The 57,671-nt window shown below is 55.3% G+C and carries 48 protein-coding genes and 1 pseudogene (2 of these 49 running past the window's edge); 14 read left to right on the top strand and 35 right to left on the bottom strand.

Features of this window, described 5'->3' with window-relative positions; translation table 11 throughout:
• The 3 genes from tsaA to ABUK12_RS21580 all read left to right on the top strand — a co-directional run.
• Window positions 1–570, top strand: the 3' portion of a protein-coding gene (gene tsaA, locus ABUK12_RS21590; protein WP_410013739.1) for a tRNA (N6-threonylcarbamoyladenosine(37)-N6)-methyltransferase TrmO. The gene continues 165 nt to the left of window position 1, outside the view; 570 of the gene's 735 nt are visible here — the last part of the coding sequence; the start codon falls outside the window, past its left edge; its stop codon occupies window positions 568–570.
• Window positions 571–739: 169 nt separating this feature from the next.
• Entirely contained in the window at window positions 740–2,467 is a 1,728-nt protein-coding gene (gene proS, locus ABUK12_RS21585) for a proline--tRNA ligase (RefSeq protein ID WP_410013738.1), read from the top strand.
• 339 nt (window positions 2,468–2,806) lie between these two features.
• A complete protein-coding gene (locus tag ABUK12_RS21580; protein WP_410016738.1) occupies window positions 2,807–2,992 on the top strand; it encodes a transposase in 186 nt (61 codons plus the stop codon).
• 2,212 nt (window positions 2,993–5,204) lie between these two features.
• Here ABUK12_RS21580 and ABUK12_RS21575 read toward each other — a convergent pair.
• The 3 genes and pseudogenes from ABUK12_RS21575 to ABUK12_RS21565 all read right to left on the bottom strand — a co-directional run.
• A pseudogene (locus tag ABUK12_RS21575) lies at window positions 5,205–5,714 on the bottom strand (hypothetical protein); the annotation flags it as partial.
• A gap of 1,949 nt (window positions 5,715–7,663) precedes the next feature.
• Entirely contained in the window at window positions 7,664–8,272 is a 609-nt protein-coding gene (locus tag ABUK12_RS21570) for a hypothetical protein (RefSeq protein ID WP_410013737.1), read from the bottom strand.
• Window positions 8,273–8,537: 265 nt separating this feature from the next.
• The gene (locus ABUK12_RS21565; RefSeq protein WP_410013736.1) at window positions 8,538–9,086 is read right to left on the bottom strand and encodes a YaeQ family protein; all 549 of its coding nucleotides are present in this window, start codon (window positions 9,084–9,086) and stop codon (window positions 8,538–8,540) included.
• Between the two features lie 258 nt (window positions 9,087–9,344).
• Between ABUK12_RS21565 and rof the strand changes: the two genes are divergently transcribed.
• Window positions 9,345–9,602, top strand: coding sequence for a Rho-binding antiterminator (gene rof / locus ABUK12_RS21560; protein ID WP_410013735.1), 258 nt, complete (start codon window positions 9,345–9,347; stop codon window positions 9,600–9,602).
• A gap of 56 nt (window positions 9,603–9,658) precedes the next feature.
• On the opposite strand, the gene tilS is transcribed toward rof, so the two are convergent.
• Both tilS and ABUK12_RS21550 read right to left on the bottom strand, forming a co-directional pair.
• A complete protein-coding gene (tilS, locus tag ABUK12_RS21555; protein WP_410013734.1) occupies window positions 9,659–10,981 on the bottom strand; it encodes a tRNA lysidine(34) synthetase TilS in 1,323 nt (440 codons plus the stop codon).
• A complete protein-coding gene (locus ABUK12_RS21550) occupies window positions 10,971–11,360 on the bottom strand; it encodes a VOC family protein (RefSeq protein WP_410013733.1) in 390 nt (129 codons plus the stop codon). The genes tilS and ABUK12_RS21550 overlap by 11 nt, the downstream gene beginning before the upstream one ends.
• Before the next feature lie 344 nt (window positions 11,361–11,704).
• Here ABUK12_RS21550 and ABUK12_RS21545 point away from each other — a divergent pair, with 344 nt between their 5' ends.
• On the top strand, window positions 11,705–13,246 hold the full coding sequence (locus tag ABUK12_RS21545; protein WP_410013732.1) for an inositol phosphate phosphatase SopB: 1,542 nt from the start codon (window positions 11,705–11,707) through the stop codon (window positions 13,244–13,246).
• A gap of 8 nt (window positions 13,247–13,254) precedes the next feature.
• A complete protein-coding gene (locus ABUK12_RS21540) occupies window positions 13,255–13,623 on the top strand; it encodes a hypothetical protein (protein WP_410013731.1) in 369 nt (122 codons plus the stop codon).
• Window positions 13,624–13,721: 98 nt separating this feature from the next.
• On the opposite strand, the gene ABUK12_RS21535 is transcribed toward ABUK12_RS21540, so the two are convergent.
• The 18 genes from ABUK12_RS21535 to rpsB form a co-directional block, all read right to left on the bottom strand.
• Window positions 13,722–15,869 (bottom strand): lysine decarboxylase LdcC, encoded by a 2,148-nt coding sequence (locus tag ABUK12_RS21535; protein ID WP_410013730.1) that lies wholly within the window; start codon window positions 15,867–15,869, stop codon window positions 13,722–13,724.
• A gap of 247 nt (window positions 15,870–16,116) precedes the next feature.
• The gene (gene accA, locus ABUK12_RS21530) at window positions 16,117–17,076 is read right to left on the bottom strand and encodes an acetyl-CoA carboxylase carboxyl transferase subunit alpha (RefSeq protein ID WP_410013729.1); all 960 of its coding nucleotides are present in this window, start codon (window positions 17,074–17,076) and stop codon (window positions 16,117–16,119) included.
• A 12-nt stretch (window positions 17,077–17,088) separates the two neighbouring features.
• Complete coding sequence (gene dnaE, locus ABUK12_RS21525; protein ID WP_410013728.1) at window positions 17,089–20,571, bottom strand: DNA polymerase III subunit alpha; 3,483 nt, start codon at window positions 20,569–20,571, stop codon at window positions 17,089–17,091.
• 64 nt (window positions 20,572–20,635) lie between these two features.
• Window positions 20,636–21,232 (bottom strand): ribonuclease HII, encoded by a 597-nt coding sequence (gene rnhB, locus ABUK12_RS21520; protein ID WP_410013727.1) that lies wholly within the window; start codon window positions 21,230–21,232, stop codon window positions 20,636–20,638.
• A 5-nt stretch (window positions 21,233–21,237) separates the two neighbouring features.
• Entirely contained in the window at window positions 21,238–22,386 is a 1,149-nt protein-coding gene (gene lpxB, locus ABUK12_RS21515; RefSeq protein ID WP_410013726.1) for a lipid-A-disaccharide synthase, read from the bottom strand.
• Window positions 22,387–22,403: 17 nt separating this feature from the next.
• Complete coding sequence (gene lpxA, locus ABUK12_RS21510) at window positions 22,404–23,192, bottom strand: acyl-ACP--UDP-N-acetylglucosamine O-acyltransferase (protein WP_410013725.1); 789 nt, start codon at window positions 23,190–23,192, stop codon at window positions 22,404–22,406.
• A 4-nt stretch (window positions 23,193–23,196) separates the two neighbouring features.
• Window positions 23,197–23,658 (bottom strand): 3-hydroxyacyl-ACP dehydratase FabZ, encoded by a 462-nt coding sequence (gene fabZ / locus ABUK12_RS21505; RefSeq protein ID WP_331119968.1) that lies wholly within the window; start codon window positions 23,656–23,658, stop codon window positions 23,197–23,199.
• Between the two features lie 150 nt (window positions 23,659–23,808).
• The gene (gene lpxD / locus ABUK12_RS21500; RefSeq protein ID WP_410013724.1) at window positions 23,809–24,831 is read right to left on the bottom strand and encodes a UDP-3-O-(3-hydroxymyristoyl)glucosamine N-acyltransferase; all 1,023 of its coding nucleotides are present in this window, start codon (window positions 24,829–24,831) and stop codon (window positions 23,809–23,811) included.
• Between the two features lie 3 nt (window positions 24,832–24,834).
• Entirely contained in the window at window positions 24,835–25,332 is a 498-nt protein-coding gene (gene skp, locus ABUK12_RS21495) for a molecular chaperone Skp (RefSeq protein WP_410013723.1), read from the bottom strand.
• 147 nt (window positions 25,333–25,479) lie between these two features.
• Window positions 25,480–27,906: an outer membrane protein assembly factor BamA gene (bamA, locus tag ABUK12_RS21490; protein WP_410013722.1), complete on the bottom strand. Its 2,427-nt coding sequence runs from the start codon at window positions 27,904–27,906 to the stop codon at window positions 25,480–25,482.
• Between the two features lie 36 nt (window positions 27,907–27,942).
• Window positions 27,943–29,298: a sigma E protease regulator RseP gene (rseP, locus tag ABUK12_RS21485; protein ID WP_410013721.1), complete on the bottom strand. Its 1,356-nt coding sequence runs from the start codon at window positions 29,296–29,298 to the stop codon at window positions 27,943–27,945.
• 20 nt (window positions 29,299–29,318) lie between these two features.
• Window positions 29,319–30,176: a phosphatidate cytidylyltransferase gene (gene cdsA, locus ABUK12_RS21480; RefSeq protein ID WP_410013720.1), complete on the bottom strand. Its 858-nt coding sequence runs from the start codon at window positions 30,174–30,176 to the stop codon at window positions 29,319–29,321.
• A 9-nt stretch (window positions 30,177–30,185) separates the two neighbouring features.
• Window positions 30,186–30,947 (bottom strand): (2E,6E)-farnesyl-diphosphate-specific ditrans,polycis-undecaprenyl-diphosphate synthase, encoded by a 762-nt coding sequence (gene ispU, locus ABUK12_RS21475; protein ID WP_410013719.1) that lies wholly within the window; start codon window positions 30,945–30,947, stop codon window positions 30,186–30,188.
• A 209-nt stretch (window positions 30,948–31,156) separates the two neighbouring features.
• Window positions 31,157–32,353 (bottom strand): 1-deoxy-D-xylulose-5-phosphate reductoisomerase, encoded by a 1,197-nt coding sequence (gene ispC, locus ABUK12_RS21470; RefSeq protein ID WP_410013718.1) that lies wholly within the window; start codon window positions 32,351–32,353, stop codon window positions 31,157–31,159.
• A gap of 202 nt (window positions 32,354–32,555) precedes the next feature.
• Window positions 32,556–33,113: a ribosome recycling factor gene (gene frr / locus ABUK12_RS21465; RefSeq protein WP_410013717.1), complete on the bottom strand. Its 558-nt coding sequence runs from the start codon at window positions 33,111–33,113 to the stop codon at window positions 32,556–32,558.
• 136 nt (window positions 33,114–33,249) lie between these two features.
• Window positions 33,250–33,975 carry a UMP kinase gene (gene pyrH, locus ABUK12_RS21460; protein ID WP_410013716.1) on the bottom strand — a complete coding sequence of 242 codons (726 nt, stop codon included), beginning with the start codon at window positions 33,973–33,975 and terminating at the stop codon, window positions 33,250–33,252.
• 143 nt (window positions 33,976–34,118) lie between these two features.
• A complete protein-coding gene (gene tsf / locus ABUK12_RS21455) occupies window positions 34,119–34,976 on the bottom strand; it encodes a translation elongation factor Ts (protein WP_410013715.1) in 858 nt (285 codons plus the stop codon).
• 117 nt (window positions 34,977–35,093) lie between these two features.
• Window positions 35,094–35,819 (bottom strand): 30S ribosomal protein S2, encoded by a 726-nt coding sequence (rpsB, locus tag ABUK12_RS21450; RefSeq protein WP_410013714.1) that lies wholly within the window; start codon window positions 35,817–35,819, stop codon window positions 35,094–35,096.
• Between the two features lie 337 nt (window positions 35,820–36,156).
• Between rpsB and map the strand changes: the two genes are divergently transcribed.
• The 4 genes from map to ABUK12_RS21430 all read left to right on the top strand — a co-directional run bounded on the left by map (window position 36,157) and on the right by ABUK12_RS21430 (window position 41,175).
• Window positions 36,157–36,951 (top strand): type I methionyl aminopeptidase, encoded by a 795-nt coding sequence (gene map, locus ABUK12_RS21445; RefSeq protein WP_410013713.1) that lies wholly within the window; start codon window positions 36,157–36,159, stop codon window positions 36,949–36,951.
• Between the two features lie 121 nt (window positions 36,952–37,072).
• Window positions 37,073–39,751 carry a bifunctional uridylyltransferase/uridylyl-removing protein GlnD gene (gene glnD, locus ABUK12_RS21440; RefSeq protein WP_410013712.1) on the top strand — a complete coding sequence of 893 codons (2,679 nt, stop codon included), beginning with the start codon at window positions 37,073–37,075 and terminating at the stop codon, window positions 39,749–39,751.
• Between the two features lie 76 nt (window positions 39,752–39,827).
• Window positions 39,828–40,652, top strand: coding sequence for a 2,3,4,5-tetrahydropyridine-2,6-dicarboxylate N-succinyltransferase (dapD, locus tag ABUK12_RS21435; RefSeq protein ID WP_410013711.1), 825 nt, complete (start codon window positions 39,828–39,830; stop codon window positions 40,650–40,652).
• Window positions 40,653–40,782: 130 nt separating this feature from the next.
• Window positions 40,783–41,175: a DUF3461 family protein gene (locus tag ABUK12_RS21430; RefSeq protein ID WP_410013710.1), complete on the top strand. Its 393-nt coding sequence runs from the start codon at window positions 40,783–40,785 to the stop codon at window positions 41,173–41,175.
• A gap of 715 nt (window positions 41,176–41,890) precedes the next feature.
• Here ABUK12_RS21430 and ABUK12_RS21425 read toward each other — a convergent pair.
• The 8 genes from ABUK12_RS21425 to syd all read right to left on the bottom strand — a co-directional run bounded on the left by ABUK12_RS21425 (window position 41,891) and on the right by syd (window position 49,812).
• Window positions 41,891–42,343, bottom strand: coding sequence for a flavodoxin (locus tag ABUK12_RS21425; RefSeq protein WP_410013709.1), 453 nt, complete (start codon window positions 42,341–42,343; stop codon window positions 41,891–41,893).
• 14 nt (window positions 42,344–42,357) lie between these two features.
• Entirely contained in the window at window positions 42,358–43,149 is a 792-nt protein-coding gene (truC, locus tag ABUK12_RS21420) for a tRNA pseudouridine(65) synthase TruC (protein WP_410013708.1), read from the bottom strand.
• A complete protein-coding gene (locus ABUK12_RS21415; protein ID WP_410013707.1) occupies window positions 43,142–43,498 on the bottom strand; it encodes a YqcC family protein in 357 nt (118 codons plus the stop codon). Before ABUK12_RS21415 ends, truC begins: the two co-directional genes overlap by 8 nt.
• A gap of 358 nt (window positions 43,499–43,856) precedes the next feature.
• Entirely contained in the window at window positions 43,857–46,517 is a 2,661-nt protein-coding gene (locus ABUK12_RS21410; protein WP_410013706.1) for an ankyrin repeat domain-containing protein, read from the bottom strand.
• Window positions 46,518–47,040: 523 nt separating this feature from the next.
• Window positions 47,041–47,238 (bottom strand): group II intron maturase-specific domain-containing protein, encoded by a 198-nt coding sequence (locus ABUK12_RS21405; RefSeq protein WP_410013705.1) that lies wholly within the window; start codon window positions 47,236–47,238, stop codon window positions 47,041–47,043.
• A gap of 175 nt (window positions 47,239–47,413) precedes the next feature.
• Window positions 47,414–47,698, bottom strand: a complete 285-nt coding sequence (locus ABUK12_RS21400) for a reverse transcriptase domain-containing protein (protein ID WP_410016737.1) — start codon at window positions 47,696–47,698, stop codon at window positions 47,414–47,416.
• A gap of 123 nt (window positions 47,699–47,821) precedes the next feature.
• Entirely contained in the window at window positions 47,822–48,166 is a 345-nt protein-coding gene (locus ABUK12_RS21395) for a hypothetical protein (protein WP_410013704.1), read from the bottom strand.
• Window positions 48,167–49,263: 1,097 nt separating this feature from the next.
• On the bottom strand, window positions 49,264–49,812 hold the full coding sequence (gene syd, locus ABUK12_RS21390) for a SecY-interacting protein (RefSeq protein ID WP_410013703.1): 549 nt from the start codon (window positions 49,810–49,812) through the stop codon (window positions 49,264–49,266).
• Between the two features lie 73 nt (window positions 49,813–49,885).
• Between syd and queF the strand changes: the two genes are divergently transcribed.
• The 3 genes from queF to xni all read left to right on the top strand — a co-directional run bounded on the left by queF (window position 49,886) and on the right by xni (window position 53,125).
• On the top strand, window positions 49,886–50,734 hold the full coding sequence (gene queF, locus ABUK12_RS21385; protein ID WP_410013702.1) for an NADPH-dependent 7-cyano-7-deazaguanine reductase QueF: 849 nt from the start codon (window positions 49,886–49,888) through the stop codon (window positions 50,732–50,734).
• A 174-nt stretch (window positions 50,735–50,908) separates the two neighbouring features.
• A complete protein-coding gene (gene ppnN, locus ABUK12_RS21380) occupies window positions 50,909–52,273 on the top strand; it encodes a nucleotide 5'-monophosphate nucleosidase PpnN (RefSeq protein WP_410013701.1) in 1,365 nt (454 codons plus the stop codon).
• A gap of 87 nt (window positions 52,274–52,360) precedes the next feature.
• Window positions 52,361–53,125 (top strand): flap endonuclease Xni, encoded by a 765-nt coding sequence (gene xni, locus ABUK12_RS21375; protein ID WP_410013700.1) that lies wholly within the window; start codon window positions 52,361–52,363, stop codon window positions 53,123–53,125.
• Between the two features lie 108 nt (window positions 53,126–53,233).
• On the opposite strand, the gene rlmM is transcribed toward xni, so the two are convergent.
• From rlmM to ABUK12_RS21355, 4 genes are all read right to left on the bottom strand, one after another.
• Window positions 53,234–54,334 carry a 23S rRNA (cytidine(2498)-2'-O)-methyltransferase RlmM gene (gene rlmM / locus ABUK12_RS21370; RefSeq protein WP_410013699.1) on the bottom strand — a complete coding sequence of 367 codons (1,101 nt, stop codon included), beginning with the start codon at window positions 54,332–54,334 and terminating at the stop codon, window positions 53,234–53,236.
• Window positions 54,327–54,722: a DUF423 domain-containing protein gene (locus ABUK12_RS21365; protein WP_410013698.1), complete on the bottom strand. Its 396-nt coding sequence runs from the start codon at window positions 54,720–54,722 to the stop codon at window positions 54,327–54,329. Before ABUK12_RS21365 ends, rlmM begins: the two co-directional genes overlap by 8 nt.
• Before the next feature lie 37 nt (window positions 54,723–54,759).
• Window positions 54,760–55,698, bottom strand: coding sequence for a transcriptional regulator GcvA (locus ABUK12_RS21360; protein WP_410013697.1), 939 nt, complete (start codon window positions 55,696–55,698; stop codon window positions 54,760–54,762).
• Window positions 55,699–56,132: 434 nt separating this feature from the next.
• Window positions 56,133–56,354 carry a YgdI/YgdR family lipoprotein gene (locus ABUK12_RS21355; RefSeq protein WP_410013696.1) on the bottom strand — a complete coding sequence of 74 codons (222 nt, stop codon included), beginning with the start codon at window positions 56,352–56,354 and terminating at the stop codon, window positions 56,133–56,135.
• A 227-nt stretch (window positions 56,355–56,581) separates the two neighbouring features.
• Between ABUK12_RS21355 and csdA the strand changes: the two genes are divergently transcribed.
• Window positions 56,582–57,671, top strand: the 5' portion of a protein-coding gene (gene csdA, locus ABUK12_RS21350) for a cysteine desulfurase CsdA (RefSeq protein ID WP_410013695.1). The gene runs 116 nt beyond the window's last position; 1,090 of the gene's 1,206 nt are visible here — the first part of the coding sequence; it begins with the start codon at window positions 56,582–56,584; its stop codon lies beyond the right edge, outside the window.

Below are 57,671 nucleotides of genomic sequence, written 5' to 3'. Positions count from 1 at the left end.
CATATCTGGCTGCTGTTTATCTTTCACCAAACGATGGAACAGGGCTGGCATCCTACGGTGCGCCCCCCGCGCTTGGGCGGCAATAGCCGTATCGGCGTGTTTGCCACTCGTTCAACGTTTCGCCCCAACCCCATAGGTATGTCCCTGGTGGCGCTGCGCGGTATCCGCCTTCAGGGCGCGGAAGTGATACTGGAACTGGGCAGCCTGGATTTGGTGGACGGCACGCCGGTGGTGGACATCAAACCCTATCTGCCCTATGCCGAAAGCATCCCCGGGGCGCGGGCCGGTTTCGCCCTGCATCCTCCCGCGGCTTCGATGGCGGTAACCTTTACCACAGCGGCGGAGCATCGTCTGGCCGCGCTGGCGGGCCGTTATCCCCACTTGCGCCGGTTCCTCACCGATGTGCTGGCGCAGGATCCGCGCCCAGCCTATCGCCGGGATCGCGACGGCGAGCGCACCTACGCGGCGCTGTTGCTGACCTTTAATGTCAGCTGGCGTGTCTTGGGCGAGGTGACCGAAGTGCTGTCGATCGAGGATTATCCCGGCGCCGCGGCAGGCGAGAGCCGGTAATCAGCGGCCGTCGCCGGCGAACGCATACCGGCCGCGGACAGGTTTTTGCGATTTTTCCATTTGCTCTCTTTTGGCCGCCCGCCTGCACTGGTAAACTGATTCACTTTTGATACTTTGCTGCCGATAAGCAGCCTGTGGCATTAAGCCGTTCTTGTGGAACCCAACTATCATGCGTACTACTCAATATCTGCTCTCCACCCTTAAGGAGACCCCCGCCGACGCCGAGGTTATCAGCCATCAGCTGATGCTGCGCGCCGGGATGATCCGCAAGCTGGCATCCGGTCTGTATACCTGGCTGCCCACCGGCCTGCGGGTACTGCGAAAAGTCGAAGCCATCGTGCGTGAAGAGATGAACAACGCCGGCGCCATTGAGGTTTCCATGCCGGTGGTGCAACCGGCGGATCTATGGCAGGAGAGCGGACGCTGGGAACAGTACGGGCCGGAATTGCTGCGTTTTGTCGATCGCGGGGATCGTCCGTTCGTGCTCGGCCCCACCCATGAGGAAGTGATTACCGATCTGGTGCGCAATGAAATCAGTTCGTACAAACAGCTGCCGCTGAATTTTTTCCAGATCCAGACCAAATTCCGCGACGAAGTACGCCCGCGTTTTGGCGTGATGCGCGCGCGCGAATTTTTGATGAAGGACGCCTACTCGTTCCATACCAGCCAGGAATCCCTGCAGGCGACTTACGACGCCATGTACCAGGCCTACAGCGCCATTTTCAATCGTATCGGCCTGAACTTCCGCGCCGTACAGGCGGATACCGGTTCCATCGGCGGCAACGCCTCCCATGAGTTCCAGGTGCTGGCCGACAGCGGCGAGGACGATATTGTTTTCGCCAGCGGTTCGGACTACGCCGCCAATATCGAACTGGCCGAAGCGGTTGCCCCGTCCCATCCGCGCGCGCAGCCGGCTGAAGAGCTGCGCCTGGTGGACACGCCCAACGCCAAGACCATTAATGAACTGGTGGAACAATTCAACCTGCCGGTGAGCAAAACCGTCAAGACGCTGATCGTCCACGGCGATAACGAGGCGGGCCACGCGCTGGTCGCGCTGCTGGTACGCGGCGATCATCAGCTTAATGAAATCAAGGCGGAAAAACTGCCGCAGGTGGCAAGCCCCCTTGAGTTCGCCAGCGAAGAAGAAATTCGCGCGGCCGTCGGCGCCGGCCCCGGTTCCCTCGGGCCGGTCAACCTGCCGATTCCGCTGGTGATTGACCGCAGCGTGGCGGCGATGAGCGATTTCAGCGCCGGCGCCAATACCGACGGCAAGCATTATTTCGGCATTAACTGGGAACGGGATCTGCCGCTGGCGGAAACCGCCGATCTGCGCAAAGTCGTGGAAGGCGATGTCAGCCCGGACGGCAAGGGCACGCTGCAGATTAAGCGCGGCATTGAAGTCGGCCATATTTTTCAACTGGGCGCCAAATATTCCCAGGCGATGAATGCCACCGTTCAGGGCGAGGACGGCCGTAACCAAACCTTGACCATGGGCTGCTACGGTATCGGCATTTCCCGGGTGGTCGCGGCGGCGATTGAGCAAAACCACGATGAGCGCGGCATCCTCTGGCCAGAAGCCATTGCTCCGTTCCAGGTCGCCATCCTGCCGATGAACATGCATAAATCCTTCCGGGTCAAGGATGCGGCGGAAGGCATCTATAACGCGTTGCGCGCCAAAGGCATCGACGTATTGCTCGACGATCGCAAGGAGCGCCCGGGCGTCATGTTCGCCGATATGGAGCTGATTGGCATACCGCACACCATTGTTATCGGCGACCGCAATCTCGACAGCGAAGAGATTGAATATAAACACCGCCGGATTGGCGAAAAGCAGATGATGAAAATCAGCGCTATCGTCGACTATCTGGTGGCTGAAATCAGCAACGCCGGCCGTTAAGCCGGTAATCCGCCCACTATCCGGCCGGCAATATGCCGGCCGTTTTTTCCGATCGCCGGATTAAACCCGCCATCTGTTAATCATTGTGAATGAGATTGATCAATATCCAGCTTTTTTGCAGGATGCCCGGGTCACCATAGATAAAGTTGCGGCTGTTCGATTTTACCGGTCTAATATCCAGATGATCCTTGGCGCCAAGCTTAATGGTTTCGGTATATTTATTAACTTCGGTGGCAATAAAAAAAGCGATCTCTCCCTGGTCGGAAAATATTTCGCTTGGAATATTCCTTTGCAACATCACCAGCCTTTCCCTGTTTTCCAGCAGTGTGATGACCACCCTTGGCGTTGACGGCAAAGGGGACATTGTCGAACCGTTATTTGCACCATCATCGGGCCCGCCGGGGCGGTCAACGATTAACGTCTCATTCATTTGCAAAGCGAGCCGCCCTACTTGTTCCACCAACAGGGAATGCCCTAATCCGATATCATCGCGCGTATCGGTACGCCTTCCGCCTGTTTCGCTAAAATGAACATAGTGCGCGGGCTGAATGGGATCAAGCCTGGGTTCGTCGGTGGTCATATCGATTTGCAGGCTGAAATCAGACCTTAACCAGGAATTAAGATAAAAATGAAAATGCGAGAAATCAAATCCCATGCTTAAAATATCCTGATCTCTGACGCCCGCCATAATGGGAAAGAAAGCAGATTTTTCCTTGAAAAAATTAGCCAGTAAAAGTGGCCATAATGTCTTGCGATGGCATTCACTACCCAGGCGGATGAGATATTCTCTCAAATGATCTTTATCGTCCGTTAAAGAGATATAAATATTGCTCTTGCTCAGCAGATTCCTGGAAACAACGATCGAGGGGAGCTGCCGGAAGGTGTCCAGCGACGGCAGGACATCCCGCCAATGCAGCGGATGGCGTAAATCTTGTCCGTCCACGACGAGAGTCCCCGCCGGCATCTCCTTATATTCCCGCGACAAAATATAGGCATCCAGGGCGTTGCTCATAGTCCGGCTGCCATAAAAAATGGTCAGCATGGCGGCGATAAGCGTTTCCTCATCCCCGGTGGGGTTTGCCAGCAAGCTGGCCTGATAAAGGGATTCCGCCGTCATCAGGCCGGGATAATAAGCCATCAGCGTTTGCGCGCCGATTTCTTTCCTGAGAAAATGCAGCACATCAATTACCACCATGCCGAAGGGAATGTTTTCACTAACCGCCCTGCTGTGGCGCTGGAATGGCAAATTTCCAATGAGGCTAAGAGCGTCCTCGATGAAATCATGGATACGCCGGTGCCAGCGCTCGTTATCCCGCCGCCGTTCAATACCGCAGCCACGCTGCGGCTTAAACATAACTCCCGTCCCCCGATTACGCGATTTACTGTCGGTAATCACCCCGCGATAACTTTCTACCGTGGCACCCAGCCTGTCGGCCATAATCTGCGCGGAAGAGCGCCGTCCCCCTAACGCGCCAAAGCACGAGATCAGCTCGATATGGCTAATAGGCTGATCCGGGTGCAGCGAGCGATGTAACCCAAGAATAATATTTGATAGTTCAACGGCGTCGTAATGATTGATGGAAGCCAGGGCGCCATGGGCCTTTATTTCCATTTGCAGGCTATTTAGCCCGTTGCGAACGTAGTCAATACGACCATCAGGCCCTAATAATGCTGAAATCCGGTTTTTTTCTAAATTACCCTCTCCGACCACAACCTTAAAGGATTTTTGATCATTGATCCTTCTGCCGTTAGTGATATCCCCTATCTCTTGCGAAGAAACTATCCTCTGATCACTCCTCAGCATATTATTGATATAATCATTGTTAAGTCCCGCAAAACGATCGTCCCCCAAGCTGACCATCATATGAAAATCTTTATCATCGGTATAAAAAACCAACAACTTTCCGGCAGCCACATTGGCAAGCTGAGCGTTATTGTCAATATACTTATCTATAACCATAAATTTATTGAGCTTTATTATTGATATCCTATTACCATCCATTTTTCCGATCATTAGCCTTGCCAAACGTTCCAGCGCATCGGCTTGCTGAGGTACGAGATGTTTAGCGGCAATTAAAATTTCCAGTGCAAAACGGATGCTGGTTTTTTCGTTGGAACTTTTAGCGCTAAGTTCTTTGGCAATATCCATGATACTTTTGCTTGTCGGGCTTGAGTGCGGAAAATCCCCTTTTTCAACCATAAAGCTTTTACATTGGTTATAAGTAACTAACACATCGTCCTTGAAATGTCCCAATTGCTCAGTAATCAAAATGCATTTTTCATCACTGAGTTCCGCATCCAGCAGGCTATTATTCATCCCGGTAAACCTGCCGTTACCCACGCTGAGCATCAGATGTGAGATTGAACTGTCTTGAAGATTAGTAAAACGAACCAGTTTTCCCGGTTCAATACGCAGCATGTCGCTATAAGTCCTGATCTGAAAGGGATGTGGTATAATCTCAAGCATCGCTTCTGGGGAGTTTTTTTTATATGCTGCCAATAAATTATCCTTCTGATTAAGCGTGAGCTGTCCGGCTTTTTGCATAACCGATATAATAAATTCATAACTGTTTTTGGACGTTTGATCTTTGATAATGGATTTACGTATTTTTTTTTGCAGCAATAACTGTTGTTCCACGCCATCATAATGCGATAAAAAAGTTGAAAACGTTATCGGCGTAGCCGGCTGCAGCAATTCACTGAAACCCGGCGGCGACAATAATAATTGTTCATTGTCGCGGCTAATCATAAAACTTTCCTGATAATCTTGAGCCAGTTGTTCCGTAGCGAAGTCTTTATAAGTGATCAAAGCGGCGGAACCGGAATTTTTAAAGCTCAGGGTCCATTTATCCTCAGTTAAAATCGCCACATCTTCGATGTCAGGCAGTTTTATAGACCGTAAATTTTCAGCATTAGGCTCAAGTAGATAATCTATATTTTTATATTTAGCGGCCAACAAGTAATGGCGAATAACTTCACTATTTATAATTGGGTCGAAAATAAATAGTGCGCGATAACGGACATTATAAAATCCATGATTAATGGCAAAGCGTTCCACTCCTTTTAATGCTTGTTTTAAATTCCCTTCAAATTTGAATCGATTGCAATAACGACGAAACCTTAAGGCTAAATTATCATCATAACTGAAAATTTCCTTGTCTAACGTCGATGTTGATACCACATTATAATCCTCAACATACAAGGTGGCGGACCTGCCATTCTTTAATATCAGTTGCTGGTTATTCATTATGAAGGCGTCGCCGCCAACTTCTTGCCACTGCGAGGCGGAAAGAGAGTGATCCAATTTTTGCAGTCCAAAGCCGGCAAATCTGTCGTTACCTAGACTAAGCAATAATAGCGTCAATTTATTGGTTAAATTATCCACTACCGCAACTTTATAGCCAGGGGGAATGAAACGCAATGACTCCCTTTCGCGTAAAATTATTTTTGGACTAGAACTTTCATCCCAAAAATAAAGTTCATTGGCAAATTGATAGGTTTCATCATCTATCCGGCGACATAGCTGAAACACTTGCAGCATCGCCTTAATGTTGTTATTTCCCAGGATATTTAAGCGACCTTTTTCCTCATTTACCAGCGCTTTAACCAACATGACCATACGATCGCGTGTTTCCCCTTTGGTAAAAGTCTCGGCCACCTGTGTGGCGGTGGTGGCGGACTTTAACAATTCACCGATCCTGCCCGCCTGCTCGTGCAGTAATGCGTATCCCTGGCTACCATAGGATTTTATCACGCCATAGATATCCGCCGCGCCGGTTATGCCGGTAATCACTATACTTAACAAGGCTGATTCCCAGCCCTTCTGGCGCCTTTGCGCGTCCTGTTCGCGGGCGGCGCTTTGCAGTTGCAGAACACTACCGGCACCCGCCAGCATATCGCCCAGTATCATGGCGGCACAGCCCGCAGGTGAACCGCCGCTGAAAAACAGCGCCAGCAGAGAAATGGCATTGCTTGCAGCCAGTAAACGCTGTTGTGTCACGTCATCAGGGCCGGCGTCGTTTGGATTGGTTGAAACCAGAGCATTATAACCAATATGCTCGTCCAGTTTTTCCATATCCAGATGTCTTAAACGTTCCCAAATATTGACCTGATTGATCAACACGATAGTGGATTCTAAAATACAGGCAGGCTTATTCAACCTTGGTGTCAGACTGGTTGATTCTAGCCATGCTTTATGTTGAATCGAGAGGTGCCCGGCGATAAAGTGCTTTAATGCGGTGGATGCGTCGTCAGGAGTCCAAAGATAAATTCTGCCCGTTGCCAGGGAGATAAATAACCCGCCTGTTGGCTCGGCGATAGCGACAATGCCCGGAACAGTGAACCGGCCTTCAGGGGTAGCCACACTGATCAGCCGCTCGCCTATCAGTCCATCCATCCAGCGATCAATCATATTTCGTAAATCACGATCCGCGTCGCTGGCCATAAATGGGAACAACGCCGCGACCATCCGGTTTTTAGCCATAGTAATATAAGCGGCGCTGATATCCGTACTAGCACCAAAGTATTCAAGCAATCGTTCTAGCTCAGCCGTCAGGGTGATGGCGTCACCATTAATAATAAATTCCAGATAGGAAAGAAAATTTTCCTTATCAGATCCCAAAATGGTAGTTTTAATAATGATATAATCATTATCTTCTTTTGCATGATTACCTATATTTAATATGGCGTTAGAGAATTCCTTTAGCAACAGCTGCCGGACGCTATAGATCCCTTCTTTTATATGCGTTGTCGGCTGCATGCCTTTGCGGTCGTGTTTCATAAAAAGAATAAGCAGGGAGGTTTTTCTGGAAAGTTGATGCGCCGTCAGGGACAGGCCGTATTTTCTCTGTACCAGGTCACTTAACATCATATCAACAAAATTCAGGGTCACGTTATCACGTGCCGCCGGAAACTCTTGGGAAACACCGAATGTATGCAGCCATTGATTACGTTCCAGCATCATGTGGTGTCGGGACATGTTATTTCGGTTGGGATTCGGGTTAACAGGCGCCAAATCGGGTGGAGAAGGATAATGTCCATCTGCTGTCGGTTTATCCATGGCCGCGTTCATCTGAGAATATGTATTTATTTTTTCACGCAACGTCCGCCAATACGCCATGTGCTCTTCCTGGCTTGCACAAGCGGGTGATTGAGCTTCATCAGTTATTTGCCTTCTGCCACGTAAGATTTTATCGCTTATCTGCTCTGCTTTTTTTTTATTTTGCCTTGCGATATTCTTTCCGCGGGAACCACGGAGCGGGTAATAATGGCGGGGTATGGCGATCCATCCCGGGCTGGCTGCGCCTTTAGCGGGACGATAGCCGCGCTATCGTCCCATCCTGAATATATTTTTGATGGCATAAGAGAGAAACCGGGCAGTCTGATCGAGGCGAACGCCTCAAGCAGCGCCGCGGTAAATCGAATCTTTTGCCGGGATAACGGATGAACGCGTTCAGCGGCATCTCTGACTGCGCAAAGTACTCCTCTCGCCTCTCGTTGTTCCTCAGGCGGTAATTCCTGCAGCCATTTATTGCCGGAGATAGCCTCACTGCCATAGCGCAAATAGTACAGCAACGTGTCATTGATTACTGGGTGCGAAGCCTTTAATATATCTTTATTGCCATGAAATTTATTTTCATCATTCTTAAACTGACGTATTGTGACGCCCTCCCCATGTTGTTCTCTATTTGAAACGTTGGTTAGCCTATGCGCTCCCCAGGTGACTGGCGGCGAATTATTTATTTTCGTTTTATTATTAAAGAAAGAAATAATAGAAAAAGGTTGAGTTGCATTCGCTATTAGCATAGATATTATATCCTTTTTTATTCACGGTGATCAGGTTGATGATTGGGAGAGGCTATAATCAATGGCGAACAGTATCTTTTGCGGCGGCTAAGCGTCAACCGCGGATCAGGTTAATCAATATTTAATCATTACGCTGCGCCGGTGCCGGGGGGATATTAAATAGCGTTTATTACGCGGGCCATTCGCCATGAACCGCGCAACTTCTTCTGGGGATGCATCGTCGACGCCGCTGCGCGGCCCGGGCTTATCGGCGCAGCCAAAGTCCTTAGCCAGCCGCGTTTTTCCAGGTCGCCAGGGTAATTTCCAGCTGAGTTTGCTGATCCGACAGCCACATCAATCCGTCCTGCAGTGTTGCCTGCAAAGACATATTACGCGCCGCCAGCGCGGCCAGCTGCGCCATTTGCGCATCGTCGACAAAATAAACGCTCAGATTGTCGTGCTGGGATAACATTGGCTCGACCTGTCGCCACCAAATCCGCGCCGCGCGCTCGTTATAGGCATAGAGCACCACATTGCGCGCCAGGTGGCAGGCTTTACGCAGCCGTTTTTCCTCCGGCAGCCCCAGCTCAATCCACCACTCCGGTTCACCGTGATCGTTGCGCAGCCATAATGCAGGCTCATCTTCGGCGCTGAGGCCGCGGGTAAACTCCAGGCGATCGTCGGCATGATAAATCCATGCCAGCAGCCGCAGCATCATGCGCTGCGGTGTTTCCGAGGGATGCTGGGCCAGTACCAGATTAACATCGGAAAAATAATTCCGGTCCATATCGGCGATGTTGACCGCCGCTTTATGTACAGTCGCTTTTAACGCCATGGTGATTCCGTAAGATATGCTTTGCCCGGCAGTGTACCTGACATCGCCCGTCGGCCGCCAGAAAAGCGGTAAATGCATAGTGTCGGCTCTATTAATTCCTAAACCATTTATTCCAGGGATAGGGGCGCTCTGTGCTATAGTCTGATAAGGAAATACTGTTGAAAGATGTAGGCGGGATGAGCGGCGGATGAAAATCGCACTTCATCCTCCCTCAGGGAACAGGCGGTATTTACCGCCGTAACAAGTAGGTGAGCTATTATGTCAACGAATGAAGAATATCAACCCATTAATTGTGATGATTACGATAATCTTGAGCTCGCCTGTCAGCGCCACTGGGTCCTCACTCTGACGCTTAAGAATGGAGATACCGTTGCCGGCACGGCGCGCGATATGATCTCAAGAAAACATGTCGAGTATCTGGTTATCGATGACGCTGGCGGCAGCCATGAAATACGGCTGGACCATATTGCCAGTTTCACCCATCCTGAACTCGGTACAGTCGTGGTTAGCGAATAACCCCCTCGCCCCTTCCTTCCTGACGGGCAGTAGGATTGCTACCCGTTAGCGTCACTCTACCGTATCCATTCCACATTCAGGCCTGTTTCCTCCTCCCCGGCCTGTCCTTCGCGAGTAATAAAGATGCCGGGTGCGGTTATCAGCTGCTCATTGTAATACACCAGAGGTGTGCGCTCGCGCTGCCAGGGCGCGATACCCAGCTCCTGCCATAATTTTTTTACCGATCGTCCATGGCGCCGGCCCAGGATATGCAGGGTACCGGTCGCCGAAAACCGCACGCTTACCCGCTCGTCCATCCGCGGCCGGCGCACCGCCCCGCCGCTGGAACCCAGGCGCAGCAGACCGAGATCCTCCGGCAGCGGCAGCGGTTGTCCGGTGTCCTCCCATAATAGCACCCGCCCCCTGAGCGGGGGCCACAGCGGCAGGATAAACAAGCGTTGGCGAAAGCGCCTGATCTGCCGGTCACCCAGCCGCATCATGGGCTCGGCGTCCTGGCGGCTTAACGCAACCTCCTGCCAGATCCTGGCCAGTTGTTCCTGCGCGGGCATGGCCATGCCAAACGACGCCAGCCAGCGGCGCAATACGGCCGCGCGCCGGATAGCGCTCATGCCCATCATCGGCGCCAGTTCGAGTGAGCCGTCATCGCGGGTTAATTGTTGCAGCGTCTCGGCGAGCAGCTCGTCGAGCAGGGTTTCCTGTTCGGCGCAAAGCGTGGCGCTGCGCGCCGCCGCCCGGCTGAAATGGGGCCAGCGCTCCTTAAGCAGGGGGAGAATGCGCAGGCGCAGAAAATTACGATCGAAGCGTTGATCCTGGTTACTCTCATCCTCAATCCAGCGTAAGCGCCGGCTTTCGGCATAGTCGCGCAGCTGCGCCCGGCTGATATCGAGTAAAGGACGCAGCAGCTCGTGCCCGTGGAAAGGCGACGCGGCGGCCATGGCCGACAATCCGGCCGGTCCGCTGCCGCGTTTTAGCGCCAGCAGCAGCGTTTCGCTTTGGTCGTCCTGATGCTGCGCGGTCAGCAATGTCTCTCCAGGCAGCAGCGCCTGGGCCAGCGCCTGGTAACGCGCGGAGCGCGCCGCCGCTTCAATACCGCCGTCGGCGGGATCCACGCTCACCCTGACCTGCTGGAACGGAATCGCCAGATGGCGGCACAGCGCCTGGCAATGCTGCGCCCAATCATCGGCATGGGCGCTCAAGCCATGATGAACATAGACCGCGCGCGGGGCGAGATCGGGCAGTTGCCGCCCGCGCAGGCATGCCAGCGCATCCAACAGCACCGTGGAGTCCAGTCCGCCGCTCAGGGCCACCAGCACCGTTCTGCGCCGCTCAAGCCTGGCGGCGATATGGCGGCAGAGCGCCTCACCGTCATCAGGCTTCATAGAGCTCCAGGGGCAGATCGTCGGGATCGATGAAAAAGGTAAAGCGCCTGCCGGTCAGGGGATCGATGCGGATCGGCTCGCAGTCGACGCCGTCGATATGAAGCGCGCTGACGGCCGCGGCAATGTCCGCCACGCTGAACGCCATGTGGCGCAAACCGCGGGCCTCCGGGCGGCTGACCCTGGCCGGCGCGTTGGGAAAACTGAACAGCTCGATAATATAGTCGCCATTGAGCGCCAAATCGCCTTTCCAGGAATCGCGTTCGGCGCGATATACCTCGCTTAACAACGTGAACCCCAGGATGTCGCAATAAAATTGCTTACTGCGCGGGTAATCCGACGCGATGATGGCGATATGGTGCACCTGCTGTAGTTTTAGCATCGGCATAGTCCTTTTTATTCCGTTAATGCGCGTTGCCCGGGTTTGCCGCCCGGCGTTCAAAGGCAATTTACCACACTCTCTCCGCCCTCGCCCGCCTGTCATGCGCGCGGCAAGATGCATAAAACGCTCACGCCCGGAGTAATGCCTGGAATTATCCATTTCATTGATTTAGCATCTGATTAAATTATATACACCTTCCATTAAATTGATGCATAGCAACAGGTAACGCCATGAGCAGTTCCTCCCACATCCTTATTAATCGTCCAGCCGACCCCAGCCGGTTCGCTACCGGTCAAGTGGCGGGTATTAGCCCTTGCGAGGCGGTTACCGGAACATTTGCGCATTTGAAAGCGCCGCGTATCAGTCATCCGGTCAATATCATGGGCAGGCCTTCAGCCGCCGGTTTCCCACGCTCCCCGATTGCGGCGCGGCGCAGGCTGGCGCTGGCGGCAGGGCTCGGCGCCGCGGAGAAATTGGGCGACGACGAAGGCGTAAATTATTTTGCCGTCATGCTGGATAATGAAAAAGACGATGATGATACGCCCAGGGAAAATAAGGATTACAAGGCCGTACTGGCGCTGGAAAAAGGGATTATAAAATTGTTAGCCAATTTTATAAAGAAACACAGCGGATGCAGTTCCCGCAAAGCCCGCAGCGAGGCCAAAGCGCTTTTTAATACGTCCAGTAAAGATGTATTGAACAATCTGGATTGGAATACCGTTGAAGACAGTTTTCGTTTTCGCGGTACTCACTTTAACAGTACATTAATACCCGCGGGGCAAATAAAACTGGGTGATCAGGATATTTTTGCCGCGAGCTACGCTAACAAAGGGATCAGCAGTAAATCCAATGAGGAAACCACTCATGCGATGAATATGTGGATCTCGACGTTTTACGCGGGAGACGATAACCGGGATCCGCTGTTTTCCGGCATCCGCCACGGCGTACTGAGTCCCTTCGGCCTGAAAGCGGGCAGCGCGGAACGTCAACAAGGCACGTTGAATCGGGCCAGGGAAGTGGCCGCCGCCGCGTTGTTCCTGCATCCGGAAAAGCTGGCCGCGGCGTTGGCGGGCCAGACGGTAGTATTGCCGCTTACGTCGACGAGCCTGCTGACACCGGTGGATATCGGGCCGTCAACGGAGGAATCACAATTCAGGGATCAGATGGAAGCCTGGGAGAAACTGGGCGCCGGCCCGGTAGAAATACCTATCAGGAACGAGAAAGGCGAAATGGTGCGGGTCACCCTGCGCCTTGACATCGCCGCCTTTAATTTCGGGGTCAATGAGCTGGCGTTGAAACGGCTGCATCTGGGACATCGCACAGCCGACGCCTATAATCGCTCCGCCCTGGTCAAGCTGCTCGGCAAGGATCTTTCCCCCGGCTCGGCGCACGGAGGCTGGGTGGGGCAATATCTCGCTAACCGACCGGATAACGCCGACAGGGTTTCTTCGCTTGCCAGCGAACTGAAACAGATTTGGGCCAAGAAGACGTACCGTGCCGATAAAGGCGAGCCATACAAGGCGGCCGTGCGGGTGGCGTTATTATCCCATGAAATAGGCATTACCCCCTGCTGGAACTGCAAGAGCGGAAAAGACCGCACCGGTATAATGGATGCGGTCATTAAGCATCAGGCCGTAAGTCAATACCTGCATAAAACCGATGCACACAGTGTATTGCCTGATGCAGAGAACAAAGAGCTGATGCAGAAAGTGATGCTCAACAGCGGAAATTTGCAAATCCAGCAGCATAACACCGGCGTTCCCGGCAACAAATGTATGAAGAACAATAAAATTCTTAATTTTTTATTCGGCAAATTAACATTGCGCCGCAGCATTGGCGATAAAAAAATAGCCGACCAGGCAGAAGGCTTTTCTAAATACGTATAGGAGAGAGTATGGAAACCTTTTTGCAGGGTTTATACGACCGTTATAATATTATCCCCCATGAAGAAAACACATTATATATTAATGAAGATGTGATTATTTATTTTGATGAAACAGAGAAGGATATCATCTTGCTTTGTCCTTGTTTTCCCGTGCCGGCGCAGCAGACGCAATTACTAGAGCTGTTATCGCTAAATGGCAAAAGCGATATCAGCTTCTGCGCCGCCGATAATCTGATCTTGGCCAGATTAACCGTAAGGCAGCACGATGATTTCGACGACATGATGGAGAGATTCAGTGTATATATTGCGGAAATTACGTGCGCCATTGAACGCTTTGATCAGGGTCCATGGCATCAGGCCGCCGGCCGCTTTGCCTGAAGATGGGCTGACACGGCCGCCGCCTTTGCCGGCCCGGGGAATGAGCGCACCGGTTCGCCGCCGGCCGGCCCGGGTGCCGCATGCGTATCACCGCGGCTTCAGGCCGGGCTATCGGTTTTCAGCACCCGTACGAGGTAACGGCCGTCCTCGGTCAACTGGGCGCCGTGGATATCGGTTTCAAATCCCGGATAATGTATCCCGATGGTGCACAGCATAATCAGGAAATCCAGCACGCCGCGGCTTTGCTCGGTGATCATTTCACCCGGCATCACCACCGGCACTCCCGGCGGATACGGCAACAGCATATTGGCGGAAATACGTCCCAGCAGGTCAGGCAACTCCACCGTCTCCACATTGCCCCGCACCTGTTGCTGGAAAGCGGCATGGGGCGTCATTTTCATCTCGGGCAGCACGTCGAAGGCGCTTAACATCAGATGCGGCAGCCGGTGTTGCCGGATCAAGCGGTGAATGCCCTGGGCCAGATCCTGGATACGCATATTGCGATAGAAATCGGGATCCTCGGCGAACAGATCCGGCAGCATATTCCTCACCCGCAAATTCAGATCATAGGACCGTTTAAATTCCGTCAGCCCGCGCAGCAGGCTCATGGCCTTGGTTTTATCAATGCCGATGCTGAACAGGAACAGCAGGTTGTAGGGGCCGGTTTTTTCCACCACCACGCCGCGCTCGTCGAGGAATTTGGCCACCAGCGCCGCCGGTATGCCTTCCTCGGCCATGTTGCCGAACTCATCCATGCCTGGCGTCAGGATGGTGACCTTGATCGGGTCGAGATACATATGGTCGGCGTCGGCATGGTTAAAACCGTGCCAGGGCGCGCCCGGCTCGATGGGCCAGCACACCGCCTCCTCGATAATCTCCGGTTGCCAGATATCGAAAAACCAGCCCTCGGACTCCTCACGCAGACGCTGCACCTCTTTGCGAAAATGCAGCGCCCGCTCGATGGAGCGCAGGATCAGCCGCCGCCCGGGCTTGCCGCGCACCATGGCCGCCGCGGTCTCAATCGACGCCACGATGCCGTAATTCGGCGACGTCGTGGTATGCATCATATAGGCTTCGTTAAAGGTGCGTTCGTCATAATCACCTTTAATATGAATCAACGAGGCCTGGGAAAACGCCGCCAGCAGTTTATGAGTGGACTGGGTTTCAAAAATCACCTTGCCGGGAATACGGTCGCCGCTCATGCCGCTTTTGCCGCGGTAAATCGGATGGAAATTGGTATAAGGCACCCAGGCGGAGTCAAAATGGATCGAGGCCACCTCCAGGGTTTCTTTAATATACTGTGTATTATACAGCAAGCCGTCATAGGTTGAATTGGTGATCACCGCATGCACGGGCCAGGAGGCGTGGGGGGTTTGCGCTACTTTCAGCGCAATGCTTTCCCGGCTGAACTCACGTTTGGGAATGCCGCCCAGGATCCCGTAGGCATTGCGGATAGGACACAGGTAGATCGGCACAATGTCGCTCATCATCAGCAAATGCGTCAGCGACTTGTGGCAGTTGCGATCGATAAGCACCGTGCTGCCCGACGGCGCGGCATACATCCCCACCATTTTATTGGCGGTGGATGTACCGTTGGTCACCATATAGCTTTGCTCCGCGCCGAAGATGCGGGCGATAAACTCTTCCGCCTCCAGGTGCGGGCCGGAGTGATCGAGCAGCGATCCCAGTTCGGTTACCGAGATCGAGACATCCGCCTTCAGGGTGTTGGCGCCGAAAAAATCATAAAACAGGCTGCCCACCGGGCTTTTTTGATAGGCGGTGCCGGCCATGTGTCCGGGGGTGCAAAAAGTATATTTACCCTCCTTCACGTAGTTGAACAGCGCCTTGGTAAAGGGGGGAATAATGGCGTCGATATATTCGTCGGTATACTGACGGATGCGCACGCTGATATCGTCGGCCACGCCCAGGCCGTACTCAAAAAAGTACAGCACCATACGCATTTCGTTCAGGCTGACGTCCAGTGACGAATGGGTGTTGATAAACGCGTAGAGCGGCAGGTATTCGTTCAGTTCATTGATCTCGATGCAGAGATCCATACTGTACTGATCCCAGTCGAAAATCACGCCGCAGATGCGCGGATTCTGCTCGATAAGCTTGACCAGATCGCCGCTCGAGGTGGGATAGACTAATTGAAAACCCTGCGTTTTCAACGCCTCGTCCAGCTCACGGATGGGTTCATTTTTATAAAATACCCGCTCCGGACTTAGTATTGCAATGATGTTCATTCAGCCGGTCCTTTTAGCCTGGGTCTATTTTACCTGAAGATGTCGCTTAAAAAGTTCCCTTGAAAACTTCCCTGGCAATACTACGCCGCCCAATAAGCATAGATGACTTCGTCACGGCCATGGCCGCAAACGCCGGCGGTTGCGCGCGGCCCATGAAAAAACACCCCGCGAGCGCACGCTGGCGGGGTGTTTGGCCGTGATCGACCGCGCGGTGCCGGCAGCGCATGCCGGCGCGGCCGGGTGGGTATCAGCAGTAGCCGTAATTCATCAGCCGCTGATAACGGCGGTTCAGCAGCTCTTCTTCGCTCATTCTGTCCAGCTCGTCCAGGTCGGAGAGCAACTGCGCTTTTAATGACGCCGCAATAGCCAGCACATCGCGATGCGCGCCGCCCAGCGGCTCGGGAACTATGCTGTCGATAAGCTCCAGTTCCTTCAGACGCGGCGCGACGATGCCCATCGCCTCGGCGGCAATCGGCGCCTTGTCGGCGCTTTTCCACAGGATGGACGCGCAGCCTTCCGGTGAAATCACCGAGTAGGTGCTGTACTGCAGCATATTGACCTTATCGCCCACGCCGATGGCGAGTGCGCCGCCGGAGCCGCCCTCGCCGATAACGGTGCAGACCACCGGTACCCGCAGCCCCGGCATTTCGCGCAGGTTGTGGGCAATGGCCTCGGACTGGCCACGCTCCTCGGCGCCGACGCCCGGATAGGCGCCTGGGGTATCGATAAAGGTCAGCAGCGGCAGGTTAAAACGATCGGCCATTTCCATCAGCCGCAGGGCCTTGCGATAGCCTTCCGGCGCGGGCATGCCGAAGTTGCGGCGGATTTTTTCTTTGGTTTCCCGGCCCTTTTGATGGCCGATGATCATCACCGGCCGGCCGTCGAGGCGGGCCATGCCGCCGACAATCGCTTTATCGTCGGCATAGGCGCGATCGCCCGCCAGCTCATCGAAGTCGGTGAAAATATGCTGGACGTAATCCAGCGTATAAGGCCTGCGGGGATGACGGGCCAGCTGGGCAATTTGCCAGGCCCCCAGATCGGAGAAAATTTTACGGGTCAGCTCTACGCTTTTTTCACGCAGCCGCTGCACCTCTTCATCCAGATTAATATCTAATTTTTCGTCTTGACGGCTGACTGCGGTCAGCGAGTCAATTTTCGCTTCCAGCTCTGCAATCGGCTGTTCAAAATCAAGAAAATTCAGACTCATAGTATTCCTATATTAGTCAAATTCCAGTTCTACCTGTTCGTTGCCTACCAGGGTACGCAAATCATTCAGCAACCGGTCGGTCGGCGTGACACGCCATGTCGCGCCAAATCGCAACCTGGCGCGAGCATCTTCGCGTTGATAATAAAGATGCACTGGAATCGTCCCGGATCGGTGTGGTTCCAACGATTGGCGGAGACGGTTTAAAAGCTGGTCATCAATTTGCCTGTCAGTCAGCGAGATAGCAAGACCCCGGGCATATTTTTCACGTGCTTCGCTGATATCCATCAGTTCACGGGCGGTCATTTTAAGACCCCCGTTGAAGTCATCAAAGCTGACCTGTCCAGATGCGATCAGGATACGGTCTTTTTCCAGCAAATGCTGGTATTTTTCCAACGCATCCGTGAACAACATCACGTCGAGGCGACCGGACCTGTCGTCGAGGGTCAAGACCCCGATGCGGTTACCCCGTTTGGTCACCATAATGCGGGCGGAAAGCACCAGGCCCACCGCGGTAATCATCTTGCCGCGATCGGTGGGATGCATGTCCTTCAGGCGCAGGCCGCCGGCATAACGCTCGATTTCGCGCAGATAACGCGTAATGGGATGGCCGGTCAGGTACAGCCCCAGGGTTTCGCGCTCGCCGTCCAGCACCACATGTTCCGGCCAGGGCGGCACGGTGCTATAGGATGCCTCCACCGCCTCGGGCGCGTCGGCCAGCACGCCGAACATATCGCCCTGGCCGATGGCTTCCGCCTTGGCGTGCTGGTCCGCCGCCTTAAGCGCATCGTTAAGGGAATTCATTAACGCGGCGCGGTGCGGCCCAAGGCGGTCGAACGCCCCGGACATAATCAGTTTTTCCAGCATGCGGCGATTAAGCTTTTTGATATCGGTGCGGGCGCAAAGATCAAACAGCTCTTTAAAATGGCCGTCCTGGTTGCGGGCATCGATAATCGCTTCGATCGGGCCCTCGCCCACGCCTTTGATAGCCCCGATGCCGTAAACGATTTCGCCTTCGTCATTGACATGGAAATGATACTGCCCGCTGTTGATATCCGGCGGCAAGACCTTCAGGCCCATGCGCCAGCACTCGTCCACCAGGCCGACCACTTTTTCGGTATTGTCCATATCGGCGGTCATCACCGCCGCCATGAACTCGGCCGGATAGTGCGCCTTCAGCCACAGGGTCTGATACGAGACCAGGGCATACGCGGCGGAGTGGGATTTATTAAACCCGTAACCGGCGAATTTCTCCACCAGATCGAAGATTTTCATCGACAGTTCGCCGTCGATACCGTTTTTTTCCGCCCCTTCCTTGAAGATGGAACGCTGCTTTTCCATCTCCTCAAGTTTCTTTTTGCCCATGGCGCGGCGCAACATATCCGCGCCGCCCAGGGTATAGCCCGAAAGCACCTGGGCTATCTGCATCACCTGTTCCTGGTAGAGGATAATGCCGTAGGTCGGCTCCAGTACCGTGCTCAGGGATTCATGCTGCCATTGGATATCCGGATATGAAATAGCCTCGCGCCCGTGTTTACGGTCGATAAAGTTATCCACCATGCCGGATTGCAGCGGACCGGGACGGAACAGCGCCACCAGGGCGATCATATCTTCGAAGCAGTCGGGCTGCAGGCGCTTGATCAGATCCTTCATGCCGCGGGATTCTAGCTGGAATACCGCGGTGGTTTCCGAACGCTGCAGCATATCGAAGCTTTTTTTATCCTCGAGCGGGATCGCCGCGATATCCACCGGCGCCAGGCCGTGCCTGGCGCGGCGGGCGTTAATCATCTCCAGCGCCCAGTTGATGATGGTCAGGGTACGCAGCCCCAGGAAGTCGAACTTCACCAGCCCGGTATATTCCACATCGTTTTTATCAAATTGCGTGACCGGGTGATTACCCTCGGCGTCGCAATAGAGCGGGGCGAAGTCGGTTATCCGGGTGGGGGCGATAACCACCCCGCCCGCATGTTTGCCGGCGTTGCGGGTGACGCCTTCGAGCTTGCGCGCCATGTCGATAAGCGCCCGGACTTCTTCATCGGCGTCGTAGATCGCCTGCAGCTGCGGCTCGGCGGCAAAGGCCTTTTCCAGCGTCATGCCCGGGTCGGGCGGCACCAGCTTGGAGATGCGATCGACAAAACCATAAGGATGGCCCAGTACCCGGCCGACGTCACGGATCACCGCCTTCGCCGCCATGGTACCGAAGGTGATGATCTGCGATACCGCCTCGCGGCCGTAGGTCTCGGCCACGTGGTCGATAACCAGGTCGCGCTTCTCCATGCAGAAATCCACGTCGAAGTCGGGCATCGAGACGCGTTCCGGGTTGAGGAACCGTTCAAACAGCAGATCGAACGCCAGCGGATCAAGATCGGTGATTTTTAATGAGTAGGCCACCAGCGAACCCGCGCCCGACCCGCGCCCAGGCCCCACCGGCACGCCGTTATCCTTCGACCACTGAATAAATTCCATCACGATCAGAAAGTAGCCGGGAAATCCCATCTGGTTGATCACCTTCAGCTCGATTTCCAGGCGTTCGTCATAAGGCGCACGCTTGACGCTGCGTTCCTGCTCGTCCGGGAACAGGAAGGCCAGCCGTTCCTCCAGCCCCTCGCGGGAGCGGGCCACCAGGAAATCCTCGGTGGTCATGGCGCCGGTGGGGAACTGCGGCAGGAAATATTCCCCCAGCCGGATGGTGACGTTGCAGCGCTTGGCAATCTCAACGCTGTTTTGCAGCGCTTCCGGCAAATCGGCGAACAGCTCGCACATTTGTTCTTCGCTGCGCATAAACTGCTGCGGGCTGTAATTGCGCGGCCGTTTCGGATCGTCCAGGGTAAAGCCGTCATGGATCGCCACGCGGATTTCGTGGGCGTCAAAATCGCCTTCGCCGATAAAACGCACATCGTTGGTGGCCACCACCGGCAGCCCGCGCTCGATGGCGATGGCGACCGCGGCATGCAGGTAGCTTTCTTCATCCGCGCGGCCGGTACGGGTCAGTTCGAGATAATAACGATCGGGAAAATACCGTTGATAAAATGCCAGGCATTGGTCAACCTGCGGCATATTGCCGCGCATCAGGAACTTGCCGACGTCGCCTTTGCGACCGCCGGAGAGCAGCAGCAGCCCTTCGTTATGCTTTATCAGCCAGTCCCGATCGATTATCGGACCCGCCGCGCCGTAGCCGCGCTGGTAGGCCTCGGAAATCAGCAGCGTGAGGTGTTGATAACCGACGTTATCGGCCGCCAGAATGGTCAGTTCCGCCATTTCCTCGCCGAGCATATCGCTCTGCACCAGGACATCCGCCCCGACGATAGGCTTGATCCCGGCCCCGTGCGCGCTGCCGTAGAATTTCACCAGGCCGCACAGGTTCATGAAATCGGTAATGGCCAGGGCGGGCATATTCAGCGCCGCCGTTTTTTTAACCAGCGGGCCGATTTTAGCCAACCCGTCGATCATCGAGTAGTCGCTATGAACGCGAAGGTGAATAAAACGTGGTTCGGCCATTATCCTGCTACCAAAAGTTGATTTTTTGTGGTGAAGACCCGAAATCCACCGGGATACCGGCCTTTTAGACCAGCCCCAGTACCCGTTTTACCGGCGCGAAGCTGCGGCGATGATGCACCGTGGCGCCCAGCAGCGCCAGTTTTTCCAAATGGAACGCCGTCGGATAGCCTTTATGCTGCGCAAAACCATATTCGGGAAACTCCAGATCCAGCACCGCCATCTCCCGGTCCCGCGACACTTTTGCCACGATGGAGGCCGCGCTGATTTCCGCCACCCGGCTATCGCCTTTGACCACCGCCAGCGACGGCATGGACAACAGCGGGCAGCGATTGCCGTCTATTAAAACAAAGTCCGGCGGGATATGCAGCCCCTGGACCGCGCGCTGCATCGCCAGCAAGGTGGCATGGAAGATATTCAACCGGTCGATTTCCTCGGCTTCGGCGCGTCCCAGGCACCAGGCCAGGGCCTTATCGGTGATTTCGTCATACAGCGATTCGCGGCGTTTGGCGCTGAGTTTTTTGGAATCCGCCAGGCCGGCTATCGGCCGCCGGGGATCGAGGATCACCGCCGCGGTCACCACCGCGCCGACCAGCGGCCCGCGGCCGACTTCGTCAACGCCTGCGATACAGGCGGCCTGCGGATAAACAAACAATTCCATCATGATAGCTACCGTGAACGCGCAGGCTGCGCGATGAGTTGCAGCACCGCCTGGGCGGCCTGCTCGTCGGCGTTACAGCGAATTTGCTGGTGCAAATCGCGAAAAGTCTCTTTAAGCACCTGGCTATCGACACTCTTTTTTAACAAGGGCGCCAGCGCCGAGGCCAGTTTTTCCGGCACGCAGTCTTCCTGCAGCAGTTCCTGCACCAGCTCGCGCCCGGCCAGCAGGTTGGGCAGCGAGACATAGGGCGTCTTCACCAGGCGCCGCGCCAGCCAGTAGGTGAAAGGTTTCATGCGGTAGCCCACCACCATGGGGCATTTGGCCAGCATGCATTCAAGGGCGGCGGTGCCGGAGGCCAGCAGGGCCGCGTCGCTGGCCACCATCGCCTCGCGCGCCTGCCCGTCGAGCAGGTGCACCTGAAGATCCGGCGCTACCCGCGCTTTAATGGCGTCGAACTGCGCGCGGCGGCGGGCATTGACCAGCGGCACCAGGATATCGAGTCCGGGATATTGGGTGCTAAGCAACTGGGCGGCATGGAGGAAATCGGCGCTGAGCATCTCGACTTCCGCGCCGCGGCTGCCGGGCAGCAGGGCCAGGCAGCGGGCATCCTGGGCAATGCCCAAATGTTGCCGGGCGGCCGCTTTATCCGGATCGAGGGGCATGGCGTCGGCCAGGGTGTGGCCGATAAACTGGCAGGGAACGTTATACCGGTCGTAAAAGGCTTTCTCAAACGGCAGGAATGCCAGTACGTTGTCGGTGGCCCTGCCGATTTTAAATACCCGCTTCTGGCGCCAGGCCCATACCGACGGACTCACGTAATGAATGGTGCGGATACCGCGCCGCTTGAGCCGGCCTTCGAGGGTAATATTAAAATCCGGCGCGTCGATGCCGACAAACACCGCCGGGCGCAGCGCGGTGAAACGCCGGGTCAGGTCGCGACGGATGTGCAGCAGCCGCGGCAGCCGCCCTATCACCTCGACGATGCCCATCACCGCCAGCTCTTCCATCTCGTACCACGCTTCGCAGCCTTCGGCCTGCATACGCGGGCCGGCGACGCCGACAAAACGGGCGTCGGGCAGATGCCGGCGCAGCGCGCGGATCAAGCCGGCGCCAAGGACATCCCCCGATGCTTCGCCGGCTACCAAGCCGATTACCACCCCGGAAGCCTGCATGTTCAGCGGATAATACCCCGTTGCGAACGGGCCAGGAAATCGGTAAAGGCGGAAATCACCGGATGCTGGACCGCCATGGCGTCGAGTTCGGGTTTCACTTCATCCAGGGTCTTGCCGCTGCGATAGATAAGCTTATACGCGGCGCGAATGGCGTGTTGGGCTTCCTTATCGAAACCGCGGCGCTTAAGCCCTTCGATATTAATGCCGAACGGCGTGGCGTGATTGCCCTGGGCGATGACAAACGGCGGCACGTCCTGGGCCACGCCCGAGCAGCCGCCGACCATGACATGGGCGCCGATGCTGCAAAACTGATGCACAGCGGTCAGGCCGCCGATAATGGCGTAATCGCCCACCGAGACATGGCCGCCCAGGGTGGCGTTGTTGGCCAGGATACAGCGATCGCCGATAACGCAATCGTGAGCGATATGGGTATTGATCATCAGTAGATTATCGCTGCCGATGCGGGTCACTTCCCCGCCCTGGGCGGTGCCGCGATGCACGGTCACGCTTTCGCGGATGCTGTTGCGATCGCCGATTTCAACACGGGTGGGTTCGCCGGCGTACTTTAGATCCTGGTTCACTTCGCCGATGGAGGCGAACTGGTAGATCAGGTTATCTTCACCGATCTTGGTAATGCCGTTGATGACGATATGGGATTTCAGCACCGTGCGGGCGCCAATCTCGACCTGCGGGCCGATAAAGCAAAACGGCCCGATCTGTACACCGGCATGAATGATGGCGCCGTCTTCAACTATGGCACTGGGATGGATAAAGGCGGATTGATCAATCACGTTTTCAGGACTCCCGACGACGGGCGCACATCATTGACGCTTCGCAAGCGATCTCGCCGTCCACCTTGGCAACCCCCTGGAAACGAGCAACTCCGCGGCGCTCTTTAATGAATTCGACTTCAAGGATCATTTGGTCGCCTGGTTGCACCGGGCGTTTAAAACGCGCGTGATCCACCGCTGCAAAATAGTATAGCTCACCCGGCTCCAGCTTACCGACGCTCTTAAAAGCCAGGATACCCGTTGCCTGCGCCATCGCTTCCAGGATTAGCACACCGGGGAAGATGGGTTTGCCGGGGAAATGTCCCTGAAAAAACGGCTCGTTAAAAGAAACATTTTTCACCGCACGCAGGAATTTCCCTTTTTCAAAATCCAGCACCCGGTCCACCAGCAAAAAAGGGAAACGGTGCGGCAATAGTTCTAATATCTCTTCTATCTGCAGAGTATGAGCATGAGTGTCATTAGTCAAAATACTCTTCCTGTCTGAAAAAACGATGGCATTAACAACACGGCCTGCAACAATCCCACACAGGACAATTTAGCAGGCCGCAAATAAAAAATGTCTTGCCAGGCTTTAAGTGCCTGAACGCGCATAATTATCACTATCTGGCGAAGGCGATTAGTTTTTTGCCAGGTTTCGCTCGATAGCTTTCAACCGCTTGCTGATCTCGTTGATATTCATTACTAACGCTGCGGTCTTGCGCCACACTTTATTGGGTTGCAGCGGAATACCCGAGGAGTATACGCCAGGTTCAGTGATAGGTCTCATCACCATTCCCATGCCGGTGATGGTCACTTTGTCGCATATTTCCATATGGCCGTTGATGACGCTGGCGCCGCCAATCATGCAATAGCGGCCTATTCGCAGGCTGCCGGCCATAATAACGCCGCCCGCAACCGCGGTATTGTCGCCAATTATGACGTTATGTGCAATCTGGCACTGGTTATCAATGATGACGCCATTGCCGATAATAGTGTTATCCAGCGCGCCGCGATCGATGGTGGTGCAGGCGCCAATTTCAACCCGATCGCCAATTTCAACCGTGCCCAGTTGGGGAATCTTAATCCAGTTGCCGCGATCGTTGGCATAACCGAAACCATCGGCGCCGATAACGGTGCCCGACTGGATCAGGCATTTTTCGCCGATGCGCACTTCATGATAAACGGTGACGTTGGCCCACAGCTGGGTGCCCGCGCCGATGACCGTATTTTTACCGATAAAGCAGCCCGGACCGATAACCACGTTATCGCCCAGGATCACGCCGGATTCAATGACCGCGTTGGCCCCGACGGCCACCTGGCTGCCAAGCTGCGCGTCGGCTGCAATGACCGCGCTGGGGGCGATATCCTGTGCGGCGGCGGGCGTGGTATTTAGCAATTGCGCCATATGCGCATAGGTCAGGTAGGGATTTTTAACCACCAGCGCGGCGCTGTGGCAAAAGGGCAGGTCGGCTTCGGTAAGAACGATCGCGCCGGCCTGGCAGGAAGCAAGTTTTTCACGAAAACGGCTATCAGCCAGAAACGTAATCTGGTCCGCCTTGGCGGAGCCCATGGAAGCAATGCCGGTGATGACAAGAGAGCCATCACCGTGCAATTGTGCATCCAACTGCTGCGCTAAATCAGCAAGTCGAATTGATGGCATGACTTATTTAACCTGTTTTAACACATCGGCCGTAATGTCATTGGCAGAACCGGCATACGCCACGGCGTTGGCATCGATAACGATGTCATAACCTTGTTTGCTGGCGACGGCTTTCACCGCATCCTGAATACGGCTCAGGATTTTATTGCGTTCTTCACCCTGACGGCGACGATTGTCCTGTTCAAAGGCCTGCGCCTTGCCGGAAAAGTCTTCACGTTGCGCCATGACTTCCTTCTCCAGACGGCTGCGATCGGCGGCTTTCATGGTAGAGCCGTCACGTTGCAGGCGCTGCATTTTGGTCTGCAGATCACGTTCCTGCGCTTGCAGGTCGGTTGCCCGGCCCTTGAACTCATTTTCGAGTTGTTTAGCGACAACAGCGCGCTGAGGAGACTGCTGAAAGATATTGGCAATATTGACAACAGCAATTTTATCAGCAGCTTGCACGCTGGCTGAGGCAGCCAATGCTAATCCGAGGCCCGCGGCATACAACCACTTTTTCACTATAAACTCCTTAACACTACATTTAAGTTTGAAAACATTTCAACGCGGCAGGAACAAACACCCAAACCGGCGGCATGGCCGCCGGTCATGTCATTCAGGCTCCGTTCGCTGCCTTGCATGGTGCCTGCGCTGTGAATCGACGCAATGTTACCACGTTTTACCGATATTAAACTGGAACTGCTCCGCCTTATCGCCATCGTACTTCTTGACCGGCTGGGCATAAGAGAATACCAACGGCCCGAGCGGAGACATCCACTGCAGGGCAAAACCGCTGGAAATGCGGATATTACCCGGATTACTGTAGTCAGGTACGTTGTACTGCCGGGTCTGCGCGGTGTTTTCCCACGCGGTGTCCCAGACGGTGCCGCTGTCCACGAACAGCGAGGTACGTACCGAGTTGGCGTATTTCGGGCTGATAAACGGCGTCGGCACGATAAGCTCGGCGCTCAACAGCGCCATGGCGTTGCCGCCCACCGCATCGCTGGATTTATCCAGCGGGCAATCGCCAAGCGACGACTCGCCGCCGCCGCACTTATAATACGCCGCTTTCGGCCCGATGGTATTGGACCGGAAACCACGCACGGTGCTGGAACCGCCGGCGTAGAAGTTATCGTAGAACGGCATTTCCTTGCTGCCGATGCCATCGGCGTAACCCGCGCGCCCACGGCCCATCAGCACCCAGCTGCCGGAGTCGGTCAGCGGCACATAGCTGGTGGTATCGAAAGTCACCTTGTAGTATTCGTTATCCGAACCCGGCACGGTGACCTTGCCGGTCAGGCTGGCGCTGGTACCCGATGTAGGGAAATAGCCCCGATCCAGGTTGCTGTAATTCCAGCCGGTGGTCAGGAAGAAATCATTGGCGCTGAAATCAGCGTCGTTGTCTTTCTTCTCGCCTGCCACGACCTTGGGTTGGAAACCGGTGGATTCCAGGTAACGCCACATGGCAATCTGCGGATACATATTCGACAGATCGTTATGGACATAATCCACGCCCAGGCGCAGCGCACTGGTTTCACTGATCGGGAAACCGAGCGTGGTGCCTAAGCCATAGCTCCTGTTGGTGTAATCCGACAGGTCGGCGTTATCGGCGTCGAAGTTATTGTAGAAAATGCGCCCGCCGAGACTGACGCCGTCCACCGTAAAGTACGGGTCGGTCAGCGAAAGTTCGGCATAGGTCTGGTAATCGTTCTTGGTGCCGCTGAAACCAACGGAATTACCGGTGCCCAGCCAGTTGTCCTGCTGGATGCCGAACTGGAAGCTGACGCCGCTCTCGGTGCCGAAGCCCACGCCGAAGTTGATGCTGCCGGTGTTGCGCTCCTTCACCTTGTACGTCACGTCCACCATATCATCGGTGCCGGGAACACGCTGCGTGTCCACGTCAACCGTTTCAAAGTAGCCCAGGCGGTTCAGGCGCTCCTTGCCCTGGTCCACCAGGTTGCTGCCAAGCCAGGCGCCTTCCATCTGGCGCATTTCGCGCCGCAACACCACGTCTTTGGTGATATCGTTGCCTTCGAACTTCACGTGCCTGACGTAAAAACGGTTGCCCGCGTCCACATTGACATGGAGTTTGACGGTTTTGTCGGCGTCGTTGATTTCCGGTTGCGTCACCACGCGCGGATAGGCATAACCATAACGGCCCAGCAGCTGCTTGATGTCGTTTTCCATCTTGGTGACTTTCGCGCCGCTGTACAGCTCGCCCGGCTTAACGCGCGACAGGGCGTCGATCTCGGCGGAGTGGCCGGCCAGGTTGCCGTTGACCACGGTGCCCGACAGGGTGTACTGCGCGCCTTCGGTGATATTCAGGGTGATATAGATACCCTTTTTGTCCGGCGTCAGGCTCACCTGGGTCGAGTCGATATTAAAGCGGGCATAGCCCCGGTCAAGGTAGAAGCTGCGCAGGGTCTCGAGATCGCCCGCCAGTTTCTGCTTCTGGTATTTACGATCGCCGACCACGTTCCACCACGGCACTTCATCGCGCAGTTGGAAGCGCGAAACCAGTTCGTCGGTGGTGAAGGCATGATTGCCGACAATGTTGATTTGCTGGATCTTGGCGGAAACGCCCTCGGTAAAGACCAGTTTTAAATCTACCCGGTTACGCGGCAGCGGCGTGACCACGGCTTTCACCGACGCGCTGTATTTACCGACGCTGTAGTAGAAATCCTCCAGCCCTTTCTCGATGTTGGAAATCGTGGTGCGGTCCAACGCCTCGCCGACGCGCACGCCGGAAGCCTCGAGATTCTGCTTGAGCATATCCTCCTTCACCGCCTTGTTGCCGGAGAAGGTGATACTGGCAATAGTGGGACGTTCCTTGACCTGAACGAGCAGTGTGTCTCCATCACGCAGCACCCGGACATCCTCGAAGTTCCCGGTGGCAAATAAGGCGCGGATAGTATTGCCGATATCTTCATCACTGGCCGTGTCTCCGACACGTACCGGCATACTGAGTAACGCCGCACCGACGGCGACCCGTTGCAGTCCTTCGAAATGAATGTCCTTCACTACGAACCCGTCTGCACCGTATACGGTGGCGCTGCTAAGAAGCAGCGACGCTATGAGCAACTTTTTCATCGCCATCGTGGTTATGCGTTCTTCCTAACATAATCCCCGGCGCTAGAGCCGGGAGAAATCATTGAAAAGAGCAAGGCCCATTAACAGCACCAGCAAAATCGAGCCGATACGATAACTGAAATCCTGCACTCGTTCGGAAACCGGCCCACCCTTAAGCTTTTCTATCGCCAGGAAGAGCAAGTGACCACCATCTAACACCGGTAACGGGAACAGGTTGATGATACCCAGGTTGACGCTGATAAGCGCCAGGAACATCAGGTAGTAGATCAAACCATATTCCGCTGACATCCCCGCGCCTTGGGCTATTGATATCGGCCCGCTCAGGTTGTTCAGCTTAACATCTCCCGTGACCAGTTTGCCTAGCATACTGACCGTCAATTTCATCAGTTGCCAGGTTTTTTCGCCAGCCTGATAAAACGCGGGAAACAGGCCGTACTGGCGTATCGTTTTGTATTCCTCGGGCAGGGGCGTCACTTTCGGCACCACGCCCGCGAAGCCTTCCACTTCGCCTTTACCTACCGACTTCTCGTCGGGCACCAACGTCACCGGCAGGCTTTCACCCTGTCGGTCGATTTCCAGCGCCAGCGGCTTGCCGGGATTATCCCGCACCCGCATGACGAAATTCTGCCAGCGGCCGATAGGCTGACCATCGACTTTAACGATCCTGTCGCCCGCTTGCAAACCGGCTTTTGCCGCCGCCGATGCATTTTGCACCTCGGCGAGCACCGGTTCTATCTGCGGACCCCGGGGAATAATCCCCAACGCGATGATAGGATCCTGCTTATCCGGTTCAAAATCCCACCCGCGCAGATCGAGTATCTTCCGTTCGATATGGGAAGACCCGAAAGGCGCCACCCCGACGCTGGTCTGGCCGTCGCCAATCTTGCCGATAAGCTCCAGCCGCACCGAATCCCAGTCAGGCGTTTCGATACCGTCAACCGACTTTAGTTCCATGCCGGGCGAAATATCGGCCTGCGCGACGATAGAATTGGGGGTAACCTCACCGATTACCGGACGAAAACTCGGCACGCCGATCAAAAATACCAGCCAGTAGGCAAACACCGCGAAAATAAAGTTGGCGATGGGGCCGGCGCTGATAATGGCGGCGCGCTGCCAAACCTTCTTGTGGTTAAACGCTTCATGCCGGCGTTCGGGGGCGACGGTATCCACCCGTTCGTCCAGCATTTTCACATAGCCCCCCAAGGGGATGGCCGCGATAACATACTCGGTGCCGCGCTTATCCCGATGACGCCACAGCGCGCGGCCGAATCCGATGGAGAATCGCTCCACCGTAACACCGCACCGGCGGGCCACCCAGAAGTGACCGAACTCGTGCACGGTGATCAATATACCCAACGCAACGATAAATGCGGCGAGACTCCAGAGAAAGTGCAACATGATAACTCCTGGCCCCTCGATTAAATAGCTCTAAAAATCAGCAGCATTAAACAGGCGAAAACCGGCACCGCGGCGGTCAGGCTATCGATGCGGTCCAAGATGCCGCCGTGCCCCGGAATCAGGTGCCCGCTGTCCTTGATACCGGCCTCGCGTTTAAACATGCTTTCCGTTAAATCGCCCAGCACCGACGCCAGGGCGGCAATCACCGAGCACAGCAGCAGGCTGAGCGGCAGCGCGTCCAGCGGGGCGTATTTGCCGAACAGCCAGGAAATGACGGCCGAGGTCACCAGCCCGCCCGCCAGGCCTTCCCAGGTCTTGCCGGGAGAGACCTTCGGCGCCAGCTTATGCTTGCCCAGCGCGCGCCCGAAAATATAGGCGCCCGAGTCGGCCCCCCACACCAGCAGCATCACATACAGCAGCCACCAGGCGCCGGTAAAATGATTCACCGCGTAGTGGTACTGGCGCAGGGTGAGCATGCCCCAAAAAAAAGGCATGATGGTCAGGACGCCGAACACGAGCCGCAGCGCGCATGAATGGCGCCAGAACGCGGCGGAGCGCGGATAGAACAGCACCAGCACCAAGGCCGCGGCCCACCACGCCAGAGAGGCTCCCAGCGCGTATTTCACCATGGTGGCGGTGACGAACGGATGGTAATCCGGAATAGTGAACATCATTAACGCCAGCAGCAGCCCGCACAGAATAGCCAGCCAGATGCGCTGGCTTCGGGTCGCCAGGCCGGCAAGCTGCCCCCATTCCCACGCCGCCAGCATGCAGACAACGAGCGTAACCAGCGCAAACCCCAGCGGGGGCAGTAAAAAGATCGCGGCGATAACAACAGGTATCAGAATAAAGGCAGTGATCAAGCGAGACTTCAGCAAAAATCCCCCCTAGGACGCGTTGGCATCATTAGGCGTAGTTCCTCCGAAGCGCCGCTCACGTTGAGCAAAAGCATTCAGCGCACCTTCAAAAACGTCTTCGTCAAAATCCGGCCACAGCACATCGGTAAAATAGAGTTCGGCATAGGCTATCTGCCATAATAAAAAATTACTGATGCGATGTTCTCCGCCGGTGCGAATTACCAAATCCACCGGCGCGAGTTCATTGAGGCAGACATGCCGGCACAGGGCGTCCTCATCTATCTGGTCGGGACGCAATATCCCTTCCTGCACTTCTTCGGCCAGTCGCTTCACGCCCTGAATAATATCCCAACGGCCGCCATAATTCGCGGCAATATTGAGGGTTAAGCCAGTGTTATTTTGCGTCAGGGCCTCTGAGCGGCGGATTCGCTCCTGCAAACGCAGGCCGAAACGGCTAGTATCGCCGATAATACGTAAACGAACGTTATGTTTATGCAGGCTTTTTACTTCGCTGTCCAATGCCCTGACGAATAATTCCATCAATGCGGACACCTCCTGCGTCGGCCGGTTCCAATTCTCGCTGCTGAAGGCATAGAGCGTCAGAGCATCAAAATGATGGCTGACGGCAAAACTGACCGCGCGACGGACTGACTTCACCCCCGCTTTATGCCCGAAGATGCGTAATCTTCCCCGGCTTTTCGCCCAACGTCCGTTGCCATCCATGATGATGGCCACGTGACGGGGAGTGGATGATGACAGAATAGTAGCCTCGTGCTGATTTTCGGACGACATAACGCTTACGTATTTCCTCAATAAGAATACAACCGTCTTTCCGGAACAGTAGGCCCCGAATGCGCAAAAAAGCCGTGTACTCACACGGCTCACTCCGGATTTCTTATGGCCAGCCATCATCCTGGAGACAATTGGCGCTGACTATATCATTTCAGCAGCGGCGGAACAAATCAGGCCGCGACCGACGCAACGACCCGCGCCGGCTGATTTTACTGCATAAAAGCGGCCATTTCGCGCTCCGCCACGCTTCTGGCCTCGGCGTCAATCGCCACGACGTCGTCCACACTCTCCGGTTCCGGCAATACCATCCGTTCAAGCGTAGCGCGCACCAGGGGGGCGATAGCGGTAAAGCGCACCCGCCCCTGCAAAAACGCCGCCACGGCTATTTCGTTGGCGGCATTCAGCGTCGTGGTGGCCGCCTGGCCGCGTTCGCAGGCGTCTATCGCCAATTGCAGGCACGGGTAGCGCGCTTCATCGGCCCGCTCGAAGGTCAGCCCGCCGATGCGGTAGAAATCGAGCGCCTCGACCCCGGCCGCCACCCGCTCGGGATAGGCCATCGCGTGGGCGATGGGGGTGCGCATATCCGGCGAACCCAACTGCGCCAGCACGCTGCCGTCGCGATAACGCACCATGGAATGAATCACCGACTGCGGATGCACAATCACTTCCATTTGCGCCGCCGAGGCGTTGAATAACCACCGCGCCTCGATATACTCCAGTCCTTTGTTCATCATCGTCGCCGAATCAACGGAGATTTTGCGCCCCATCGACCAATTGGGGTGGGCGCAGGCCTGATCCGGCGTCATGGCGTCCAGTTCAGACAACGCCGTGGTGCGAAACGGGCCGCCGGAACCGGTGAGGATGATGCTCGACACGCCATGCGCCTCCAGGGAAGCGTACCCTAACTGACGCTGAAATGGTTCGGGTAAACTCTGAAAAATCGCATTATGTTCGCTGTCCACCGGTAATAGTTGCGCTTTGCTCTGGCGAACCTCGTTTATAAACAGCCTGCCGCAGGTCACCAGCGCCTCTTTATTGGCCAGCAGCACGGATTTACCAGCGCGGATTGCCGCCAGGGTCGACGGCAGCCCCGCGGCACCCACGATGGCGGCCATCACCAGATCGACCCCGTCGAGAGCCGCCAGTTCGCAGGCGGCCCGCGGCCCCGCCATGACCTCGGTGGCGCTCCCCGCCTCATGCAGGAGGCGTTTGAGCTCACGCGCCGACGCCTCGTCGGCCATACAGGCATACGCGGGACGAAAAGCCAGGCATTGTCGGGCCATGACGGCGCTGTTTCGTCCGGCCACCAGGGCGCGCACGGCGAACTTTTCCGGATTTTGCTGAACAACGGCCAGTGTGCTGGTTCCAACCGAACCAGTGGAGCCGAGAATCGTCAAATTTCTCATGAGGTACTCTGGACAACCGCGTGTTAAAAATAAAGAAGGCACAGTAGTCTGGAACGTTGCGCAACATTTGTCTATGACGTTGCCGACAAAAAAAACCGCGGCGGACAAACAATATAATTGATTGGCCGCCGCGGCGTGTTTGACGGGCCGGCGCGCTGCCGGCCCCTGCAGGCCGGCATGACGTCAGCGTAGCGCCGTTAGCTTAGATTTCCATTAACTCGGCTTCTTTGTCGGCCAGGGCGCTGTCGACCTTCTTGATAAAGGCATCGGTCAGCTTCTGGATATCATCCTGCGAACGGCGATCCTCGTCTTCGCTGATTTCTTTATCCTTGAGCATGGCTTTGACTTTATCGTTGGCGTCGCGGCGCACGTTGCGCACCGATACCCTGCCCTGCTCGGCCTCGGCGCGCACGATCTTGATCAGATCACGGCGGCGTTCCTCGGTCAGCGGCGGCAGCGGAACGCGGATCACGGTGCCGGCGGACGAGGGATTCAGGCCCAGGTCGGAGGCCATGATGGCTTTTTCCACCGCGGCGCTCAGGGAGCGATCGAATACGGTAATGGCCAAAGTGCGTGAATCTTCGGCCACCACGTTCGCCAGCTGGCGCAGCGGCGTGGACGTACCGTAATATTCGATCTGAATACCATCAAGCAGGCTCGGAGACGCTCGGCCGGTACGGATTTTGCCGATGTGGTTTTTGAATGCTTCTACGCATTTTTCCATGCGTTGTTCTGCATCTTTGCGGATTTCATTAATCACGTTGCGAACCCTTGGAAACTGGTTATCCGGGCGGGCTTAAGCTTACGTCAAGCCCGTGATAGTCTGACCAGCCGCAGCCAGTCGTGTCTATTATTGCCGTAAGATCGGCATGATACTGTAACCTGGCGAACAAATGCTACTTGGTAATGAGCGTGCCTTCCTTCTCGCCCATCACCACCCGCCGCAGCGCGCCGGGTTTGTTCATATTGAATACCCTGATGGGAATATTATGATCCCGCGCCAGGGTAAACGCCGCCAAATCCATTACTTTCAGCTCCTGCTCCAGGACGTCCTGGTAGCTGAGCTGTTCATACAGTGTAGCATCAGGGTTTTTCACCGGATCGGCGGAAAATACGCCGTCCACCTTGGTGGCTTTCAGCACCACGTCGGCTTCGATCTCAATGCCGCGCAGGCAGGCGGCGGAGTCGGTGGTGAAGAAAGGATTGCCGGTACCGGCGGAGAAGATGACCACGCGGTTGTTGCGCAGCAGGCTGATGGCCTCGGCCCAGCTGTAGTTATCGCACACGCCGTTAAGCGGAATGGCCGACATCAGCCTGGCGTTGACATAGGCGCGATGCAGCGCGTCGCGCATCGCCAGCCCGTTCATTACCGTCGCCAGCATGCCCATATGATCGCCGACCACGCGATTCATCCCCGCCTGGGCCAGTCCCGCGCCGCGAAACAGATTGCCGCCGCCTATCACCACGCCGACCTGGATGCCCAGCTCGACCAGCTCCTTCACTTCCTGGGCCATGCGATCCAGGACGCTAGCGTCGATACCAAAACCTTCTGCGCCTTGCAGGGCTTCACCGCTCAATTTAAGCAGGATACGCTGGTATACGGGTTTTGCATTGGTTGCCATTTGTTCTGTTCCTAAGCAGCGATAACGAGATGGGCGGATCCGACTGCTGGACCGCGCGTTGCAGTTTTTATGCGGCAAAAGTCCCCTGACTTTATTTCAGCTCATAAAAAGGAACCGCCTGATGGCGGTTCCGGAGTTCTAATTTAAGACTGTTTGCTCATGGCGGCAACTTCGGCGGCGAAGTCGACTTCCGCTTTTTCGATGCCTTCACCCACTTCAAAACGGATGAAGTCGGCAACAGTGGCTTTATGCTCTTCGAGCAACTGGCCCACGGTCTTGCTCGGATCCATCACGAAATGCTGGCCGGTCAGGGAGATTTCGCCGGTAAACTTACGCATACGGCCTTCAACCATTTTCTCGGCGATTTCACGCGGCTTGCCGGACTGCATGGCGATATCCAGCTGGATCTGGTGCTCACGGGCCACCACGTCCGCCGGTACGTCTTCGGCATGGACATATTCAGGCTTGCTGGCGGCGATATGCATGGCAATATGCTTGACCAGTTCTTCGTCGGCGCCGGTAGCGGCCACCATAACGCCGATACGCGCGCCGTGCAGGTAAGAACCCAGCACGTCGCCCGCCAATGCGGCTACGCGGCGGATATTGATGTTTTCGCCGATCTTGGCAACCATCGCGGCGCGCTGATCTTCAAATTTGGCTTTCAGCGTCTCGATATCCGTGATGCGTTCGGCCAGGGCCGCGCTGATCACTTCGTCGCCGAAGGCTTTGAATCCGCCGTCTTTGGCCACGAAATCGGTTTCACAGTTCAGCTCGACGATAACGCCGTATTTGCCGTCGGCGGCGATTTTAGTCAGGATGATGCCTTCGGCGGCAACGCGGCCCGCTTTCTTGGCGGCCTTGGCCTGACCGGATTTACGCATATTGTCGATAGCCAGCTCGATATCGCCTTGAGCTTCAACCAGCGCTTTTTTACATTCCATCATGCCTGCGCCAGTGCGTTCACGCAGTTCTTTCACCAGGGCGGCGGTAATATCAGCCATTATTTTTTCCTCGTTATCCCATGAGGGGGATAGGTAAAAAAGAGGGCCTGAAGCCAGGCCCTCTAACCAACATAGTTAAAACTTGGTTAATAAGGGCTCAATGAAGAGCATGCCTTATTACTCAGTTTCTACAAAGCTTTCTTCGGCCTGTTCAACCAGGTCCTGAGAGCGGCCTTCGCGAACGGCGGTGGCAACGGCGGTCAGGTACAGGTTGATGGCGCGGATGGCGTCATCGTTACCCGGAATGATGAAGTCCACGCCGTCCGGATCGGAGTTGGTATCAACGATAGAGAACACCGGGATGCCCAGGTTGTTCGCTTCTTTGATAGCGATGTGCTCGTGCTCGGCATCGATAACAAACAGCGCGTCAGGCAGGCCGCCCATATCCTTGATCCCGCCCAGGCTGTTTTCCAGCTTGGCCAGTTCGCGAGTGCGCATCAGCGCCTCTTTTTTGGTCAGCTTTTCGAACGTGCCGTCCTGGGACTGGGTTTCCAGATCCTTCAAACGCTTGATGGACTGACGAACCGTTTTCCAGTTGGTCAACATCCCGCCTAACCAGCGATGATTCACGAAGAACTGATCGCAGCTGTTGGCAGCTTCTTTTACCGCTTCACTTGCCGCGCGCTTGGTGCCGACAAACAGAATTTTACCCTTGCGGGAGGCAATTTTGTTCAATTCGGCCAGGGCGTCGTTGAACATCGGTACCGTCTGCTCAAGGTTGATGATGTGTACTTTATTACGCGCACCGAAGATGAAAGGCTTCATTTTCGGATTCCAGTAACGGGTCTGGTGACCGAAATGTACACCCGCTTTGAGCATGTCACGCATGGAAACAGTAGCCATGATTAAACCTCTTGTTAAAGTTTGGGGTTATGCCTCCACGTGTCCCATACGACCGACCCCGCCTTACTGGCCAAGGCACCCCGGCGCATGTGCCGACACGTGTGTGTAATTACACAATTGAGTTTAGTTGATCTGAACGGCGCATAGGACCAAAATACTCTACGCCGATCGTCGGCGCGCTTTATACCATAATCCGCGCCCGGACTCCACTCTTTGTTCAGTCACGGCACCGGCACCAAATGATAATTTGGCAGTCTTATGGCTGGACTGGTAACATTATCCTCTACTTAAGCTTAATCATAATTTGTCGACTTTCACGCCGACTGTGGATCTATTCATGGCCATTCCAATTAAAAATTCCGATGATATCGCCAAAATGCGCGTTGCCGGCCGGCTTGCCGCTGAAGTGCTGGAAATCATCGAGCCTTATGTTGTCCCGGGCGTAAGCACCGGCGAGCTCGATCGCCTATGCCATGAGCATATCACCGTTCATCAGCACGCCATTTCCGCCAGCCTCGGCTATCACGGTTACCCGAAGTCGGTCTGCATTTCGGTTAACGAAGTCGTGTGCCACGGCATTCCCTCGGATGAAAAAATACTTAAGGACGGCGATATCATCAATATCGACGTGACGGTCATTAAGGATGGCTTCCACGGCGACACGTCGAAAATGTTTATCGTCGGCAAGCCGACCATCCTCGGCGAGCGCCTGTGCCGCATCACCAAGGAGAGCCTGTACCTGGCCATCAATATGGTGAAGCCCGGCATTCGCCTGCGCACGCTGGGCAAGGCCATCCAGCAGTTTGTCGAGGCGGAAAATTTTTCCGTGGTGCGCGAATATTGCGGGCACGGCATCGGCGAGGGTTTTCACGAAGAGCCGCAGGTCCTGCACTACGATGCCGATGACGGCGGCGTGATACTGCAGCCGGGCATGGCGTTTACCATCGAACCCATGGTCAACGCCGGCGACTACCGCATCCGCACCATGAAGGACGGCTGGACGGTAAAGACCAAGGATCGCAGCTTGTCGGCGCAATACGAACATACTATTGTGGTCACCGATAGCGGTTGTGAAATCATGACCCTGCGCAGCGACGATACGCTGCCGACGGTCATTACGCACGCGGCCTGATTGTTAACCGCGCGGCGCCCGCCCGCCGGCGGCGTCCCGCGCGCCATGTCTTCTCCTCCCGCGGGTAGTCCGGGGCCGATGTGCCCCGCCCCGGACCTACCGGCTTTACCATGGGTCTCCTATGCCGGATAAAATCCTGCTGTACGCCGACAAGCCCGCCGCCACCGCCGTCCTGCCGGCCAAGCCCGCCTCGCCGCTGACCTGGCCGGACGACGCCTTGAACCGCACTTTTCTCAAAAGCCGGCTGGATGATTTCCAGACCTGGCTGGCCGAGGCGTTTAACGCCGGGGTGTCGGCGGAGACGCTGATCGACGCGCGGGCGCTGTATATCGATCAGCTGCTGCGCCAGCTGTGGCGGTTGTACGGTTTCGGCGCGGCACCGGAAACGGCGCTGGTGGCGGTAGGCGGCTATGGCCGTGCGGAGCTGCATCCCTTATCGGATATCGACGTGCTGGTGCTGAGCCAGGATCCGCTTTCGGCCACGCAGGCCCATGCCGTCAGCGAGCTGCTGACGCTGCTGTGGGATTTAAAACTGGAAGTCGGCCATAGCGTGCGCACCCTGGAGCAATGCCTGCAGGAGGGGCTGGCGGACCTGACCGTCGCCACCAATTTGATCGAGTCGCGGCTGATCTGCGGCGATGTGGCGTTATTCCTGAAATTGCAAAAGAGCATTTTCAGCGAGGAATTCTGGCCTTCCCGTGAATTCTTCCCGGCCAAGCTGGCGGAGCAGGAAGAGCGGCACCAGCGCTACCACGGCACCAGCTATAACCTGGAGCCGGATATCAAAAGCAGCCCGGGCGGCCTGCGGGATATCCATACCCTGCTTTGGGTGGCCCATCGCCATTTCGGCGCCACGTCGCTGGATGAAATGGTCGGTTTCGGTTTTCTTACCCAGGCCGAGCGCGATGAACTTATCGAATGCCAGAGTTTTCTCTGGCGCATCCGTTTCGCGCTGCACCTGGTGCTGAACCGGTACGATAACCGGCTGCTGTTCGACCGCCAGCAAAGCGTGGCGCAAATCCTGCACTACGGCGGCGAGGGCAATCTGCCGGTCGAACGGATGATGAAGGATTTTTTCCGCGTCACCCGCCGCATCGGCGAGCTGAACCAGATGCTGCTGCAGCTGTTCGACGAGGCCATCCTGGCCCTGGGGCCGGACGATAAACCCCAGCCGCTGGACGCCGACTTCCAGCTGCGCGGCAGCCTTATCGACCTGCGCGACGAAACGCTGTTCGCGCGCGAGCCGGAAGCCATACTGCGCATGTTCTACCAGATGGTGGTGCACCAGAAGATCACCGGCATCTATTCCGCCACGCTGCGCCAGCTGCGCTACGCCCGCCGTCATCTGGCCGAACCCTTGTGCAACAACCCCAAGGCGCGGCAGTTGTTCCTGGCCATCCTGCGCCATCCCGGCGCGGTGCGGCACGCCTTGCTGCCCATGCACCGTCATAGCGTGCTTTGGGCTTATATGCCGCAGTGGAGCAATATCGTCGGGCAGATGCAGTTCGACCTGTTCCATGCCTATACGGTGGATGAGCACACCATCCGCGTCTTGATGAAGCTTGAAAGTTTCGCCGACGAAAAAGTGCGTCCGCAGCATCCGTTATGCGTCGAGCTGTTCCCGCGCCTGGCGCACCAGCATCTGCTGCTGCTGGCGGCGCTGTTCCATGATATCGCTAAGGGGCGCGGCGGCGATCATTCCCAGTTGGGGGCGAAAGACGCGCTGGAATTTGCCGAGCTGCACGGCCTGCACGCCCGCGAAGCCCAACTGGTCTCCTGGCTGGTGCGTTATCATCTGGTCATGTCGGTCACGGCGCAACGGCGGGATATCCAGGATCCGGACGTACTGCGGGAATTCGCCGCCGAGGTGCAAACCGAAAACCGGCTGCATTACCTGCTGTGCCTGACGGTGGCGGATATCTGCGCCACCAATGAAACCCTCTGGAACAGCTGGAAGCAGAGCCTGCTGCGCGAGCTGTTTTTCGCCACCGAAAAACTCCTGCGCCGCGGTATGCAAAGCGCGCCGGATATGCGCGCCCGGATCCGCCACCACCGGATGCAGGCGCTGTCGCTGCTGCGGATGGAGAACATCGACGAAGAAGCGTTGCACGCCATTTGGAGCCGTTGCCGCGCGGATTATTTTCTGCGCCACTCGCCGAATCAGCTGGCGTGGCACGCCCGCCATCTGCTGCGCCACCGGTCCAATGAGCCGCTGGTGCTGATAAGCCCGCAGGCCACCCGCGGCGGCACCGAAATTTTCATCTGGAACCAGGACCGTCCCTATTTGTTCGCCGCCGTGACCGGCGAGCTGGACCGGCGCAACCTGAGCGTGCATGACGCGCAGATCTTTACCAACCGCGACGGCATGGCCATGGATACCTTTGTGGTATTGGAGCCGGACGGCAGCCCCCTGGCGCCGGATCGCCATCAGGTTATCGGCCAGGCGCTGCTGCAAACGCTGCAGCCGGGCAAGTATCAGCATCCGCGCGTGCGCCGTCCTTCGCCGAAGCTGCGGCATTTTAATGTCGCCACCTCGGTGGTGTTCCTGCCGACCCATTCCGACAGGCGCAGCTATCTGGAACTGACGGCATTGGATCAGCCGGGCCTGCTGGCCCGCGTCAGCGAGGTGTTCGTCGATATGGGCGTGTCGCTGCACGGCGCCAGGATTTCCACCATCGGCGAACGGGTTGAGGACTTATTTATCCTGGCGGGCAGCGATCGGCGCGCATTAAGTCCGGAAATACAGCAGGAACTGGAACGGCGCTTGACAGAGGCGCTCAATCCAAACGATAAAATATGATACAACGGGTGCGTGCGCGGACGGCAGGTCCGCTGCGCCCATTTATCCATTTGACAAGAGACGGGACTGAGACAGGATGCAGCAATTACAACAGATCATTGAAAACGCCTTCGAGCGCCGCGCGGACATTACGCCGGCCACGGCCGACAGCGTCACCATCGACGCCGTCCAGCGCGTTATCAGCCAATTGGACAGCGGCGCGCTGCGCGTGGCGGAAAAAATCAACGGCGAATGGATCACTCATCAATGGCTGAAAAAAGCGGTATTGCTGTCTTTTCGCATCAGCGATAACCAGGTTATGGAAGGGGCGGAAACGCGCTACTTCGATAAAGTGCCGATGAAATTCGCCCAATACGACGCCGCCCGTTTCCAGCGCGAAGGTTTTCGCGTCGTGCCCCCCGCCAGCGTGCGCCAGGGCGCGTTTATCGCCCGCAATACCGTGCTGATGCCTTCGTATGTGAATATCGGCGCCTACGTGGATGAAGGCACCATGGTGGATACCTGGGCGACGGTGGGGTCGTGCGCGCAGATTGGCAAGAACGTTCATCTCTCGGGTGGCGTCGGTATCGGCGGCGTGCTGGAGCCGCTACAGGCCAATCCCACTATTATCGAGGATAACTGTTTTATCGGCGCCCGTTCGGAAGTGGTGGAAGGCGTGATAGTCGAGGAGGGTTCGGTGATCTCCATGGGCGTGTTTATCGGCCAGAGCACCAAGATTTATGACCGTGAGACCGGCGAGGTGCACTATGGTCGCGTGCCGGCCGGTTCGGTGGTGGTTTCCGGCAATTTGCCCTCAAAGGACGGGAGTTATAGTTTGTATTGCGCGGTTATCGTCAAGAAAGTCGACGCCAAGACCCGCGGCAAGGTCGGTATCAATGAGCTGTTGCGTACGATAGACTAATATCTTTAGTGGCGAAAGCGTTAACCGCCCGGATATCTGGCTGCAATCTTAGCCGTTAATCACATTTTATGGCGCCCGCGGGCGTCATAATCATCCCGGAACCCCGGCATTACATACCAGAGGTAGCGCTATGTACGATAATCTTAAAAGCCTTGGCGTTAATCATCCGGACGATATCGACAGATACAGCCTGCGTCAGGAAGCCAATAACGATATTTTGAAAATTTATTTTCGGCGGGATAAAGGCGAATTTTTTGCCAAGAGCGTTAAATTTAAATATCCGCGCCAGCGTAAAACCGTGGTTTCCGATAACGTCGCCGAGGGCTATCGCGAAATTAACGAAATCAGCCCTAATCTGCGTTATGTGATTGACGAGCTGGATCAGCTTTGTCTGCGCGATCAGACCGAGGTGGATTTGAAACATAAGATTTTGGAAGATCTGCGCCATCTGGACAGCGTGGTGTCCAATAAGATCGCCGAGATCGAGGCCGATCTGGAAAAGCTGACCCGCAATAAGCCATAATCCCGCCGGCACGTCCGCCCTTCAACACGTTTGTGTTGAGTTCGGCGTTGGCGGGCCTAGCATGCCATGGGGCCTCGGTCGGGCGGGAAAAGCACGCCCGATTCGACCCCATTGGCACGCTCTCCCTTGAACACGTCTGCGTTGAGTTCGGCGTTGGCGGGCATACCGCGCCATGGGGCCTCGGTCGGGCGGGAACACCACGCCCGATTCGACCCCATCGGCACGCTCTCCCTTGAACACGTTTGCGTTGAGTTCGGCGTTGGCGGGCATACCGTGCCATGGGGCGCTCGGTCGGGCGGGAAAAGCACGCCCGATTCGACCCCATCGGCACGCTCTCCCTTGAACACGTCTGCGTTGAGTTCGGCGTTGGCGGGCATACCGTGCCATGGGGCGCTCGGTCGGGCGGGAACACCACGCCCGATTCGACCCCATTGGCACTCCCTCCCTTGAACACGGCTGCGTTGAGATGAGTGTTGGCGGGCATACCGCGCCATGGGGCCTCGGTCGGGCGGGAACACCACGCCCGATTCGACCCCATTGGCACGCTCTCCCTTGAACACGACTGCGTTGAGATCAGTGTTGGCGGGCCTGGCATGCCATGGGGCCTCGGTCGGGCGGGAAAAGCACGCCCGATTCGACCCCATTGGCACGCTCTCCCTTGAACACGTCTGCGTTGAGTTCGGCGTTGGCGGGTATAGCGCGCCGGGGCTTGACGTTAACTTTTGATCAGTTCGGCCCATTTTTTGACCCAGGGGCCGGAGATCACCTCCGGTTCAGGGTGCGCCAGCGCATCGATTTCCAGCAGCTCCCCCACCCTGACCGCGCCCTGCTCTTGCAACAGCGCGTCAAAGGTATGCCCGGCGCCGCAGAAATTGTCATAGCTGCTGTCGCCCAGGGCAATCAGGCCATACCGCAGTTCCGGCTGGTAGCCGACATGATCCTTTACCGCCTGGAACAGCGGCGCGATGGAGTCCGGGAAATTGCCCTGCCCGGTGGTGGAGGTCACGATCAGTACATGATGTTGCCGATAATATTGCCAGGACTCCAGCGTGCCCTCGTCAAATAATTTTACCTCGTGGCCCGCCTCGGCCAGGAGGGTTTCCGCTTCTTCGGCGACCAATAAGGCATTACCGTAGACTGTCCCGACAAAAATACCCACTTGGGCCATGCTTTGACTCCCTTTCATTCCGTCAGCGTAGAAGATGCCATATCCTGACCCGATGCCCGGGGAAACTCAACCCTTTCATAGTCAGGGATAATACCGGTCCAGCCGAACCGTACCATCAGATCCTGCCAGGTCTGGTCCCAGCCGGCGTTGATTTTTAACGGTTTCCCGGTAATCGGATGGGTTAACTCCAGGCAACTGGCGTGCAGCATTAACCGCGCGCAGTCAAAGGTGCGGGCAAATCCGCGATTCTGGCGTAAATCACCGTGGGTGGAATCGCCGATCAAGGGATGGTGCAAATGGGACATATGGCGGCGCAGCTGATGTTTGCGTCCGGTTTGCGGCAGCAGTTCCATCAGGCTGTAGCGGGACGTGGGATAGCGGCCGATAGCCACCGGCATTTCCACCTGCGCCAGCGTCCGGTAATGGCTTATCGCCTGCTGCGGCGCCTTGTCCGGCTGGGCGAATTTGTCAGCTATCTTGTCCAGTTCCTGGGTCAGGGCATAATCGATCACGCCGTCGCCTTCCATATAACCGCGCGCCACCGCATGGTAGGTTTTCCTGATCCCGTGCTGTTCGAACTGTTCGGATAAGCTGCGCGCCACGTCACTGGACAGCGCCAGCAACAGCACGCCGGACGTGGGGCGGTCCAGGCGATGGACGGTAAAGACATGCTGTCCCAGCATGTCGCGCACCGTTTGCATCACCACTATTTTTTCCTTGCGGTCCAGCCAGCTGCGGTGTACCAACCACCCTGCCGGCTTATTGACCGCCACGATATATTCGTCCTGGTAACAGATCTCAATCATGCTGAATTTTCGGCGCCTGCGTAGGGGGATCCTGGGGGGAATCGATATTAAGTAAGTCGTCCAGCCGCTGTAACTGGGTAAGCAATCCGGCAGCGTGCGCAAACGCTTCCTCAAAATAGGGCGTGATGGCGAAGCGCCGCGGTAGTGCCGCCTGCTGATCGAGCAAGGCGTGCATACGCGGCAGCAGGATCCACTGCAGCCACTCTTCGGGGCGCATGGTATCGATACAAAACGGCTCCCGGCTTTCAAACGCCTCGCGCGCCGGCGGCTGCGGCTGCCATATTGACAATGAACGCATCGCCTGCTCAACGGCAAACAGCCGCTGGCGAACCTGTTGGTGGAAATCCATCGTATGCTCCCCGTAAAGGACTGCTGCGCCTGATCTGACAAAGCGGCAAAGCATAGCACTTAACTTTGTCCGGTACTAATTATGACATATAAAGTTAGCCTGATAATTACAGCTGCTGGCACCGGCGACCGCGACCGTCTGTAACAATGCGTGGAATAGCCCGAACGCTAAGCGAGGAGATAATCCTGAAAGGCGATACCAGGCGCCATTCAGGATTTTTAAGCATCTTACCCCTCTTAACTTGCGCCCAGCGGGCACGGTTTGATTACCTGCATCCGCTTTTAACCGTCTCGGCTTTGCCCGTATCGCAACCCTATCCTTCTCTATCGGGCTACATATTCATTTGGCAATATTATTGTCAAAATCCAGCTTCATTACATTTTTTGTGCAAAAAATCAATCATTTGCGTATCACCCGTCAGACTGGCGATATACAGAGCCGTTTTCCCGGTTAATTGTGTCGAATCAATTAAAGAGTGATCTTGTTTAACGTAGTTTTCAACCTGATCGAACCGTCCACTTTCCACTGCCAGGAAAAAAGCCGTTTTCAAAGGTAAAGCAGTTTCATCGGTATTGGACTTAATCTTCTCGAACAATTTAACAACGATACTACCCAAATCATTACTAGCAGCCATCATTAACGCATTTACGCCTGATGCATCTTCTAAATTGAAATTGATTTTTTTCTCATTTAACAAAAGTTCTATTATCTCGGTTGCTCCCACTTCAATTGCATATAATAACGATGTTTTGCCGGTATCTGTTTGCATATTCAAATTTAGCTTACCGCTATCAATAAACATCTTGAAAATTTTAATGTCATTCGCTTCGATCGCTATGAATTGAGCTGGAAATGAAGGTCTTTCGGCGCCCAAACTTATCATTTCATTCACATCAAAATTGTTTTTTAAAAGAAATTCAATTATATCGTAACGTTTTTGGGTTAGAGCCATCAAAATACCCATTGGAACTCCATCTTGATCTTTTGAATAAAAATCCGGTTTGTAATCAACAATCAACTTCACTAAATCTAAATCGTCCATATAAATTGAATTTACCAAAGCATCCCACCCATCTCTATCCTTAAAATGAACAGAGGCATTATTCTCAAGTAAAATTTTAGCCATGTCATAATATTTAGCTGCAATGGCAATTAATAAAGCGGTTTTTCCATTTAGATCGGCATGATTGATATTAGCGCCATGGCTGAGTAATAATTTAACCATTTCTAAATTATTGCTGGCGACCGCGAAGGTCAACGGAGCATTTCCCTTCATGTTGACATGCTCGACGTCCGCGCTCGCGCTATGTTCCAGTAAAAGTTTAGCCATGTTTATATCTTCGTTCTTTATAGCTATAAACAGCGCAGTTTCCCCATTATGCTTCTGAGGCATGAGTTTGGCGCCATATTTCAGTAAAACCTGCGCCACTTCGAGGCGCTTCTTATTAACGGACGCAATTAAGGCTTGATCGAGGGCAAGAACTTCATTACCTTGATCGAGATTATTTGCCAATAAAAATTCAATTATCTCAACAGAGATATTATTTTCCAGAGCGTAAAACAAGGTTGTCTTACCATGAAGATCTTTGTAATTTATGTTATAAGTTTTCTTATTATTAGTTATTAATTTCTTAACCATCTCGGTATCATTATATGTCAAGGCATACATCACGAACTTGTTCATTGACTCGGCATAATCTTTTTCATTAAAAATATTATTATTTATACAAAACAATAAAGCCTTGTAACGTTTTTCGTTATCAATATTATTGGAAAAATCCTTAATATCTATTAACCATTCGGTGTCAAAAAAATAAGAAACTTTTTCCGTTAATGTATTATCAATAGCGAAATACAAAAGTTCAGAACTTTGCTTGCCACTTATTTTATTTTGTTGTAATAATTCAAGAGTAACAAGGCTACGAATATCTGAATTTTTATCTAAAAACCAAAATATATTGGCCGCTGACATTAAACTGAAGTCGGGAGTGCTAATTTCATTTTTTAATGTAGCTTGTCCAGAATCCACAAGCGCCGTGGCCAAGGCAATATAAATACCTTCAGCATTCGGCAACAAGTGATATTGGCCGGCTATATCACCTTCCTCTACAATCGCCCAATCATTTATTTTAAGGGAAATAACCTCTGGGCTGCCAAAGATGGCGCGATATCCTTCTACAGTCAAATAACATTGAGTACCGTCGATAACATGGTTAGCTTTTTTATTACTAATATTTACAAGCTGCTCATAAATACAATCACCATATTTTTTTATTAGCGCGGGCATCTGACAGTTATTATTAATCTCTATCAATAAACGTGGAAATAGTTCACTGATTTCTTCTTTCATATGCACGCCATGGAAAGGATCGCTGTCAGAGCTTGCCAAATTCCAGTTATGTTCTTTGTTTAGCATCAATTTATAAGCATTGACATAATGTATTTCCATAGCTACGGATATAGATTGGTGATTATTACTCACAAACCAGGAAATCACATCATTCGCTATCGTGTTTTTTTCATTTTCAAGTTTTTCAACCAACCCTGCACTTTTGATTAGATTAATTTTATGGCACGTCTGTTGGATTCTAATCAGTGAACCGGAAACACAATATTCAAGATCGCTGAGCGTATTTCTAACTTCATCTACTATCGTCTCGCATATTGGTTTCTTAAGGGATTTTAATTGCAGAAGCCAATTACTAAGCTCATGATATATATTATATTTAATCGAGGGATGTATCTCACTTGGGTCTGCCAATTTTTGAATGAATATATTTATAGACTTGCTTAAATGCTTATCAAATCCCATTATATCAATTATATCATCGAAATCATTCTTCACTTGAAGAATATATTTTGTTAAAAACATTTTTTCAAAAGACTCAATTTCCCCATGGACCTCTTTTGTATAAATAATTCTTATTTCTTTCTTGAGCAAATGATTATTATTTTTACCTTCTTCCATCAGTGAAGAAAGGGTATGATTTAAATTTTGTTGTACATTATTTATGGGCATAATCAGTTCTCATTATTATAAGATGAGCGAATCAGGTTGCCAGCGTACTGTTTTTTCTAGAAAAAACACAATTATAATAGCGGACTTTATAAACAAAACATTCACTTGTTGATGTTTGGTTGATGCCGGCGGGTAAATTCAAATAAATAGATATCTAATAGATTTAATTATATTTAATTTCTTTTAACCGGCAGGAAAATCCAGGGGGGCAACGCACGGCAAAATACTTTGCGTAATAGGCGGCGCGCCATCGAGTAGGCGGCGGGATTGCTCCTACCGTCCTCTCACGGCACCGTACTCACGGTTCCGTATACGGCGCTTCATTTACAGCGCTGGAACTCACTATACAACTCCAGCAGTGTTCACAGTCCTAAGCGCTCGAACACTTTCTTCGCTAACGCGTGGTTCATATGACTGGCCCCCGCGTTCTACCTGAGACCCCGTCGGATCGTCGCCGATATACACGCCCTTTCTTCACCTAGGCCTATTTTCATCAGCATCCTTGCCCGCTTGCTCGTCCTTTTCAAGTGCCGCCACAGCAGTAACGCAGTTTACGGCGAACCCAGCCATCCATTTCGTCCAGTATCCCTTTGACTTTGGTCAGCCGGCAGTAACTTATCCACCTTCGTAGCACCGGCGCAAGCCCGCCGATCACCGTTTTCAGCGCTTTTGAACAGTCGCCTGTCGTCAGGCTGCGGATTTTATCCTTCAGCCTTGCCACGCTGCTCGCGGCTATCTTCAGTTTTACCCGTTTGTGCCACGTCAGGCTATATCCCTGGAACTTGCGCTCTCAGGGCCCGGCCATCGCGCTTTTGTTTGGAATTACCGACAGATGGAGATGCTTTTACAGGTACCGGCTTATCGAGTTCATCGCCTTTTCCTCGCTTTGCGACTGCTCACGTATTATTACAGTCATCTGCGTAACGGCGGAACCGGCGCCCCCTGCGCTCCAGCTCAAGGTCAAGGTCGGTCAATCGCAGGTTGCAGAGTAACGGCGATAACGGACTGCGCTGCGACATTCCCTCCCGTCGCTTTGTCGCCACCTTACCATTGACCAGGTCCGCTTCCAGGTACCGCCTGATGGGCTTGAGCAATCTGGCATCTTTGATTTTGCGGCTTCGTCTCGACATCATGATATTGTGGTTAACCCGGTCAAAGAATTTTTCCAGATCCCTATCCACCACGCAGCGCCGACCACTTCGCACTTAGGCCTGTGCTTGACGCACTGCCTGCCATGCGTTGAGTCCCGGCCTAAAGCCGTAGCTAAACTCGGAAAACGTAGGCTCATAGTAAGGGGTGAGGTGCTATTGGATGGCCTGCTGGATCAATCGGTCCACGGCCGTGGGGATACCCAGGACTCTGACTACGCCATTAGGTTTGGGGAGCTCGACCCGACGTATCGCCCGCGGTATAAAGCTACCGTCCAGCGGGGCCGCTTTGACCGTCGGCCAAAGCCGTTTCAGCCAGTCTTTGAGTTCCCCGAGGCCCAGGGTATTTACACCCGGCGCGCATTTGTTCTCAATCACCCGCTGACGGGCCAGCACCCGGTTGCTGCGGGTTATCACCGCTTCGATTGACAACGGTTGTTCCGCTTTCGTTTGCTCAGGTTGCGCCGTGCGCATTTCAGCATCCGCGTCAGGCTCTTGCAAATACTATGCGCTTCCTCCTGTCCGGGCCGCGGCATTCTGCGCTTGTGCCTCATCAATACGCATCGAAATAACCTGTCCTGATCACGGTTGTAAATGTTCAGCCCTTCACCATGCCGGTTTTGCACCGCTACTACGGGCCTCGGCTGACTTCTGTACGTTCATTCCGTCGCCTCTCAGCGCTCGGTAGTACCATGGCAAACGTATAGCTCTCCCCGGATGATGCGCGTGACCGCCCTGCTTATACCTCTCCACTGTATGTCACAGCGTTCTGTGCAAGTATTGGGGCTTTGATGATATTTGCCTCCTTATCCCGCTGTCTCGCCTAAACCGATCCCTGTTCGTTAGGCCAGCATGTTGCCTTCAGCTGCCTTCAGATCCCACCTCGCGGTGGGCACCCTTGCCGTTCAGCTAGCACGTCCCCCTCGCCGGGTGTGCAGAGGGCTTTCACCGCCAAGTCGCCCCTTAACCACCACGGTCAAGGGACAGCGCCTGTCAAGACGCTACGCGCCATGCCCGGCGCGCCAAAGAAAAGGGGGTACTGTATCGCTACAGTACCCCCGGTTCGTTTATAGCAATCCCGCTATTGTTGTGCTCCCTGCCTTCATCCATGATAAGCGTTATATTCACGATAACTTGGCAACACTCCTTGTCGGCAATCTCCATCCGTGAAAGCCGCCTACGTTCTCCAACGTATTTCCTGCAGGCATTCCCGCCCCGCCGGTACTCCCTGACCCGCGCACATTCTCCATCCTGGAGGTGTCCCGCTCATCATCCTGAATCGTCCGGGCCTCTTCATGAAGCCATCCCTGTTGCAGCCCGTCCTGGGCCCTTCCCTAATAGGCTGGCCCAATACCAACGGCGTTTGCCGCGTCCTGAACCGAATGGTAAGATCGCTTAATCGAACCGCTTATACAAGACGATCACTGTTAATAGCGAACATTGTTTACCACCGCACTGTTAATTCTGCTAATTAATTTATTGATTAATAGCGTTTAATTCCGCTTTCCAGTGATTAAAAAAACCTGAATTAATAGCTTTGTCTTACATGAAATGTAAGAGATCTCTCACATGCATTGTTGCAAAACCCGCTCGGTTTTTCATGTAACACAGGGATCGAGGCGGGATAAAAAGTCCTGCAGCGTCGGCGCCAGCACCGTATTTTTTTTCCGGCCGACTTCTTCGAGCAGGACTTCGCCGGTCAGGTTGGATAAAGACACCAGGCTGAGCTCGGAGTCGGTGGTGGCGATAAATACGCTGGGAGGGAGCTTAAGCCGCTTTTGCATCAGCAGGTGGCCGATGAGGTTTTCCTGGATGCGCACCCCGTCCGCCGCGCTCCAGACTTGCAGCAGCTCCAGGGGTTGGCCCTGGAAAGAGGCGGCCATATCGCCGGCAAGCTGGGTGCAATAAAAATCCCAGGCCGCCGGACGCAGCTGCATGTCCATCGCCCGCTCGACGCCGGCGAGGGTCAGCGCCTCTTCCGGCTGGCGCGGTTGCCAGACTACCCGGCCGTCGTCCTCGCTTACCACGCAGGGAGAAGGAACGCCATACAGCGCCTGGCTGGCGGGCCCATGGCCGGTGAGAGACTGCCAGTGGCGCAGATAACGGCGGGTGAAATCCTGTAATGACTGTGACACTTGGTAATCCATATTCTCTCTCATCTTACGACTCTCTACGTTACACTAAGCGCATTGCACTACGGAACATGCCGGATACTCTATTATGTCCTTGAATGAAGAACGCCACACCCTGGATCATTTGACGCTGGGTAAACCCACCGCCTATCGCGACCGGTACGACGCCACGCTGCTGCAGGCGGTGCCGCGCGCGCTCAATCGCGAGCCGCTGGGCATCGACGCGCGGGCGCTGCCGTTTCACGGCGCCGATATCTGGACGCTTTATGAACTGTCGTGGCTCAACGATAAGGGCCTGCCCCAGGTCGCAATGGGTGAAGTCATCCTGAACGCGCAAAGCCTTAACCTGATTGAATCCAAAAGCTTTAAGCTCTATCTTAACAGTTTCAATCAAACCCGGTTTGCCGACTGGGCCACGGTGCGGGAAATATTAACCCGCGATCTCGCCCGGTGCGCCGTGGGCGAAGTGGGCGTTACGCTGTTCAGGCTCGGCGAGCTGACAAATCAGCCGGTTGCCGATTTTACCGGCGAGTGCATCGACGAGCAGGACATCGCCATCGATGACTACGCCTTCAACGCCGATTGGCTGAAGAATGCCGCCGCGGGCGCCCAGCCGGTCAGCGAAACCCTGGTCAGCCACGTGCTGAAATCCAACTGCCTGATTACCCACCAGCCCGACTGGGGGTCCGTCCAAATCAGCTACCGGGGCCCGCGTATCGATCGCGAAGCCCTGCTGCGTTATCTGGTATCGTTTCGCCAGCATAATGAATTTCACGAGCAATGCGTGGAGCGGATTTATACCGATCTGATGCGTTTTTGCCGGCCGGAGCGCTTAGCGGTGTACGCGCGTTATACCCGGCGCGGCGGCCTGGACATCAATCCCTGGCGGAGCAATACGGATTTTGTCCCGTCAAAAAGCCGCCTGGCGCGGCAATAATGCGCGCAAGCGCGCAACTCAGAGGCATTTTGGCGCGGACCGTTGGTAAAACCGCGCCGATATTATTATGGTTAACCTGACTAGAAAACAGCGAACGCGCCGCCATCGTGCGCTCCGGCGGCCGCGTCGACTGTCTGTTTGCATTTTGTGCCGAGTCGCACACAAGGAGTTATATTGATTACGCATATCAGCCCCCTTGGCTCAATGGATTTATTGTCACAACTCGAAGTCGATATGCTCAAGCGTACCGCCAGCAGCGATCTTTACCGCTTATTCCGCAACTGTTCGCTGGCGGTGCTCAATTCCGGCAGCCAGACTGACAGCAGCAAGGAATTGCTGGCCCGCTATCAGGATTTCGATATCAACGTGCTGCGCCGCGAGCGCGGCGTCAAGCTCGAGCTGGTCAACCCGCCCGAGGAAGCCTTTGTCGACGGCCGGATTATCCGCTCGCTGCAGGCGAACCTGTTCGCGGTGCTGCGCGATATCCTGTTCGTCAACGGCCAGATTGTCAGTGCCGGCCATCATCAGCACCTGGACATGACAAACTCCGTCCATATCACCAACCTGGTGTTTTCCATCATGCGCAACGCCCGCGGCCTGCACGTGGGCGAGGCGCCGAACATGATCGTCTGCTGGGGCGGGCATTCCATCAATGAAACCGAATATCTTTATGCGCGCAATGTCGGCAGCCAACTGGGCCTGCGCGAGCTGAATATCTGCACCGGCTGCGGTCCGGGCGCCATGGAGGCGCCCATGAAAGGCGCGGCCGTGGGCCATGCCCAGCAGCGCTACAAGGAAGGGCGGTTTATCGGCATGACCGAACCCTCTATTATCGCCGCCGAGCCGCCTAACCCGCTGGTCAACGAGCTGATTATCATGCCGGATATCGAAAAACGCCTCGAAGCCTTCGTGCGTATCGGCCATGGGATCATTATCTTCCCCGGCGGCGTGGGCACTGCCGAAGAGCTGCTTTACCTGCTCGGCATCATGATGAACCCGGAGAATAAACACCAGGTGCTGCCGCTGATCCTGACCGGTCCCGGCATCAGCGCCGATTATTTCCGGGTCCTGGACGAGTTTATTGTCAGCACCCTGGGCGAGCAGGCCCGCCGGTATTACACCATCATTATCGACGATGCCGCCGAAGTGGCCCGGCGCATGAAAAAAGCGATGCCGGAAGTGAAGGAAAACCGTCGCAACACCGGCGACGCCTACAGCTTTAACTGGTCGCTGCGCATCGCGCCGGACCTGCAGCATCCGTTCGACCCGACCCATGAAAATATGGCCAACCTGAACCTGCATCGCGACCAGCCGGCCGAACAGCTGGCCTCCGCGCTGCGCCGAGCCTTTTCGGGCATCGTGTCCGGCAACGTCAAGGAAACCGGCATCCGCCTGATTGAGCAGTACGGTCCCTATAAGCTGCATGGCGACCCGGCCATCATGAAACGCATGGACGCCCTGTTGCAGGGTTTTGTCGCCCAGCACCGGATGAAGCTGCCCGGCAGCGCTTATATCCCCTGCTACGAGATTTGTATTTAATCCCGCGCCTCGCGGCCCGGCAGGGCGGCACCACGGCTTACCGGCCCGGCTTGCCGCCGCGCCGGTAAATAATCAGGACGGTATGCCATGTCGGTTCACTTATTGATTGTCGATGCGTTAAACCTGATACGCCGCATCCACGCGGTGCAGGGAGCGTCCTGCGCGGCCTCCTGTCTGCATGCGCTGCAGCAGTTAATCCTGCACAGCGCGCCGACTCACGCGGTGGCGGTATTCGACGATGAGGAACGTCATGAGAGCTGGCGGCACCAGCGGTTGCCAGGCTATAAGGGCGGCCGCTCGCCGATGCCTGAGGATTTGCGGCTTCTGCTGCCGGACATCAAACTGTCTTTTGCCCGAACGGGCGTATCCAGCTGGCAGATGACTGGCTTTGAAGCGGATGATATTGCCGCGACGCTGGCATGCAAAGTGGCCGCGGCGGGCCACCGCGTGACGCTGGTTTCCACCGACAAGGGATATTGCCAACTGCTGTCGCCGTCGATTCAAATCCGTGATTATTTCCAGAAACGCTGGCTGGATATGCCGTTCGTCACCCATACCTTTGGCGTACAGCCGCGGCAGCTTACCGATTACTGGGGCCTGGCCGGCATCAGCGGCAGCAAAATCCCGGGCGTCACCGGCATCGGTCCCAAAACCGCCGCCCTGCTAATCGGCCAGGCCGGATCCTTAGCCGCGCTGTATCAGCAATTGGATCAACTGGGCGGCAAGTGGCGCGCCAGGCTCGAACAGCAGCGGGAAATAGCCTTTACCTGCCAACAGGTGGCGACGCTTGATACCGGCATCCATCTGGATGGCAATCTGCAGCAATTAAGATTGGGTACAAGGCCGTTATAACCGACGCCGCCTGGGTTTAATCCACCACCCTCGCCTGCGTTGGGAAGACCGGGGCCGGCCTGACGACGCCATGGTGAGCGAGAATAATGATTAACTTGACCCCGGGCTTCAGCGTTCGTCCCGCCGTCCCGGCACCGCGCTCCAGAACCGGCGGATATGCACCGTCACCTCTTCGCGATCGTGGTAAAGCTGCTTGGCGTGGACCTCGGAATGAATATCATTTTCCTTCAGGGCCGCGCGCAGCAGCGCCAGGTTCTGGCTCACTTCCTCGTAGCGCTTTTTCATCGGCAGCTTAAGATTGATGATAGCCTCGCGGCACCACCCCTTGACCAACCAATCGGCGGCCAACTGCGCCACCCGCGCCGGTTTTTCCACCATATCGCAGACCAGCCAGTACACATTATTGCGCGGCGGCTCGAACCTGAATCCATCCTCGCGGTGGTGGATGACCTGCCCGGTCGCCATCAGGCTCTCGGCCATGTCGCCGTTATCCACCGCATGCACCATCATGCTGCGCTGGACCAGCTGATAGGTCCAGCCGCCGGGGCAGGCGCCCAGATCCACCGCGTACATGCCGCTGCCCAGCCGTTCATCCCATTCATCACGTGGAATAAAAACATGAAATGCCTCTTCCAGCTTCAGCGTGGAACGGCTCGGCGCCTCGGACGGGAATTTCAGGCGCGGGATGCCCATATAAAACGGCGAGTTGTTATTGCTATAGGAATACCCGACATAACAGCAGCCCGGGGCAATAAAAAACACGTGGATCACCGGACGGAACGGCTCTTCCCGCACGGCCAGTATTTTCTGCGCGCGCAGGACCCCGCGCAGCGGCACGGTAAATTTGCGGCAGAACTTCATCAGTTCCTTGCTTTCATTGGTATCCGGCACTTCCACCCGCAAATCGCCGGCGCCCTTCACCGCGCCGGTCAGCATGCCGACTATCGGCGTGATGCGGTCGTCCACCGGCAAATCGCGCAGCAGTTCCCCGGTGAGCAGCATTTGCCGGGCAAAGATCAACTCGCGAAACGGCAGCTCGCGGATCAGCCGGTCTGCTTCTTCATGCTGATAGCATTCAAAGATCACGTAGCCGCTGTTGTCCTTAACCCGCGCAAAACCATAGATTTCCAGGGCGCCGGCTTTTTCGGTAATCTCCGAGGCGCACTCTTTTTCAAATCCGGGTCGGCAATATAAAATAACTTTATTCACGGCGATCGGCCTTTTTCTTCAGACGCAGCGCGCCAATTAACATTAACGTCCAACCCGCCACAAAGCAGGCCCCGCCTATCGGCGTAACATAAACCCACAGACGCAGATGCGACAGCGACAGGCAATAGAGGCTGCCGCTAAACAGGACAATACCGATGGCCAGCAGCGCACCGCTCCAGTAAAACCACACGCTGGCGTTACGCTGCATGGCAACCCCCAGCGCCATCACGGCCAGGGTGTGAAATCCTTGATACTCCAGGCCGGTTTTCAGCCAGGCCAATTCCAGCTCGCCCAGCGTCTGGCTAAGGATATGGGCGCCGAAAGCGCCAAGGGCGACATAGATTAGACCACTGACGGCGGCAAATACCAACATAGCGCGACTACGCATCGTATTAATCCTGATTAGGGTGTTATTTTTGTGATATTTATTCGGATTCAACCGTATGACCGTTATTATAACGGAAACGGAATTTTTCCTGTTCGCTCGCCGCGCGCCCGATGATCCATTGGCGAAAGGCGGCTATTTTACCCACTTCCGCCTGGCTGTCATGACAAACCAGATAAAAAGCGTTTTTACTGACCAATACGTCGTTAAACGGACAGGTCAGCCTGCCCGCCTCGATTTCCGTCTGCGCCATGACATTATTGGCCAGCGCCACCCCCTGACCATGGATGGCGGCCTGCAGTACCATGGCGCTGTGACTGAAAATCGGCCCCTGCTGCACGTTAAGATGAGTGAGCCCCAACTGACGGGTATAGGCCTGCCAGTCCCGGCGCGACGCATCATGCAGCAGGGTATGATAGGCTAAATCCCCGGGCGTTTTCAGCGGGTGCGCCCCACTCAGCAGGGCGGGCGCACAGACCGGCAGCAAATATTCGGCATACAGTTTTTCCACCCGCAGCCCGGGCCAGTTGCCGCGGCCGTAAAAGATGCCGACGTCTACGTCATCGGCCAGTTTGTCCTCTTCGCGATCCACCGCCTGGATCAGGACATCAATCCCCGGCCAGGCGCTATTGAAGCTGGATAAACGCGGCACCAGCCACTGAATGGCGAAACTGGGCAACAGGCTGACCGTTAACGCGCCTTTGGCGCTGCGCGATTGCAGCCGGCGCGTGGCGTCGATGAGCGCCGAGAAAATTTCCTTGATATCCAGGTAGTAGCTTTGTCCTTCCTCGGTGAGCAACAGCGATCGGTTACGGCGGCGAAACAGCTTCAACCCAAGGAAATCTTCCAGGGACTTGATCTGGTGACTGACGGCCGCCTGGGTGACGAACAGCTCCTCGGCCGCTTTGGTAAAGCTTAAATGACGGGCGGCGGCATCAAATACCCGCAAGGCATTTAGCGGCGGTAAGCGTTTAGACATGGGCGAGACGCTTTTCTGCGCCGGTGGCAAGTAAGATGGGCACGAAGAATTGACCTATTAGTTTTTTTTATCCGAGACATTATAATTTGTCCGTTGTGGATGCACCAGCAAATACCTATAGTATCGCTCTACCACGCGGGCCGGAACGAAAGGTAAGTCTGGATTTTCCCATTCAGGCGAGCTTTTGGCCTGCGGTGTGGTGTTGTGTTTGCCCTTTTTGGTCTGTCTTTCGGGCCTGTGGTATTTACGGTAACCGGTCTTATCGTGCCAGGTGACTATTTTTTATTATTTTCAGCCTTACTGAACATTTTTCTGTCTGTCCAATACATGAAATATGTAGCACCGCCTGAGGCGGTGCTTTTTTATGCCTGATAACCGGCAATCATGAAGTGCGGCAGGGTTTGGTATTGTCCGGCTTGGCAAAAAACGGGCGCTTATTGCGCCTTCATCATTTCTTTGACATCGGAACTGTTGATTTGCTGCTCGGTGCCGTTGGCGTCTTGATAACCGATCATGCCGGTTTCATCATCAACCTTTGGTTTGCCGGACGTCACGATGGTGCGCCCGTCGTTGGTGTGCATAACATAGTTGCTTGAACATGCGCTTAGCGTCAGGGCAAACAAAAAAGCGGATAGCATTGCGGCTGTTTTCTTCATCGTTATCTCCTTGCAATCTCATTTTAAAAATAAAAAATCACCACTTAATTCTGTTATTAAGCTTCCAGGCAGGCAGGTATTTTGCTTACCTGATAATAATCAGCATAACAAGCATTGTTCATTTTTCCATAAAACCGGATTAAATCCTGTCACTTATCCCCTCCAGACGGCGATAATAGGATAAGTCTGTAGTTCTGCTTTGCCGAAACAAGGTGTATGAGGTAACCATGACCGAATTTGATTTTGCCGCCTTCCGCCGTCATTTCCCCGCGCTGGATAATGACGCGGTGTATCTGGACAGCGCCGCCACCGCCCTGAAGCCCGACGCGGTCATTGATGCCACCGACGCCTTTTATCGCCATGGCACCGGCAATGTCCATCGCAGCCAGTATCCCGGCGCCGTTTCGCTTACCGCCCGTTATGAGCAGGCGCGCCTCAAGGCCGCCGCCTGGATCGGCGCTCCGGCCGCCGGCATTATCTGGACCCGGGGCGCCACCGAGGCGATTAACCTGGTGGCGCAAAGTTATGCCCGGCCGCGCCTGCGGGCGGGTGACGAAATCCTGGTCAGCGAGGCCGAGCATCACGCCAATCTCATCCCCTGGCTGATGGTGGCGCAGCAGACCGGCGCGCGGGTGGTTCGATGGCCCCTGGGACGCGATTGGCTGCCGGACCCGGCGCAACTCGCCGGGCTGCTGAACGGCAAAACCCGTATCCTGGCCGTGACACAGATGTCGAACGTCACCGGCGCCTGCCCGGATCTGGCGGGCATCACCGCCCTGGTCCGCCGCTACCCGCAGGCGGCGATCGTGCTTGACGGCGCGCAGGGTGCGGTGCACCGTCCCCCCGACGTGCGGGACGCCGATATCGATTTCTACGTTTTTTCCGGCCATAAACTGTATGGCCCGACCGGCATCGGCGTGCTGTATGGCAAAACGGCGCTGCTGGAGGACATGCCGCCCTGGCAAGGGGGCGGCAAGATGCTGACCGCGGCGGGTTTTGACGGTTTTATTCCGCAGGCGGCGCCGCTGCGTTTTGAAGCGGGCACGCCCAATATCGCCGGCGTGCTTGGACTGGGCGCCGCGCTCGACTGGCTGCGCACGCAGGATCTGGCGGCCGCGGAGGAATACAGCGCCGGGCTGGCCGGCCTCGCCGCGCAACGTCTGTCCGCCCTGCCGGGTTTTCGCGCGTTCCGCGCACCGGGTTCCAGTGTGTTATCCTTTGTGTTTGCCGGTCTTCACCATCAGGATATCGCCATGATCCTGGCGCAGGACGGCATTGCCTTGCGCGCCGGGCAGCATTGCGCCCAGCCGCTGATGG

Origin of the sequence: Sodalis sp. C49 (genome assembly GCF_046352915.1) — a bacterium.
Lineage (GTDB): Bacteria > Pseudomonadota > Gammaproteobacteria > Enterobacterales > Enterobacteriaceae > Acerihabitans.
Note: the sequence above shows the minus strand (reverse complement) of the source record. Positions and strands in the feature narration are given on the sequence as shown.

What these genes read in the sequence shown, in the direction of transcription:
- pyrH (WP_410013716.1), bottom strand. Translation starts at nt 33,975, where the DNA reads ATGGCAACCAATGCAAAACCCGTATACCAGCGTATCCTGCTTAAATTG.
- ABUK12_RS21430 (WP_410013710.1), top strand. Translation starts at nt 40,783, where the DNA reads ATGTACGATAATCTTAAAAGCCTTGGCGTTAATCATCCGGACGATATC.
- tilS (WP_410013734.1), bottom strand. Translation starts at nt 10,981, where the DNA reads ATGAAGCCTGATGACGGTGAGGCGCTCTGCCGCCATATCGCCGCCAGG.
- ispC (WP_410013718.1), bottom strand. Translation starts at nt 32,353, where the DNA reads ATGAGAAATTTGACGATTCTCGGCTCCACTGGTTCGGTTGGAACCAGC.
- syd (WP_410013703.1), bottom strand. Translation starts at nt 49,812, where the DNA reads ATGGATTACCAAGTGTCACAGTCATTACAGGATTTCACCCGCCGTTAT.
- rseP (WP_410013721.1), bottom strand. Translation starts at nt 29,298, where the DNA reads ATGTTGCACTTTCTCTGGAGTCTCGCCGCATTTATCGTTGCGTTGGGT.
- ABUK12_RS21570 (WP_410013737.1), bottom strand. Translation starts at nt 8,272, where the DNA reads ATGCTAATAGCGAATGCAACTCAACCTTTTTCTATTATTTCTTTCTTT.
- ABUK12_RS21355 (WP_410013696.1), bottom strand. Translation starts at nt 56,354, where the DNA reads ATGAAGAAAACAGCCGCAATGCTATCCGCTTTTTTGTTTGCCCTGACG.
- bamA (WP_410013722.1), bottom strand. Translation starts at nt 27,906, where the DNA reads ATGGCGATGAAAAAGTTGCTCATAGCGTCGCTGCTTCTTAGCAGCGCC.
- map (WP_410013713.1), top strand. Translation starts at nt 36,157, where the DNA reads ATGGCCATTCCAATTAAAAATTCCGATGATATCGCCAAAATGCGCGTT.
- xni (WP_410013700.1), top strand. Translation starts at nt 52,361, where the DNA reads ATGTCGGTTCACTTATTGATTGTCGATGCGTTAAACCTGATACGCCGC.
- ispU (WP_410013719.1), bottom strand. Translation starts at nt 30,947, where the DNA reads ATGTCGTCCGAAAATCAGCACGAGGCTACTATTCTGTCATCATCCACT.
- ABUK12_RS21365 (WP_410013698.1), bottom strand. Translation starts at nt 54,722, where the DNA reads ATGCGTAGTCGCGCTATGTTGGTATTTGCCGCCGTCAGTGGTCTAATC.
- rof (WP_410013735.1), top strand. Translation starts at nt 9,345, where the DNA reads ATGTCAACGAATGAAGAATATCAACCCATTAATTGTGATGATTACGAT.
- rpsB (WP_410013714.1), bottom strand. Translation starts at nt 35,819, where the DNA reads ATGGCTACTGTTTCCATGCGTGACATGCTCAAAGCGGGTGTACATTTC.
- ABUK12_RS21550 (WP_410013733.1), bottom strand. Translation starts at nt 11,360, where the DNA reads ATGCTAAAACTACAGCAGGTGCACCATATCGCCATCATCGCGTCGGAT.
- ABUK12_RS21540 (WP_410013731.1), top strand. Translation starts at nt 13,255, where the DNA reads ATGGAAACCTTTTTGCAGGGTTTATACGACCGTTATAATATTATCCCC.
- tsf (WP_410013715.1), bottom strand. Translation starts at nt 34,976, where the DNA reads ATGGCTGATATTACCGCCGCCCTGGTGAAAGAACTGCGTGAACGCACT.
- rnhB (WP_410013727.1), bottom strand. Translation starts at nt 21,232, where the DNA reads ATGATGGAATTGTTTGTTTATCCGCAGGCCGCCTGTATCGCAGGCGTT.
- ABUK12_RS21360 (WP_410013697.1), bottom strand. Translation starts at nt 55,698, where the DNA reads ATGTCTAAACGCTTACCGCCGCTAAATGCCTTGCGGGTATTTGATGCC.
- lpxD (WP_410013724.1), bottom strand. Translation starts at nt 24,831, where the DNA reads ATGCCATCAATTCGACTTGCTGATTTAGCGCAGCAGTTGGATGCACAA.
- accA (WP_410013729.1), bottom strand. Translation starts at nt 17,076, where the DNA reads ATGAGTCTGAATTTTCTTGATTTTGAACAGCCGATTGCAGAGCTGGAA.
- proS (WP_410013738.1), top strand. Translation starts at nt 740, where the DNA reads ATGCGTACTACTCAATATCTGCTCTCCACCCTTAAGGAGACCCCCGCC.
- ABUK12_RS21415 (WP_410013707.1), bottom strand. Translation starts at nt 43,498, where the DNA reads ATGGATTTCCACCAACAGGTTCGCCAGCGGCTGTTTGCCGTTGAGCAG.
- ABUK12_RS21535 (WP_410013730.1), bottom strand. Translation starts at nt 15,869, where the DNA reads ATGAACATCATTGCAATACTAAGTCCGGAGCGGGTATTTTATAAAAAT.
- truC (WP_410013708.1), bottom strand. Translation starts at nt 43,149, where the DNA reads ATGATTGAGATCTGTTACCAGGACGAATATATCGTGGCGGTCAATAAG.
- queF (WP_410013702.1), top strand. Translation starts at nt 49,886, where the DNA reads ATGTCCTTGAATGAAGAACGCCACACCCTGGATCATTTGACGCTGGGT.
- ABUK12_RS21410 (WP_410013706.1), bottom strand. Translation starts at nt 46,517, where the DNA reads ATGCCCATAAATAATGTACAACAAAATTTAAATCATACCCTTTCTTCA.
- ABUK12_RS21425 (WP_410013709.1), bottom strand. Translation starts at nt 42,343, where the DNA reads ATGGCCCAAGTGGGTATTTTTGTCGGGACAGTCTACGGTAATGCCTTA.
- dnaE (WP_410013728.1), bottom strand. Translation starts at nt 20,571, where the DNA reads ATGGCCGAACCACGTTTTATTCACCTTCGCGTTCATAGCGACTACTCG.
- glnD (WP_410013712.1), top strand. Translation starts at nt 37,073, where the DNA reads ATGCCGGATAAAATCCTGCTGTACGCCGACAAGCCCGCCGCCACCGCC.
- ABUK12_RS21565 (WP_410013736.1), bottom strand. Translation starts at nt 9,086, where the DNA reads ATGGCGTTAAAAGCGACTGTACATAAAGCGGCGGTCAACATCGCCGAT.
- dapD (WP_410013711.1), top strand. Translation starts at nt 39,828, where the DNA reads ATGCAGCAATTACAACAGATCATTGAAAACGCCTTCGAGCGCCGCGCG.